Source organism: Sphingomonas aurantiaca, assembly GCF_003050705.1.
GTDB lineage: Bacteria > Pseudomonadota > Alphaproteobacteria > Sphingomonadales > Sphingomonadaceae > Sphingomonas > Sphingomonas aurantiaca.
On sequence record NZ_QAOG01000001.1, the window covers coordinates 1 to 56,291 of the forward strand.

At 67.5% G+C, this 56,291-nt stretch carries 55 protein-coding genes (1 of these 55 running past the window's edge); 29 read left to right on the top strand and 26 right to left on the bottom strand.

What is annotated here, in order from left to right:
• The first annotated feature begins 391 nt into the window (after positions 1–391).
• Complete coding sequence (locus tag C8J26_RS00005) at positions 392–1,945, top strand: lipopolysaccharide biosynthesis protein (protein ID WP_279628923.1); 1,554 nt, start codon at positions 392–394, stop codon at positions 1,943–1,945.
• An 18-nt stretch (positions 1,946–1,963) separates the two neighbouring features.
• Here the strand turns inward: C8J26_RS00005 and C8J26_RS00010 are convergent, their stop codons facing one another.
• Complete coding sequence (locus tag C8J26_RS00010) at positions 1,964–2,392, bottom strand: CBS domain-containing protein (protein ID WP_107956250.1); 429 nt, start codon at positions 2,390–2,392, stop codon at positions 1,964–1,966.
• 71 nt (positions 2,393–2,463) lie between these two features.
• Here C8J26_RS00010 and C8J26_RS00015 point away from each other — a divergent pair, with 71 nt between their 5' ends.
• Positions 2,464–2,766: a hypothetical protein gene (locus tag C8J26_RS00015; RefSeq protein ID WP_107956251.1), complete on the top strand. Its 303-nt coding sequence runs from the start codon at positions 2,464–2,466 to the stop codon at positions 2,764–2,766.
• Positions 2,767–2,946: 180 nt separating this feature from the next.
• Here C8J26_RS00015 and C8J26_RS00020 read toward each other — a convergent pair whose 3' ends face one another.
• The 4 genes from C8J26_RS00020 to hisS all read right to left on the bottom strand — a co-directional run bounded on the left by C8J26_RS00020 (position 2,947) and on the right by hisS (position 7,873).
• The gene (locus tag C8J26_RS00020; RefSeq protein ID WP_107956252.1) at positions 2,947–4,227 is read right to left on the bottom strand and encodes a DUF4167 domain-containing protein; all 1,281 of its coding nucleotides are present in this window, start codon (positions 4,225–4,227) and stop codon (positions 2,947–2,949) included.
• A 258-nt stretch (positions 4,228–4,485) separates the two neighbouring features.
• Positions 4,486–5,361 (bottom strand): peptide chain release factor N(5)-glutamine methyltransferase, encoded by an 876-nt coding sequence (prmC, locus tag C8J26_RS00025; protein WP_279628924.1) that lies wholly within the window; start codon positions 5,359–5,361, stop codon positions 4,486–4,488.
• Positions 5,362–5,442: 81 nt separating this feature from the next.
• On the bottom strand, positions 5,443–6,516 hold the full coding sequence (gene prfA, locus C8J26_RS00030; protein ID WP_056019641.1) for a peptide chain release factor 1: 1,074 nt from the start codon (positions 6,514–6,516) through the stop codon (positions 5,443–5,445).
• Positions 6,517–6,628: 112 nt separating this feature from the next.
• Positions 6,629–7,873 (bottom strand): histidine--tRNA ligase, encoded by a 1,245-nt coding sequence (hisS, locus tag C8J26_RS00035; protein ID WP_107956253.1) that lies wholly within the window; start codon positions 7,871–7,873, stop codon positions 6,629–6,631.
• Positions 7,874–7,922: 49 nt separating this feature from the next.
• Here hisS and C8J26_RS00040 point away from each other — a divergent pair, with 49 nt between their 5' ends.
• Positions 7,923–8,573: a DUF1345 domain-containing protein gene (locus C8J26_RS00040; RefSeq protein WP_107956254.1), complete on the top strand. Its 651-nt coding sequence runs from the start codon at positions 7,923–7,925 to the stop codon at positions 8,571–8,573.
• Between the two features lie 67 nt (positions 8,574–8,640).
• Here the strand turns inward: C8J26_RS00040 and C8J26_RS00045 are convergent, their stop codons facing one another.
• On the bottom strand, positions 8,641–10,674 hold the full coding sequence (locus C8J26_RS00045) for a S9 family peptidase (RefSeq protein ID WP_107956255.1): 2,034 nt from the start codon (positions 10,672–10,674) through the stop codon (positions 8,641–8,643).
• Positions 10,675–10,855: 181 nt separating this feature from the next.
• Between C8J26_RS00045 and C8J26_RS00050 the strand changes: the two genes are divergently transcribed.
• Both C8J26_RS00050 and C8J26_RS00055 read left to right on the top strand, forming a co-directional pair.
• Positions 10,856–11,362: a DNA-deoxyinosine glycosylase gene (locus tag C8J26_RS00050; protein WP_107956256.1), complete on the top strand. Its 507-nt coding sequence runs from the start codon at positions 10,856–10,858 to the stop codon at positions 11,360–11,362.
• Positions 11,363–11,490: 128 nt separating this feature from the next.
• Positions 11,491–12,132 carry a DedA family protein gene (locus C8J26_RS00055; protein WP_107956257.1) on the top strand — a complete coding sequence of 214 codons (642 nt, stop codon included), beginning with the start codon at positions 11,491–11,493 and terminating at the stop codon, positions 12,130–12,132.
• Here the strand turns inward: C8J26_RS00055 and C8J26_RS00060 are convergent.
• The 8 genes from C8J26_RS00060 to C8J26_RS00100 form a co-directional block, all read right to left on the bottom strand.
• Positions 12,069–12,908 carry a shikimate 5-dehydrogenase gene (locus C8J26_RS00060; protein ID WP_107956258.1) on the bottom strand — a complete coding sequence of 280 codons (840 nt, stop codon included), beginning with the start codon at positions 12,906–12,908 and terminating at the stop codon, positions 12,069–12,071. The two genes, C8J26_RS00055 and C8J26_RS00060, sit on opposite strands and share 64 nt — an antisense overlap.
• Positions 12,905–13,177: a DUF1488 family protein gene (locus C8J26_RS00065; RefSeq protein ID WP_056419628.1), complete on the bottom strand. Its 273-nt coding sequence runs from the start codon at positions 13,175–13,177 to the stop codon at positions 12,905–12,907. Before C8J26_RS00065 ends, C8J26_RS00060 begins: the two co-directional genes overlap by 4 nt.
• A gap of 57 nt (positions 13,178–13,234) precedes the next feature.
• On the bottom strand, positions 13,235–15,769 hold the full coding sequence (gene gyrB, locus C8J26_RS00070; RefSeq protein WP_107956976.1) for a DNA topoisomerase (ATP-hydrolyzing) subunit B: 2,535 nt from the start codon (positions 15,767–15,769) through the stop codon (positions 13,235–13,237).
• 510 nt (positions 15,770–16,279) lie between these two features.
• Positions 16,280–17,083, bottom strand: a complete 804-nt coding sequence (locus C8J26_RS00075) for an OmpA family protein (RefSeq protein ID WP_234422520.1) — start codon at positions 17,081–17,083, stop codon at positions 16,280–16,282.
• Positions 17,084–17,170: 87 nt separating this feature from the next.
• Positions 17,171–18,379 (bottom strand): DNA replication/repair protein RecF, encoded by a 1,209-nt coding sequence (locus C8J26_RS00080; protein WP_244185089.1) that lies wholly within the window; start codon positions 18,377–18,379, stop codon positions 17,171–17,173.
• 97 nt (positions 18,380–18,476) lie between these two features.
• A complete protein-coding gene (locus tag C8J26_RS00090) occupies positions 18,477–19,277 on the bottom strand; it encodes a Coq4 family protein (RefSeq protein ID WP_107956259.1) in 801 nt (266 codons plus the stop codon).
• Between the two features lie 110 nt (positions 19,278–19,387).
• Positions 19,388–20,506, bottom strand: a complete 1,119-nt coding sequence (gene dnaN / locus C8J26_RS00095) for a DNA polymerase III subunit beta (RefSeq protein WP_056017955.1) — start codon at positions 20,504–20,506, stop codon at positions 19,388–19,390.
• Between the two features lie 132 nt (positions 20,507–20,638).
• A complete protein-coding gene (locus C8J26_RS00100) occupies positions 20,639–21,292 on the bottom strand; it encodes an outer membrane protein (RefSeq protein ID WP_107956260.1) in 654 nt (217 codons plus the stop codon).
• Between the two features lie 140 nt (positions 21,293–21,432).
• On the opposite strand from C8J26_RS00100, the gene C8J26_RS00105 reads away from it, so the two are divergent.
• From C8J26_RS00105 to C8J26_RS00120, 4 genes are all read left to right on the top strand, one after another.
• Positions 21,433–22,116 carry a histidine phosphatase family protein gene (locus tag C8J26_RS00105; RefSeq protein WP_107956978.1) on the top strand — a complete coding sequence of 228 codons (684 nt, stop codon included), beginning with the start codon at positions 21,433–21,435 and terminating at the stop codon, positions 22,114–22,116.
• Entirely contained in the window at positions 22,113–22,586 is a 474-nt protein-coding gene (locus tag C8J26_RS00110) for an invasion associated locus B family protein (protein WP_107956261.1), read from the top strand. Before C8J26_RS00105 ends, C8J26_RS00110 begins: the two co-directional genes overlap by 4 nt.
• Before the next feature lie 214 nt (positions 22,587–22,800).
• Complete coding sequence (rlmN, locus tag C8J26_RS00115) at positions 22,801–24,006, top strand: dual-specificity RNA methyltransferase RlmN (RefSeq protein ID WP_056017962.1); 1,206 nt, start codon at positions 22,801–22,803, stop codon at positions 24,004–24,006.
• Entirely contained in the window at positions 23,999–24,757 is a 759-nt protein-coding gene (locus C8J26_RS00120; RefSeq protein WP_107956262.1) for a sulfite exporter TauE/SafE family protein, read from the top strand. The genes rlmN and C8J26_RS00120 overlap by 8 nt, the downstream gene beginning before the upstream one ends.
• Before the next feature lie 135 nt (positions 24,758–24,892).
• Here the strand turns inward: C8J26_RS00120 and C8J26_RS00125 are convergent, their stop codons facing one another.
• Complete coding sequence (locus C8J26_RS00125) at positions 24,893–25,510, bottom strand: flavin reductase family protein (RefSeq protein ID WP_107956263.1); 618 nt, start codon at positions 25,508–25,510, stop codon at positions 24,893–24,895.
• A 51-nt stretch (positions 25,511–25,561) separates the two neighbouring features.
• On the opposite strand from C8J26_RS00125, the gene C8J26_RS00130 reads away from it, so the two are divergent.
• Genes C8J26_RS00130 through C8J26_RS00140 form a run of 3 tightly spaced genes read left to right on the top strand, consistent with a single transcriptional unit; the run spans position 25,562 to position 28,355 of the window.
• Positions 25,562–26,320 (top strand): cytochrome b/b6 domain-containing protein, encoded by a 759-nt coding sequence (locus C8J26_RS00130; protein WP_244185091.1) that lies wholly within the window; start codon positions 25,562–25,564, stop codon positions 26,318–26,320.
• Complete coding sequence (locus C8J26_RS00135; protein WP_107956264.1) at positions 26,317–27,078, top strand: molybdopterin-dependent oxidoreductase; 762 nt, start codon at positions 26,317–26,319, stop codon at positions 27,076–27,078. The genes C8J26_RS00130 and C8J26_RS00135 overlap by 4 nt, the downstream gene beginning before the upstream one ends.
• 50 nt (positions 27,079–27,128) lie before the next feature.
• On the top strand, positions 27,129–28,355 hold the full coding sequence (locus C8J26_RS00140) for an SAM-dependent methyltransferase (protein WP_107956265.1): 1,227 nt from the start codon (positions 27,129–27,131) through the stop codon (positions 28,353–28,355).
• Positions 28,356–28,476: 121 nt separating this feature from the next.
• Here C8J26_RS00140 and C8J26_RS00145 read toward each other — a convergent pair whose 3' ends face one another.
• A complete protein-coding gene (locus tag C8J26_RS00145; protein ID WP_156359743.1) occupies positions 28,477–28,869 on the bottom strand; it encodes an EF-hand domain-containing protein in 393 nt (130 codons plus the stop codon).
• Positions 28,870–29,014: 145 nt separating this feature from the next.
• Between C8J26_RS00145 and C8J26_RS00150 the strand changes: the two genes are divergently transcribed.
• From C8J26_RS00150 to C8J26_RS00165, 4 genes are all read left to right on the top strand, one after another.
• Positions 29,015–30,256, top strand: a complete 1,242-nt coding sequence (locus C8J26_RS00150; RefSeq protein ID WP_244185092.1) for an argininosuccinate synthase — start codon at positions 29,015–29,017, stop codon at positions 30,254–30,256.
• A gap of 74 nt (positions 30,257–30,330) precedes the next feature.
• Positions 30,331–32,055 (top strand): hypothetical protein, encoded by a 1,725-nt coding sequence (locus tag C8J26_RS00155; protein WP_107956267.1) that lies wholly within the window; start codon positions 30,331–30,333, stop codon positions 32,053–32,055.
• 8 nt (positions 32,056–32,063) lie between these two features.
• Positions 32,064–33,629 (top strand): hypothetical protein, encoded by a 1,566-nt coding sequence (locus tag C8J26_RS00160; RefSeq protein ID WP_146168752.1) that lies wholly within the window; start codon positions 32,064–32,066, stop codon positions 33,627–33,629.
• A 10-nt stretch (positions 33,630–33,639) separates the two neighbouring features.
• Complete coding sequence (locus C8J26_RS00165) at positions 33,640–35,229, top strand: hypothetical protein (RefSeq protein WP_107956269.1); 1,590 nt, start codon at positions 33,640–33,642, stop codon at positions 35,227–35,229.
• Here the strand turns inward: C8J26_RS00165 and C8J26_RS00170 are convergent.
• From C8J26_RS00170 to C8J26_RS00185, 4 genes are all read right to left on the bottom strand, one after another.
• Positions 35,192–36,337, bottom strand: a complete 1,146-nt coding sequence (locus C8J26_RS00170; protein WP_107956270.1) for a GNAT family N-acetyltransferase — start codon at positions 36,335–36,337, stop codon at positions 35,192–35,194. The genes C8J26_RS00165 and C8J26_RS00170 overlap by 38 nt on opposite strands.
• Before the next feature lie 78 nt (positions 36,338–36,415).
• Positions 36,416–36,880: a RidA family protein gene (locus C8J26_RS00175; RefSeq protein WP_055881847.1), complete on the bottom strand. Its 465-nt coding sequence runs from the start codon at positions 36,878–36,880 to the stop codon at positions 36,416–36,418.
• A gap of 285 nt (positions 36,881–37,165) precedes the next feature.
• The gene (locus tag C8J26_RS00180; protein ID WP_107956271.1) at positions 37,166–37,792 is read right to left on the bottom strand and encodes an HAD family hydrolase; all 627 of its coding nucleotides are present in this window, start codon (positions 37,790–37,792) and stop codon (positions 37,166–37,168) included.
• The gene (locus C8J26_RS00185; RefSeq protein ID WP_056474355.1) at positions 37,789–38,058 is read right to left on the bottom strand and encodes a DUF3572 domain-containing protein; all 270 of its coding nucleotides are present in this window, start codon (positions 38,056–38,058) and stop codon (positions 37,789–37,791) included. The genes C8J26_RS00180 and C8J26_RS00185 overlap by 4 nt, the downstream gene beginning before the upstream one ends.
• Positions 38,059–38,094: 36 nt before the next feature.
• Here C8J26_RS00185 and C8J26_RS00190 point away from each other — a divergent pair, with 36 nt between their 5' ends.
• Positions 38,095–38,457, top strand: a complete 363-nt coding sequence (locus C8J26_RS00190; RefSeq protein ID WP_056419574.1) for a response regulator — start codon at positions 38,095–38,097, stop codon at positions 38,455–38,457.
• A gap of 384 nt (positions 38,458–38,841) precedes the next feature.
• Here C8J26_RS00190 and rpmG read toward each other — a convergent pair whose 3' ends face one another.
• Positions 38,842–39,009: a 50S ribosomal protein L33 gene (gene rpmG / locus C8J26_RS00195; RefSeq protein WP_055881863.1), complete on the bottom strand. Its 168-nt coding sequence runs from the start codon at positions 39,007–39,009 to the stop codon at positions 38,842–38,844.
• Between the two features lie 192 nt (positions 39,010–39,201).
• Between rpmG and C8J26_RS00200 the strand changes: the two genes are divergently transcribed.
• The 5 genes from C8J26_RS00200 (at position 39,202) to C8J26_RS00220 (ending at position 42,937) form a co-directional block, all read left to right on the top strand.
• Positions 39,202–39,534 carry a hypothetical protein gene (locus C8J26_RS00200; protein ID WP_234422516.1) on the top strand — a complete coding sequence of 111 codons (333 nt, stop codon included), beginning with the start codon at positions 39,202–39,204 and terminating at the stop codon, positions 39,532–39,534.
• A gap of 3 nt (positions 39,535–39,537) precedes the next feature.
• Positions 39,538–40,104: a TMEM165/GDT1 family protein gene (locus C8J26_RS00205; protein ID WP_107956272.1), complete on the top strand. Its 567-nt coding sequence runs from the start codon at positions 39,538–39,540 to the stop codon at positions 40,102–40,104.
• A gap of 108 nt (positions 40,105–40,212) precedes the next feature.
• Entirely contained in the window at positions 40,213–40,398 is a 186-nt protein-coding gene (locus C8J26_RS00210) for a DUF1328 family protein (protein WP_055881870.1), read from the top strand.
• Between the two features lie 101 nt (positions 40,399–40,499).
• On the top strand, positions 40,500–42,092 hold the full coding sequence (locus tag C8J26_RS00215; RefSeq protein ID WP_107956273.1) for a cisplatin damage response ATP-dependent DNA ligase: 1,593 nt from the start codon (positions 40,500–40,502) through the stop codon (positions 42,090–42,092).
• Between the two features lie 71 nt (positions 42,093–42,163).
• Complete coding sequence (locus C8J26_RS00220; protein WP_107956274.1) at positions 42,164–42,937, top strand: AcvB/VirJ family lysyl-phosphatidylglycerol hydrolase; 774 nt, start codon at positions 42,164–42,166, stop codon at positions 42,935–42,937.
• A gap of 245 nt (positions 42,938–43,182) precedes the next feature.
• Here the strand turns inward: C8J26_RS00220 and C8J26_RS00225 are convergent, their stop codons facing one another.
• Both C8J26_RS00225 and C8J26_RS21035 read right to left on the bottom strand, forming a co-directional pair.
• Entirely contained in the window at positions 43,183–44,007 is an 825-nt protein-coding gene (locus tag C8J26_RS00225) for a glutaminyl-peptide cyclotransferase (protein ID WP_107956275.1), read from the bottom strand.
• Between the two features lie 34 nt (positions 44,008–44,041).
• Positions 44,042–44,890, bottom strand: a complete 849-nt coding sequence (locus C8J26_RS21035; RefSeq protein ID WP_055881879.1) for a cold-shock protein — start codon at positions 44,888–44,890, stop codon at positions 44,042–44,044.
• A 304-nt stretch (positions 44,891–45,194) separates the two neighbouring features.
• Between C8J26_RS21035 and C8J26_RS00235 the strand changes: the two genes are divergently transcribed.
• The 5 genes from C8J26_RS00235 to rpoN all read left to right on the top strand — a co-directional run bounded on the left by C8J26_RS00235 (position 45,195) and on the right by rpoN (position 49,574).
• Positions 45,195–45,815 (top strand): ribonuclease D, encoded by a 621-nt coding sequence (locus tag C8J26_RS00235; protein WP_055881883.1) that lies wholly within the window; start codon positions 45,195–45,197, stop codon positions 45,813–45,815.
• Positions 45,812–46,468 (top strand): LPS export ABC transporter periplasmic protein LptC, encoded by a 657-nt coding sequence (gene lptC, locus C8J26_RS00240; RefSeq protein WP_234422515.1) that lies wholly within the window; start codon positions 45,812–45,814, stop codon positions 46,466–46,468. The genes C8J26_RS00235 and lptC overlap by 4 nt, the downstream gene beginning before the upstream one ends.
• Before the next feature lie 5 nt (positions 46,469–46,473).
• Positions 46,474–47,031 carry an LptA/OstA family protein gene (locus C8J26_RS00245; protein ID WP_056419561.1) on the top strand — a complete coding sequence of 186 codons (558 nt, stop codon included), beginning with the start codon at positions 46,474–46,476 and terminating at the stop codon, positions 47,029–47,031.
• Between the two features lie 132 nt (positions 47,032–47,163).
• Positions 47,164–47,946: an LPS export ABC transporter ATP-binding protein gene (gene lptB, locus C8J26_RS00250; protein WP_056474335.1), complete on the top strand. Its 783-nt coding sequence runs from the start codon at positions 47,164–47,166 to the stop codon at positions 47,944–47,946.
• Between the two features lie 128 nt (positions 47,947–48,074).
• Positions 48,075–49,574 carry an RNA polymerase factor sigma-54 gene (gene rpoN, locus C8J26_RS00255; RefSeq protein WP_107956276.1) on the top strand — a complete coding sequence of 500 codons (1,500 nt, stop codon included), beginning with the start codon at positions 48,075–48,077 and terminating at the stop codon, positions 49,572–49,574.
• Positions 49,575–49,792: 218 nt separating this feature from the next.
• On the opposite strand, the gene C8J26_RS00260 is transcribed toward rpoN, so the two are convergent.
• The 3 genes from C8J26_RS00260 to C8J26_RS00270 form a co-directional block, all read right to left on the bottom strand.
• Positions 49,793–51,433 (bottom strand): S10 family peptidase, encoded by a 1,641-nt coding sequence (locus C8J26_RS00260; RefSeq protein WP_107956277.1) that lies wholly within the window; start codon positions 51,431–51,433, stop codon positions 49,793–49,795.
• Positions 51,434–51,531: 98 nt separating this feature from the next.
• On the bottom strand, positions 51,532–52,530 hold the full coding sequence (locus tag C8J26_RS00265) for a ligase-associated DNA damage response exonuclease (protein WP_107956278.1): 999 nt from the start codon (positions 52,528–52,530) through the stop codon (positions 51,532–51,534).
• A 226-nt stretch (positions 52,531–52,756) separates the two neighbouring features.
• The gene (locus tag C8J26_RS00270) at positions 52,757–53,362 is read right to left on the bottom strand and encodes a hypothetical protein (protein ID WP_107956279.1); all 606 of its coding nucleotides are present in this window, start codon (positions 53,360–53,362) and stop codon (positions 52,757–52,759) included.
• Between the two features lie 92 nt (positions 53,363–53,454).
• Here C8J26_RS00270 and C8J26_RS00275 point away from each other — a divergent pair, with 92 nt between their 5' ends.
• The gene (locus tag C8J26_RS00275) at positions 53,455–55,878 is read left to right on the top strand and encodes a ligase-associated DNA damage response DEXH box helicase (protein ID WP_107956981.1); all 2,424 of its coding nucleotides are present in this window, start codon (positions 53,455–53,457) and stop codon (positions 55,876–55,878) included.
• Positions 55,879–56,100: 222 nt separating this feature from the next.
• A protein-coding gene (locus tag C8J26_RS00280; protein ID WP_107956280.1) for an aspartyl protease family protein crosses the window boundary here: on the top strand, positions 56,101–56,291 show its beginning. Its footprint extends 778 nt past the window's final position; only the first 191 of its 969 coding nucleotides appear in the window; it begins with the start codon at positions 56,101–56,103; the stop codon falls past the right edge of the window.

The window sequence follows — 56,291 nt, forward strand, 5'->3', positions numbered from 1 at the left end:
GCCCGGAAACCGCAAGCCGCCGCCCACATGTCCCTTCATCTAAACCTACAATGTCAAAGAGCCGACAAAAATACCGACACTCGCATAACCTCCCTTGCAGGAAGCTTGGAGCATCTGGTTTTTTGCGACCGCTGCAGAAGCCGGTGAGGCACTCCGCTGCGGTGACACCCCTCTACGGCCACCCCGCAGACCCGTCAAACACTTTCTTGCATATTTGTGGCAATTTTCGCCCGCCCACGCGTTCTGCGCCCCCAACCCACCCACGCGGGCGCCAGCCAAGCGCTTGTTAACGCACCGCATTCCTTAGCTGGTATAGCGACGGCGTCCTGTGACACGCATCATACGTCTTTAGAGTCCCGCCTTAAGCGCTTGTGAAGGCCCATACCGCTACATGCCCGATACGATGGATACCGCGATCCCCGCCCCCACGCCGGCGAATGGACCCGAAACCGTGCCGCCACCGGCCTCGGCGGATGTCCCGGGCGCGCCGGCCGAACCGGCCTCGCTCGCGGGACAGGTCCGCAGCGCGCTCATATGGCGATCGGGCAGCCAGATCGTCGCGCAGATGGTGCAGTGGTGCGCGACCTTCCTCGTGATCCGGATTCTCGCACCGGCCGATTATGGCCTTTTCGCCATGTGCCAGGTGATCCTCACCTTCATGGCGATGCTCAATGGCTATGGACTGGCGAGCGGGCTGATCCAGCAGAAGGAGATCAGCCAGCGCGAAGTGCGCCAGCTGTTCGGGATGCTGATCGTGCTGAACGGTGCGCTGGCGATCGCGCAGCTATCGCTCGCGCCACTGGCGTCCGCTTATTACCGCCAGCCGATCGTCGGCGACATGCTTCGCGTGCAGGCATTGCTGTATCTCACCACACCGTTCATCGCGCTTCCCTATGCGCTGCTGTCGCGGGCGATGGATTTCCGTCACCAGGCGAAGGCGAACATCACTGCTTCGATCGCCTCCGCCAGCGCGGCGCTGGGCGGTGCGCTTTATGGCCTTGGCGTGTGGACGTTGGTGATCGCGCCGATCGTGCTGTTCAGCGTTCGCGGCGCGATGATGACATGGTCGGCGCGGTCGCTCGTGTGGCCGAGCTTCAACTTTCGCGGCGCGGGGACGATCGCGCGCTATGGCGGGGTGATGGCGGCGGGGCAGCTGTTCTGGTTCCTGCAGAGCCAGGCGGACGTGTTCATCGCGGGGCGCAGTTTTTCGCCGCATACGCTCGGCATCTATACCACCAGCCTGTTCCTCACGCAGATCTTCGTGTCGAAGTTCGTGCCGCCGCTGAACGAGGTTGCCTTCTCCGCCTATGCACGCATGCAGGCCGATCCGGACGCGATCGGGCGCGCGTTCGTCAAGGGCGTGCGGATGGTGATGATCGTCGCGATGCCGTTCTACATGGGGCTCGCCGCGACCGCCGAGCCGCTGGTGCTGACCGTGCTGGGCGACAAATGGCGCGAAACCGCGCCGGTCGTGCAGCTGCTCGCGCTGGCGATGCCGTTCATGACTCTGCAGGTGCTGTTCACGCCGGCCTCGGATGCGCGTGGGCGACCGGGGATCGGCGTGCGGAACGGTGCGACCGGCGCGCTGATCCTGACGATCGCCTTTCTGGTCGGCGTGCGATGGGGCCCGACCGGGATGGGGATCGCGTGGATCGCGGCATATCCGCTATATCTGGCGATCAGCGCGTGGCGGACCTTGCCGGTCATCGGCGTGCGCGCGCGTGAGATCGTGCGCGCGGTCGCATCGCCGGCGGTGGCGGCGATCGCGATGGCGGCGATCGTCACGCTGGTGGACCGCAGCCTGCCGCCGCTCGACGCGCATTGGCGGCTCGCCGTGCTCGTGCCCGTTGGCGCCGCGGTCTATGCGAGCTGGATGGGACTGTTCGCGCGGCCGACGATCCGCGAGTTGATCGCGGTCGTGCGGAAACAGCCTACGCCTGAATGACCCAAGCGGCGCGAAGGCTCACGCGGACTGGATATATTCGCGCATCGCGGCCGCGTCCGCCTCAATCCGGTCGATGCGGTATTTGACGAGATCGCCGATCGAGACGAACCCGACCAGCGTGTCGCCATCGATCACCGGGAGATGGCGGATCCGGCGCTGCGTCATCAGCGACAAGGCACCGATCGCCGACTCGCCCGGGCCGACCGACTTCACCGCGGTGGTCATTACCGTGCCGATCCGCTGATCGAGCGCGGCGGCACCGTCGGCTTGCAGGCAATGGATGACGTCGCGTTCGGAGAAGATGCCGACCACCTGGTCGCCATCGAGCACCGGTGCCGCACCGATCCGCTTGCCCGCCAGCAGCGCCACCGCCTGCGCCACGGTATCGTCGGGCGTGAGCGACAGGATGCCGCCCTCCCGGTTCTTCAGGATCGCCGCGATCGTCATCTTCGCCTCTCCTCAATTGCGTCTGTTGCGCGTGGGTTGAGGAAACCATGTTTGCAGGGCAATGTGAAGCGATGACCGATCGCCTGCCCGATCACCCCGCCGGAACGCCCACCGGACTCGACGATCCGCACTATGCCGCGTTCGCCTGGGCGCGGTTCCGCGCCATCATGGCGTGGATGGTGCTGGCGGCGGCGATCTGCGTCGCCGGGGTGATCGCGGGCATGGCGCATCTGCAAGGGCCGCTGCACCTGGTGACGATGCTCGCGGTGATTGGCGGAGTCGGCGGATCGGTGATGATGGCCGGGCTGTTGATGGGCCTGGTGTTTCTCAGTTCGGGCAGCGGGCACGACGAGGACGTTACGCGGATCGAGTGACACGCGCTCGCGCCGCGAGGGCAGTCCCTGCGAACGCGCCGTCCGACTGAAGCGGACGTATCGGCGTAGTTGCTGGCCCCCGCGCTCTGCTGCGTACCGGCATGAAAAAGGCCGGCACCGCGCTGCGGTACCGGCCAATTTCTCTTCAACGCGGACATGAATCCGGGTGACCCATGGGGATCAGCCCGCCTGGACCTCATCGGGTACCGCGCGAACGCGGCGGCGGCGGGGTTTTTCCTCGGGCGACGCGTCCGCGGCGGGGGCTGCGTCGGCTGCCGGCGCCGGCGTTGGTGCCGGTGCGACGGTGGCCGAAATCCCGAGCGATGGCGGCAGGCGATCCGCGTCGAACGCGGTCGGTGCGCCCTCGTCCTGCGCCACGGGTGCGTCGAGGCTGCGATCGCGACGCGGCCGACCACGACGGCGAGGCTGTTCCTCGGTCGCAGCGACGGCGGGGGCCGCGACGGGCGACGCGCTGTCGACGGCGTCGGTCGACTGCGCGACCGGATCGGCGGACTCGGTCACCGAACGCAGCGCGTCGGCTTCGGAATCCTGGTTGGCGTTCGCCGTCTGCGCGTTGGCGCGCGGCGCGCGACGGATCGTCTCGCGCGGCGGCGCATCACGGTAGTCGGAGCGGGGTTCACGAACCTGCTCGTCGCGACCCTGCGTATCACGCGCCTGCGCTTCGCGAGCCTGAGCCTGCTCTTCATTGCCGCGCTCGTCGCGCGCTTGGGCGTCGCGGGGCTGGGCGTCGCGGTTCGCATTGCGCTGGTTACGCGGGCTGTCGCCACGGACGCGATCTTCGCGCTGGCCTTCGCTGCGCTGGCCTTCGCTGCGCTGGCCCTCGCTGCGCTGGCCGTCGTTACGCTGACCTTCGTTACGCTGACCTTCGTAGCGGGTGTTCTCGTACCGCGGACGGTCTTCGCGCTGTGGCCGATCTTCGCGGTTCTGGCGGGGTGCGTTCTGGTATTGGCCGTTCTGCTGGCCACCGTTCTGCTGCCCGGCATTTTGCTGGCCACCGCTCTGCTGATCGCCACGGCCCTGCTCGGGCGCGCCCTGCTGCTCGCCCGAACGGATCGGTTCGCCCTCGTCGCCATAATCGTCGTCACCGTCGAGATCGAAGGGCTGCTGGCGACGCGGTTGCTGTTGCGCCTGCGGCTGGCTCTCTTCGAAGCGCGCGCGCGTCTCGCTCAGGACGCGGAAATAATGGTCCGCGAACTGGAGGTAATATTCGATGTTGACGCGGTCGCCTTGCATCTGCGCGTCGCGCGCGAGGTTCTTGTACTTCTCGTACAGCTGGCTCGCGTTGCCGCGCGCACGGCTGTCGATGCGGTTGCCGGTGTCGCGACCGCCCTGGCCACCACCACCGCCGCCGCCCTGGCGTTGACCGCCACCACTACCGCCGCCGCCATTATTATTGTTGCCACGACCGCGACGGCGGCCGGCTTGCCGGTTGTTGATCAAGCTTGTGTCCTCAGTCGTCGAACCAAAATCTGGTCGTGCTCCGAAATGCGGTGCAAACCCCCCGCCGCGCACCGATGATCTACACGAGATCGGTGCGTCGAACTTGCCAGGGCCACCGGACTGCAGCGACCTCAAAGCGAAGGATGCGGGTCAACGCCCAAAAACGACCAATGTGTCGAGATTGCGTGCCCCTGCCCACGTGATAGCGTCCGCAAGGGACCTACTACAAGCGAAATATGCGGTTTCGCGCCATATAGTTCAAGGCGCGGTGCAGGGGGTCAGGACTTTGGTCGCGACCAGCGCGCGCGGGTTGGCGCCATAGTCATGGTGGAGCGCGACGTGCAAACCCTGCGCGGCGAGCAGGGCGGTGACGGGTTCAGCCTGCGTCGCGCCGATCTCGATCACCGCTGCGCCACCCGGCGCGATCAGCGCGGGGAGTTGCCGGGCGAGGATGCGGTAATCGTCGAGCCCGTCGCGACCGGCGAACAGCGCCGCGTGCGGTTCGTGGTCATGGACCTCCGCAGGGAGTGTTTCGTCGGTGGCGATGTAGGGTGGATTGGCGAGGATCAGGTCGAACTGGCCGGCGATCGCGCTCGCCCAACTCCCGCGGATGAAGCGGGCGCGGTCGGTCATGCCGAGCGTAGCGGCGTTGTCACGGGCGTAGTCGAGCGCTTTGGAAGAAAAGTCGACGCCGAGACCTTGTGCGGGCCATTCGTCGAGCGCGGCGAGCAACAGCGTGCCGGGGCCGGTGCCGAGATCGAGCACGGTGCCGGGCGCGCGACCCGCAAAATGCGCCTGCGCGGCGATCAGCAGCGTTTCGCTGTCCGCGCGGGGGACGAGCGCGCCGGGGCCCACCGCGAGATCGATCGACCAGAAGCCGCGCGTGCCGGTGATGTAGGCGATTGGCTCGTGGCGGAGACGGCGTTCGACGAGCGCGGCGAAGGCGGCTGGGATGGCGTAGCGCGTCGGGTCGAGGAGGATCGCGTTGCGCTCGACGCCGAGTGCGTGCGCCATCAGGAGTTCGGCGTCGAGCCGCGGCGTGGCGGAAAAGGCGAAGCGCGCGGCGGCGGCGGCGATACCGGCGTTTACGGCTCCCCTTCCGCTCGCGGGAGGGGTCGGGGGAGGGGCTATCACCGGGCGGCGGCGTTTGTGGGACGCCCCTCCCCTAGCCCCTCCCGCAAGCGGGAGGGGAACGCCGTCGTGGCCGGGGCACCCTCACCCATCCAATTGCGCCAGCCGATCCGCCTCGTCCTGCGACACCAGCGCGCCAATCAGCTCGTCCATCTCGCCCGCGACGATCTCGGGCAGGCGGTGCAGCGTCAGGTTGATGCGGTGATCGGTCACACGGCCTTGCGGGAAATTATACGTCCGGATCCGCTCCGAGCGGTCGCCCGAGCCGACCATCGATTTGCGCGCGCCCGCGCGCTCGGCATGCAACCGGTCGCGCTCCGCCTCGTAGAGACGCGTCCGCAGCACGCGCAGGGCCTTGGCCTTGTTCTTGTGCTGCGACTTCTCGTCCTGCTGGATCACCGTCAGCCCGGTCGGGATGTGGACGATCCGCACAGCCGAGTCGGTCGTGTTGACCGACTGCCCGCCCGGTCCGGACGAGCGATAGACGTCGATGCGCAGGTCCTTGTCGTCGATCTTGACGTCGACTTCTTCCGCCTCGGGCAGCACCGCGACCGTCGCCGCGGAGGTGTGGATCCGGCCGCCCGCCTCGGTCGCGGGAACGCGCTGGACGCGGTGGACGCCGCTTTCGTATTTGAGCTTGGCGAATACGCCCTGCCCCGTGACGCTGGCGACGACTTCCTTGAAGCCGCCCGCGTCGGACGACGAGCCGGAGATCATTTCGACGCGCCAGCCCTGCGATTCGGCATAACGCTGGTACATCCGGAACAGGTCGCCCGCGAACAATGCCGCCTCGTCCCCACCCGTGCCGGCGCGGACTTCGAGCATCGCCGAGCGCTCGTCGGCGGAATCGCGCGGCAGCAGCGCGAGCGCGAGCTTGCGGTCCGCGGTCTCGAGCAGCGTGCGGTTCTCGTGCAGCTCCTCGGACGCCATCGCGCGCAGCTCGTCGTCGGCATCCTCGGCCATGAAGGCGAGGCTTTCCGCCTCCTGTCGCAGACGGCGCACTTCGGTAGCGGCCTGGGCGACGGGTTCGAGCTCTGCATATTCCTTCGACACCGCGACGAAGCGGTCGGACGGGAGGTCGCCGGTCGACATCAGCGCCTGCAACTCGTCGCGCCGCGCCTCGATCGCGCGGATGCGGTCGGGGGAGATCTGGGTCATGCGGGCACGCCCTCCCCACCCGTCATCCCAGCGAACGCTGGGATCTCAATGGGGCGAGTGCCGAGCCCGCCAACCGGAATATCCCAGCTTTCGCTGGGATGACGGGGGAGGCTCAACGCAGCGCCTCCGCGAGATCGGCGAAGGCGACTTCGGCCTGCGTGCCCGCGCCGAGCGTCTTTACGGCCGCGACGCCCTTCGCGAGTTCGTCGTCGCCGAGGATGATCGCGAAGCGTGCGCCGAGCGCGTCGGCCTTCGCCATGCGTGCCTTCATCTTGCCCTTATAGGCCATCTCGACCGCAACGCCTGCACGGCGCAGGTCCGCGACGATACCCATCGCGCGCGCTTCGGCGTCCGCGCCCATCGGCACGACCACCGCGTCGATCGTCGCCGCTGCCGGTTCGTCCAGCAACATCGCCAGTCGCTCGACGCCCGCGGCCCAGCCCACGCCCGCCGTCTCCGGACCGCCGAGCGAGCCGATCAGCCCGTCATAACGGCCGCCGGCCAGCACGGTGCCCTGCGCGCCCAACCGGTCGGTCACGAACTCGAACGCGGTGTGGCGGTAGTAATCGAGCCCGCGCACCAGCCGCGCATTGCGCTCCCACGCGACGCCCGCGGCGTCGAGCCCGGCGGTCACCGCGTCGAAGAACGCGCGCGCCTCGGGCGTCAGATACGCGTCGATATCGGGCGCGCTGTCGGCGATCGGACGGTCGCGCGGATCCTTCGAATCGAGGATCCGCATCGGGTTCTTCTCAAGCCGGGTCAGGCTGTCCTCGGACAGCGCGCCGCGATGCGCCTCGAAATGCGCGACCAGCGCCGCGCGCCATGCCTCGCGCGTCTCGGCGTCGCCCAAGGTATTCAGCTGCAACGTCACGCCTTCGGCAATGCCAAGTTCGCGCAGCAGCTGGTCCGCAAGCACCAGAAGTTCGACGTCCGCCGCGGGCTCGGCCGCGCCGATCACCTCGGCGTCGATCTGGTGGAACTGCCGGAACCGCCCCTTTTGCGGACGCTCGTAGCGGAACACCGGGCCGCTGGTCGTGATCTTGAGCGGCGCGAACTGCTGCCAGCCCTCGGTCAGATAGGCGCGCGCGATCCCCGCGGTGAATTCGGGGCGCAGCGTCAGCGAATCGCCGCCGCGATCCTCGAACGTGTACATTTCCTTCGACACGACATCGGTCGTCTCGCCGAGCGAGCGCGCGAACACCGCGGTCGACTCGAACACCGGGATGTCGATGCGCTGGAAGCAATATAGCGCCCGCACGCGCTCGAACGTCGACAGGACGTGCGCGAAGCGGCGCTGCTCGTCACCGAAAATGTCCTGGGTGCCACGAATGCGGCGCGGGGTTTCTATTCTTGCCATGATGCGCGCGTATCTAGGCGACGTGACCGCGAAGCGCTAGCGCCGTGCCATGACTAGCAAAGCCAGATATTGGGGCCTGGGCCAACGCGTTGCCCCGCCACGCTTCGTCCTGTTCGTGCTGGTGTTCGTGATCGGGCTGGTGACGATGATCCCGCGCTTCGGGCTCGGACGCGGCACGATGGGGGCCTTCGACCTTGCCGCCGCGGTGTTCCTGATCGCGGTCGCGACGCTGTTCCGCAACGCCAGTGCCGAGCGGATGCGCCGCGCCGCGCAGGAGAATGACGCCAACCGCGCGGTGCTGCTCGGGTTCAGCGGCACGATCATGCTCGTCATCCTGGTCGCGGTGGCGAAGGAGCTGCAGGGCAAGAACGACGCGGTCGCGATCGTGCTGACGATCACCACGCTGGCGCTCGCGTGGCTGTTCTCGAACATGATCTACACGCTGCACTATGCGCATCTCTATTATGTCGACGATCCTGCGGGGAAGGATGCGAAGGGGCTCGATTTCCCGAGCTGCGATGAGCCCGATTACTGGGACTTCGCCTATTTCGCGTTCACGCTGGGGATGACGTTCCAGACCTCCGACGTCGAGATCACGTCGCGCCGGGTGCGGAAAGCCGCGCTCGGCCAGTGCATGGCAGCGTTCGTGTTCAACATCGGCGTGCTGGCGTTCACGATCAACGTGCTGGGCAGCGGCTGAGCTATCCCCTTTCCGTCAGGGCAGCTTCGTCACGCCGGACCGGGTCCGGCGTGACGAGGCGGAACGATTATTTGGCGGTCCACTTGTTCATCCAGCCGAGCACCTCGCCATACCATTGGCGCGAGTTCTTCGGCTTGAGCACCCAGTGGTTCTCGTTCGGGTTGACCAGCAACCGCGACGGGATTCCGCGACGCTGGAGCGCGGTGAACGTCGCGAGCCCCTGCGTGTAGGGAATGCGGAAGTCCTTCTCGCCGGTGATCACCAGCATCGGCGTCTTCCACTTGGCGACGTAATTGACCGGGTTCCATTTCTCGAACGCCTGCGGGTCCTCGTAATAGGCCTTCCCGCCATGCTCCCACTCGTCGAACCAGAGCTCTTCGGTCTCGTACGCCATCGCGCGCGCGTCGAACACGCCGTCATGCTGGACGATGCACTTGAAACGATCGGGCCACTGCCCCTCAATCCAGTTCATCATATAGCCGCCATATGACGCGCCGAGCGCGCACGCATTGTCGGCATCGAGCCAGGCGAACTTGTCGGTCGCGGCCTTCAGACCCTTTTGCAGATCCTCGAGCGGCCAGCCGCCCCAGTTGTTGCTGATCGCGTCGGTGAAGCCCTGCCCGTAGCCGGTCGACCCGTGGAAATCGACCGCGACCAGCCCGTAGCCCGCGCCGGCGAACACCGCCGGATTCCAGCGATACGACCAGCTGTTGTTGCTCGACCCCTGCGGCCCGCCATGGACCATGTACGCGACCGGGACCTTGCCCGTGCTGCCGTACGGTTTCACCGCATAACCCCAGACGGTGTCGGCGTTGGCGCCCTTGAAGTTGAACCGCGTGACCGTGGGCATTTCGATTCCGGCAAGCTTGGCCGCGTTGACCTGGGTCAGACGCTGGGGCGCACCGCTACCCGCGATCCGATAGAAATCGGCCGGTGCGGTCAGGCTGTCGATCGCCACCACGGGTCCGCGCGGGGTGATCGCGACCGCGCTGACATGCCCCTCCTGCGTGAGCCGCGTCACGGCGCCAGTGGCTGCATCGACGCGGAACAGCGGCGTTTCCTGCGTGTCGTCGGCGGTGACGTAGAGCGACTTGGAGTCGGGTGCCCAGGCGATCGAGCCGACCGACCGGTCCCAGCGCTCGGTCAGCGACACCGTCTTGCCGGTCGCGATGTCGCGCAGCGTGAGCACCTGGCGATCCGCCTCGAACCCGGGCCTGCGCATCGCGAAATAGGCGAGGCTGCGGCCGTCGGGCGATACCGTCGGGAGGTTATCGGTCGCCTTGTTCGCCGCGGTCAGATTGACCGGGGCCGCGGAGCCATCGGCAGGGACCGAGAAGATGTCGAGATTGGTCGACAGCGACTCGATCCGCCCCGCCTCGCGCATCGCGAAATAGACGGTGCGGCCGTCGGGGCTCCACGAGACTTCCTCGGCGCCGCCATAGGGCTTTGACGGCGCATCGCCGACGAGCGTGCCGACCAGCGGAACCCCGTTGCCGGTCGCACCCGCGGCGGTCAGCGGCAGCACGAAAAGTTGCGAGCGCGTCCCGTCCGCCCACGTATCCCAGTGGCGCACGAACAGTTGGTCGTACGTGCGGCCGGCGCCGGCGTTCGGATCCTTCTTCACCATCGCCGGCTCGAGGCTCGGCGCGCCGGGCTTGCGATCCGCCCAGACGAGCAGCTTGTCGCCGGTCGGCGCGACCTTGAAGCCGCCAAAACCACCCTTGAAGCTCGTGAGGCGGCGCGGCGTGCCGCCGGTGATCGGCACCGACCAGATAGCGTCATCGCCGCCCTTGTCGGAGGTGAAATAGACGGTGGTGCCGACGATCTGCGGGTCGTTCTCGTTGACCTGCGGATCGGCGAGCAGCTTCACCGGGCTCGCGCCGGGCGTGGTCAGGTCGAGCCGCCAGAGGTCGAAGCGCCCCTTGTCGGCGGCGAGATCGGTCTCGCGCTGCGCCCAGACGAGCCAATGCCCGTCCGGCGAGGCGGTCGGCGCTCCGACGCGGCTGAGCATCGTCACGTCGTCGATGGTGAGCTGCCGGGCGGCGGCGGGGGCACTCGCGAGGGCGAGCACGGCGAGGCTGGCGGAGAGCATGATCTTCATGGCGTGCGTGATAGGACGCTTGCGGGATCGCGCGCAATCGCGGGAATTGGCGGCGTGGTCGATGCGCCCGTCCGTTTATGGTTCCCCCGCGGAAGCGGGGGTCCAGGAGCCACGAACGCTGCCGTCCGCAACGCTGGACTCCCGCCTTCGCGGGAGAACGGGATGGCGTTAAGACGCGCTCATGCCGCTGAAGCACTCCTTCCCGCCCGTCGCCGACCCTGATGCCCGAATCCTCGTCCTCGGCAGCCTGCCGGGCGACCGTTCGCTCGCCGCGCAGCGTTATTATGCGCATCCGCAGAACCAGTTCTGGCAGCTGATGTCGCCGGTCGTCGGGTGCGACCTTGCTGCGCTCGACTATGACGACCGGCTGGCGGCGTTGCGTGCGCAGCGGGTCGCATTGTGGGACGTGATCGGATCGGCGCGACGCGCGGGGAGCACCGACGCCGCGATCCTGGATATCGCGGGCAACGACATTGCCGGGCTGGTCGCGACGCTGCCCGATCTGCGCGCGATCGCGTTCAACGGTGGCACCGCGCTGAAACAGGGCCTGAAGCTGCTCGGCCGGGATTTCCGCGGACCCGAGATCGTCGCGCTGCCGTCGAGCAGCCCGCTGCACACGATCGGTCTCGCCGCCAAGCAGCCTGCATGGTCGGCGCTCGCCGCGTTCCTGCGCGACGCGCAGCTGTAGCACCCCGTGGGCGCAGGCGGATTAGCTGAGCCTCGACAAGGGATTAGCGTGATATCCGGGTGACGTTGCCCACGCGCAGGCGTGATCGACGGCTGGCTAAACGGTGCGCGGTCCGGCAAGGGCAAGGGATGTCGATCGAAAGCTTCATCGCCGAATACGGCCTCGCCGCGATCTTCCTTGGCGCGGCGTTCGAGGGCGAGACCAGCGTCGTCACCGGCGGGCTGCTCGCGCACCAGCATCTGTTGCCGTTATGGGGCAGCGCGGCGGCGGCGGTGACGGGGTCGTTCTTCGCGGATCAGCTCTTTTTCTTCGCCGGACGGAAGTACCGCGACACCAAGCGCGTGCGCCGGATCGCCGAGAAACCCGCCTTTGCCAAGGCGCTCGACACGCTCGACCGGCATCCGACGATCTTCATCCTCGGCTTTCGCTTCCTGTATGGGTTGCGGACGATCAGCCCGATCGCGGTCGGCACGTCGCACGTGCCCGCGCGCACCTTCGTCGTGCTCAACGCGATCTCCGCGCTTGTGTGGGGCGTGGTCTTCACGGGGATCGGCTATGTGTTCGGCGACGGGCTGATCGAGCTGGTCGGGCGGGTGATGCCGAGACAGAAGCTGGTTGGCGTCGCGATACTGGTCGGCGTCGCCGCCCTGATCATCGCCGGCTTCCGCCTGTGGCGCGGGCGTCGTGCGCGCGCCGCGGGCGAGGGTCAGGCGCGCGCGACCGCCGCTGCGTCGTCCACCTCCGACGGATCCGGCCGGACGCCGGTATAGAGCACGAACTGCTCGAGCGCCTGCAAAATCCCCACCTCGCCGCCCGAGACGATACGCTTGCCCGCGCCGCGGGCGGCGACGAGGAACGGGGTTTCGGTGGGGAGCGCGACGACGTCGAACGCGACCTCGCACCCCGCGATCAGCGGCGAGTCGAACGCGAGCGCATCGGCGTCCGCGCCCGCCATCCCGAGCGGAGTGACGTTGACGAGCATCGGCGCCCCCGCCGGATCGGGCTCCGCGGTCCAGGCATAGCCATGCGCGTCGGCGAGCGCGCGGCCCGCGGTTTCGTTGCGCGCGACGATCGTGCCGTTCGCAAAGCCGGCATCGCGCAACGCCGTCGCGACCGCCTTCGCCATCCCGCCCGATCCGCGCAGCATGAAGCGCATCGCGGGATCGACGTCGTGCGAGTCGAGCAGCATGCGGACCGCGGTGTAATCGGTGTTGAACCCGGTCAGGACGCCGCCGTCGTTGACGATGGTGTTGACGCTGTCGATCGCGCGGGCCGAGGGGTCGAGCGCGTCGAGCATCGGGATCACCGCCTCCTTGAACGGCATCGACACCGCGCAGCCGCGGATCCCGAGCGCGCGGATGCCGCCGACGACACCCGCCAGATCCTTCGTCGTGAAGGCCTTGTAGACGTAATCGAGCCCGAGCAGTTCGTAGAGGCGGTTGTGGAACCGGGTGCCGAAATTGCTCGGGCGTGCGGACAGCGACATGCACATCTGCGTGTCGCGGCCGAGCAGAGGCTTGACGCGGTTCGGGCGGGCGGACGTCATTCGAGGTCGTTCTCGCTGATCACGACGATCTCCTGATCGGGATCACGCGCCAAGGCCACGACGCCGAGATCGGCGATCTCTTCGGCATGCTGCTTGAAGATCGCGACGGCATCGCCCTCGGGGGCGACCGTGCTCAGCGCTTCGAGCACGTCATACTGTACCGCGAACTGATAGCGCTCGTCGCTCACTTCGCCCTCGAACTCGACCTGGCGCAGGTCGCTATTGTCCTCGAGCGTCTTCAGATCGATGTCCAACCGGTCTTCGGCCATGCGTATCACTCCTAGATAGATGGCCGTTAAGCGCGGTTGGACACTCGATGTTCCGCCTCAGACGTCGAGATTGGCGACGTTCAGCGCGTTGTCCTGGATGAACTCGCGGCGCGGTTCGACGACTTCGCCCATCAGCTGCGTGAAGATCTCGTTCGCGCTCTCGGCATTGACCGCGGTGACGCGAAGCATCGAGCGGACCGACGGATCGAGCGTGGTTTCCCAGAGCTGTTCCGCGTTCATCTCGCCCAGACCCTTGTAGCGCTGGATCGCGAGACCCTTGCGCCCGGCGGTCAGGATCGCGTCGAGCAGATGGCTCGGGCGCGACACCTGTGTCGAGCCGCGCGCGGCGACGGCGGTGACCGAACCGATGACACCGGCGCCAGCCTCCGCGGCGCCGTCCTCGGCCTCGGGCTCGTCCGCCTGCGATGCCTTGCTGGCGGGAACGAGGTTCGAGGTCTGCGCATAGCTGTCGGCGTGTTCGCCCGACAGCGCATGGAGTTTGCGTGCCTCGGCCGAGACGAGGAAGCTCGCCTCGATGATGTGATGATCGGTGACGCCGCGCCACGCACGCTGGAAATGGATGCCGCCGTCTTCGGTCAGCACTGCGGTCCAGCGCGCATCGCCGTCGTCGAGTTCGAGGCGACGCGTGACGATCTCGAGCCGCGAGGTGCGATCCGCGACCGAGGCCTCCGGATCGAACACGCCGCCGAGTGCCAGCGCCTCGATCATGCCGGCATCGTAGCGCTTGGGGACGTAGCGCATCAGCGTGCGCATGCGGCGCGCGTGATCGACCAGATCCTTCAGGTCGCGACCCGAGCGGCCGCCGCCGGGGCCGTCAAGCACCATCGTGCCGACGCCGGCATCGACCAGATATTCGTCGAGCGCCGCATCGTCCTTGAGATACACCTCCGACCGGCCCTTGGTCGCCTTATACAGCGGCGGCTGGGCGATGTAGAGATACCCGCCCTCGATGATCTTGGGCATGTGGCGGTAGAACAGCGTCAGCAACAGCGTGCGGATGTGCGCGCCGTCGACGTCTGCGTCGGTCATGATGACGATCTTGTGGTAGCGCAGCTTGTCCGCGTTGAAGTCGTCGCGGATGCCGGTGCCCATCGCGGTGATGAGCGTGCCGATCTCGCGGCTCGACAGCATGCGGTCTTCGCGCGCGCGCTCGGTGTTGAGGATCTTGCCGCGCAGGGGGAGGATCGCCTGGAAATGGCGATCGCGGCCCTGCTTCGCCGAACCGCCGGCCGAGTCACCCTCGACCAGGAACAGCTCGGACTTGGCGGGATCGCGCTCCTGGCAATCGGCGAGCTTGCCGGGCAGCGAGGCGATGTCCATCACGCCCTTGCGGCGCGTCAGTTCGCGCGCGCGCTTGGCGGCTTCACGCGCGGCGGCGGCGTCGATGATCTTGGCGACGATCGCCTTGCCGTGCGCGGGGTTCTCTTCGAGCCATTCGGCCATCTTGTCGGCCATCAGGCTTTCCAAGGGCTGGCGGACTTCGGACGAGACGAGCTTGTCCTTGGTCTGGCTGCTGAACTTCGGGTCGGGCAGCTTGACCGAGACGATCGCGGTGAGCCCCTCGCGCATGTCCTCGCCGGTGAGCTGGACCTTCTCCTTCTTCAACAGGCCCGATTTCTCGGCATAGTTGTTGAGCGTGCGGGTCAGCGCGGCGCGGAACGCGGCCATGTGCGTGCCGCCGTCGCGCTGGGGTATGTTGTTCGTGAAGGCGAGGACGTTTTCGTAGTAAGAGTCGTTCCACTGGAGCGCGACGTCCATCGTGACGTCGTCGCGCGTGCCCGAAATCGCGACCGGCTCGGGCATCAACGGCACCTTGGCGCGATCGAGATACTTCACGAACGCGGCGATACCGCCCTCGTAATAGAGCTCGACGGTCTTCATCTCCTCGTGCCGCGCGTCGGAGAGGAACAGGCGGACGCCCGAATTGAGGAAGGCGAGCTCGCGGTAGCGATGCTCGAGCTTGTCGAAGTCGAAATCGGTGATCTTGAAGGTCGCGGGCGACGGGAAGAAGGTGACGCGCGTGCCCTTCTGGCCCTCGGCCGCGTCGCCGACGATCTTGAGCGGCATCACCGCGTCGCCGAACGCAAAGCGCATGTAATGCTCCTTGCCGTCGCGCCAGATCGTCAGGTCGAGCCATTCGCTGAGCGCGTTGACGACCGAGACGCCGACGCCGTGCAGGCCGCCCGAGACCTTGTACGCGTTCTCGTCGTTGGTGTTCTCGAACTTACCGCCGGCGTGGAGCTGGGTCATGATGACCTCGGCCGCCGAGACGCCTTCCTCGGTGTGGATGCCGGTCGGGATACCACGGCCATTGTCGGTGACGCTGACCGAACCGTCGGCGTTGAGGACGATGTCGATCCGGTCGCAATGCCCGGCAAGCGCCTCGTCGATCGCGTTGTCGCTGACCTCGAACACCATGTGGTGGAGGCCCGACCCGTCGTCGGTATCGCCGATATACATGCCGGGGCGCTTGCGCACTGCGTCGAGGCCCTTGAGGACCTTGATCGAGTCGGCGCCATAGTCGCCCTGGTTGGGCAGGTTGGGATTATTGGTTTCGGGGTTGGATGCCATGCCCAGCATATAGGCATCGGACGGCCGAAACGGAAGCGAAATGGCCTGCGGGGACTGGGGCGTGGGGGAGTGAAGTATAGGAAGTATAGACGCTGGGAGCGTTTTGCGGGGCGGGTGGACTTTGGGTTTCGAGCGTGGGGGGTGCGAGGGGGGGGTGGATCGCCATGCGGGGAGGGTGGCAGGGTGGTGGCGTGTAGGACAGGGGGTTGGCCTTGCTCCAAACATGGCGCCTCCCCGGCGGAGGCCGGGGCCCAGGTGGAAAGGTCGTCGTAACGTAGCGCCACCTTCCGTCAGCACCGTCCCCCATTTGGGCCCCGGCCTTCGCCGGGGTGGTGTCGCTTGGGTTGGCATGTCCCTCTCCCCCACGGGGAGAGGGAGGGAGGAGCCGTAGGCGACGGAAGGGTGAGGGGCTTTGGCGGATGCGTCGCGAGCCTCACGCCCCTCACCCTTCCCACGGCCAAGCGGCCGCGGGCCCCTTCCCTCTCCCCCGGGGGGAGAGGGCGTTGGTGGTCAGAAGCGGTCGGCGCGCTGGCCTAACAGCGTCACTTCGACGCGGCGGTTGAGGCGCATACCGGCCGCGGTCGTGTTCGTCGCGACCGGCTGGCTTTCGCCGTGGCCGACGACGCTGAAGCGCGCGCGGACGACGTCCATGTCATCGAACGCCTGGCGGACGCTCGCCGCGCGGCGCTCGGACAGGTCCTGGTTGTGCGCGTCGGTGCCGCGCGAGTCGGTGAAGCCGTCGATGGCGACGCGGACGCCCGGATTGCCGCGCAGATAGCGCGCCAGCGGGCGCAGCTTCTCGATCGCGCCGGGGCGGAGCACGTCGCTGTCGGTGCGGAACAGCACGTCCTCCTGCAGCGTCAGCGTCGCACCGCGCGGGGTCTGGCGGAAGCCGTAATTGCGCATCGCGCTGCGGTCCCACGTCGTGGTGGTCTCGACGACGGTCGTGCCGCCGCGATAGCCGCGTGGGTCGCGACCATAGGCGTCCCAGTCGAACCGGTCGCGGCGCGGGCCGGCGATCCGCGCGAACTCGCGGTTGGCGTCGTCGGCTTCGCGGCGGTTGATCCGGCCGTCGCCGTTGGCGTCGAAATTGGGCATCACGAACGCGCGGCCGCGCGGCGTATTGCGCAGTTCGGGGAACAGGATCGGCACGCCTGCGCCCTCGAGGCGATAGCCGGGGCGCGACCAGGGCGCGCGGCTCATGTCGTAGCGGCCGCCGTCGCGCGCGCCCTCGCCTGCTTGGGCAAGGGCGGGAGCCGTGGTCGCTGCGATCATCAGGACGCCGAAGGCGGCGCGCGTGAATGTCCGGGTCATTATTGTCTCTCCAGGTCTTCGATGGACGGAGCTTTGGGCGCGTCCGCTTGAACGCGCGGTGACGTCGATCGACAGCGCGCGTTCAGCCTAACGCCCGACCGCGATCCGCGTTGCGCGGCCGTCGATCGCGTCGAACAGCGCGTCCTCGGTACCCGTCATCCACACCTGACCGCGGCCCGCGAGCCGGGCGAACAGCGCCGCTCGGCGGGCCGGATCGAGATGCGCGGCGACCTCGTCGAGGAGCAGCACGGGCGGGGTGCCGGTGCGTTCGGCGACGAGATCGGCATGCGCCAGGACGATGCCGAGGAGCAGCGCCTTCTGCTCGCCGGTGGACGCGAGCGAGGCGGCGCGCGCCTTGTCGAGATGCGTCACGATCAGGTCGACGCGGTGCGGGCCGGCGAGCGTGCGCCCGGCGGCGGCGTCGCGCGCGCGCGCCTGGGCGAGATCGGCGTGCAGCCGGGTCGTGTCGCCGTTCCAGCCGTCGAGCGCCAGCCCTGCGCGCGGGAACGGGCCGTCGTCCTGATCCGCGAGCCGCGCGCCGAGCAACGCCACCGTCTCGCGCCGCGCCGCGTCGACGGCGGCGCCGTGTTCGGCCATCTGCCCCTCGAGCGCGGAGAGCCAGTCGCCATCGGGGCGGCCCTCGTCGGCGAGCAGCCGGTTGCGCGCGCGCATCGCCGCGTCGTAGCGGGCGGCGTGGTGCGCATGGGTAGGCGCGAGCGCGAGCGTGAGGCGATCGAGAAAGCCGCGGCGCTCGCCGGCGGGGGCGACGAACAGCCGGTCCATCGCGGGGGTGAGCCACAGGATCGTGAGCCACTCGGCCAGCGCGTTCGCGGTGGTGGTGGCGCCCTGGATGCGGACGATGCGGCGCTCGGGCGCGGAGGCGAGCGTGCCGGTCGCGACGTCGACCTCGGCTGCGGAGGGCGTTTTCCCCTCCCCTTCCGCTTGCGGGAGGGGTCGGGGGAGGGGCGCGTTTTCCTCGATGCCGGACGCCGGTACGTACGTCGCGCCCTCCCCTAACCCCTCCCGCAAGCGGGAGGGGAGACGCGAGGCGGCCTGCGCCGACGCCTCAGGGGACAGGGTCGCCGCGACGCCGAATCCGCCGGCCCCGCCCTGGCGCGCCATCTCGCCGAGCGCTGCACGCCGCAGGCCACGGCCGGGGGCGAGCAGCGATACTGCCTCGAGGATGTTGGTCTTGCCTGCGCCGTTCTCGCCGGTCAGCACGACGAACCCGGCGCCCGGTACGAGCGTCAGGTCGGCGTGATTGCGGAAATCGGTGAGGACGAGGCGCGAGAGCATTGCCCCCGCCTTAAAGGACTTTCGGAGCCGATTGCATCGCCCTTTTCCGTTCGCTCAGCACGAATGGGGTAAGGGGTTGGCCTGGTCGACCTTCGCGTCAGGCGGCGATCTGCTGCGGCGCGACGGCCGCCGCGTTCGCGGCGCGCTGCGTGCTGAGATACGAGGCGAGTTCGGGTCCGAGTTCGCGCTGCGCGTGCAGATATGCGACCGGTGTCGCGATACCGAGCCGTGCGCGCGCGGCGTCGAGCGGCTCGTGCAGCAGCGTCAGATAGTCCTCGCCCGAAATCCACTTCGCCTTGCGGCCGTGGCGATAGCCCTCCCAGACCGCCTTGGCGAAGAGCCGGCTGCCCGTCACGCGGATGCTTTTCAGCGCCGCCGCCGAGCCGATCAGCGCCCAGCCGAGCCCGCCGACCTGCGCATAGCTGAACGCGACCAGCGCGGCTTCGCCCATGCTCTCGTCCGCCTTGTAGCCGGTCAGCACGTGCCAGATGTCGTGCGTGTCGCGCACCCGCCGGCCGAACCAGGCGTATGGGTGCGCGAGATCGTCCTCGCTCGGCACGAGGCGCGAGACCTCGACCAGGCCATCGGCGGAATAGCCCGTCGTCTCGAGGAAGTCGCGATACGCCGCACCGACCGTGCCGGGCGCGAAGCTCGCGACGAACGCGGGATCGGAAAACCGCCGCGCGAGCTCGACCTGGTCATAGGCGATCCGCCCGCCCTGTTCGGTGGCGATCAGCCGGGCGTAGTTCATCGGCGCATTGCCGACGTTCAGCGCGCGCATGATCCGGAACACCTGAGTCGTGTCGTCACCGTTCGCGAGCAATTTTTTGATCGCGTCGAACGCCGTCGGCCAATCGCGACGACCCGTCGTACCGGGAAAGGGAGGAAGCTTCGCCATCGAATCGACTCCTTACTGACATTGCTGTTAGTATCAGATCCGGCGCTGCGTTCAAACGAAAAAGGCCACCCCGCAGGATGGCCTTTCGATCGATCGTCAGGGCGTGACGGTCAGACGCGCATTGGCATCAGCACGTAGAGCGCGGGCGACTTGTCGTTTTCGCGGATCAGCGTCGGGGCGGCGGCGTCGGCGAGGTGGACTTCGACCATGTCGCCGTCGATCTGCGCGAGGATGTCCATCAGGTAGCGGCTGTTGAAGCCGATCTCGAACGGGAGCGCGACGTAATCGCCGGGGACCTCCTCGGCGGCGGTGCCGTTTTCGGGCGAGGTCACCGACAGCGTGATCTTGTCGCGATCGAGCGCCATCTTCACCGCGCGCGTCTTCTCGGTGGCGATCGTCGACACGCGGTCGACGCCTTCCATGAAGCTCTTGGGGTCGATCTTGAGGATCTTGTCGTTGCCGGTCGGGATGACGCGGCTGTAATCGGGGAAGGTGCCGTCGATCAGCTTCGAGGTCAGGATCGCCTGGCCGAGGTCGAAGCGGATCTTGGTGGGCGACAGCGAGACGCCGACCGAGCCGTCGACCTCGTCGAGCAGTTTCCGCAACTCGCCGATGCATTTGCGCGGGACGATCACGTCGGGCATCGATTCGGCGCCCTCGGGCCGCGGCAGCGTGACGCGCGCGAGGCGGTGGCCGTCGGTCGCGGCGGCCTTGAGCACGGGGTTCGAGCTGTCGCCGTCGGCTACATGCAGGAAGATGCCGTTGAGATAATAGCGCGTCTCTTCGGTCGAGATCGCGAAGCGCGTCTTGTCGATGATCTGCTTCAAGGTCTCGGCGGGCAGTTCGAACTGAGTCGGCAGTTCGCCTTCGGCGATCACCGGGAAATCGTCGCGCGGCAGCGTGCCGAGCGAGAAGCGCGCGCGGCCCGCGACGATGCTCATCCGGCCTTCCGACGCGGCGAGCTGGACCTGGCTGCCCTCGGGCAGTTTGCGCGCGATGTCGAACAGCGTGTGCGCGGACACGGTGGTCGCGCCGGGCTGATCGACCGCGGCGGCGATCGATTCGTTGATCTGGAGATCCAGATCGGTCGCCATCAGCTTGAGCGTACCCTCGGCGGTCGCCTCGATCAGCACGTTCGACAGGATGGGGATGGTGTTGCGCCGCTCCACCACGGACTGGACATGGCTCAGCCCCTTGAGGAGCGTTGCGCGTTCGATCGTCGCCTTCATCAAAATTCCCCCGGCCTCCACAGCCGGACTCGGGGCTGGGGGCAATCCGCAGATGGCTTACCCAACAACAAAGGGTCGGAGCAAGCGCCCCGACCCTTCTTTGATCACGGTAAACGTCGCGTTAAAACGCGATCAGAAGCGGAAGCCGTAGCTTGCGACGACCTGGTGACGGTCCGTGTCGACGTCGAACCGCTGGCTCGTGCCGCCGGTCGCATAGTCGATGTTGCCGCGCTCATAGTTCGAATAGCGATATTCGAGCTTGGCATAGCTGTTCGGGCCGACCGCATGCTCGGCACCCGCGCCGACGCGCCAGCCGTCGAGCTTGAAGTTGGTGTCGGTCGTCTGGCTGGTGCTGCCTGCGAGCACTTCGAGCTTCGAGTTGGTGTAGCCGCCCTTGACGTAGAGCATCGTCGCCGGTGCGACGACATAGCCGGCGCGCGCGCCGACATAGATGTCGCGGCCCTGCTTGACGCGGCCATAGCCGAAGTCGCTGGTATAGTCGTTGCGGTCGCTCTTGGCGGTCGAGCCGGTCAGTTCGGCCTCGGCGCCGAGCACGATGTTGCTCGAGGTCGCGATGTCGTAGCCGATGCCGCCGCCGTACAGCAGGCCGTCGATCTTCTGGTCGTCGCGCCCGTTGTTGTTCGACACGCTGCTGCCGGCGCCGGTGTGGTCATAGCCGAGCGTGCCCTCGATGCGGGGGCCGGTGAAGGTCGGGTTGGTCTGGGCGAGCGCGGGGGCTGCGACCGCGGTGGTGGCGAGCAGCGAGGCGGCGATAAGCTTACGCATTGGGATACTCCATTGTCTCTTCGTCATCCCCGAACGCGGGATGGACAGCCCCAATGGACCAGTCCGCCATGCGTTGCATGAACGCCAGATAAACACGGAAATCCGTTGCTTTTGCGCCACAGGGGGTTGAAATGCCGGCCATGATTCCAAGCCCTCGGCAAAGTGCAACGGACCCCGTTCCAACCGGCGAACCACCCGTCAGGCTGGGCCGGGATTTCGTCGCGCGGCACGGCGAAACCGTGTTCAACGCCGCGCACCGGTTGCAGGGCGATGCTGCGCACACGCCGCTGACGCGCGCGGGATTCGCGCAGGCGGACGAGCTTGGCCGTGCTCTGCGGGATCTGCTCGGGCCGAAGCCTGCGCTGACCCTGTGGGCGTCGCCGACCGGGCGTGCGTTGCAGACCTTGGCGGTGATCTGCGAGCATCTGGAACTCGATTGGCATGGCGCGCGGACCGATGCGCGGCTGGTCGAGATCGACATGGGCTCCTGGGGCGGGCGCTATTATGCGGACGTGGTCGATGAGGTCGGGCCGGTGATGCTGCCGGGCGGGCTGTTGAAGACCGCGCCCGACGGCGAGACCTATCCGCAGATCGCGGCGCGCGTCGGCGGCTGGCTGGCGGATACCGCGGACGATGCGGGCGACCGGCTGGTGATCATGCACGGGATTTCGAGCCGGGTGATGCTGGGTGTGATGACCGGCGCTGCGGTCGATCCTACACTTGGGGCACCGATCGCGCCGGGGTTGCCGCAGGGGTCGGTGACGCTGGTCGAGGCCGGGCGCGCGTCGGTTCCGCACCGCGGCACCGGCTTCGCCCCGGCGTGAGACTGGCGGCGCTGCTGATCCTCGCGATCGCCGTTCCGGCATCGGCGCGCGACACGATCGGCATCTACAAGGGTTGGGGCGCCTTTCGGGACTCGACGCCCGACCGCTGTTACGCGATCGCGCGGCCGGTGATGGCGGGGGGGCGGTCGAGCGGGTTCGCCAGCATCGCGACCTGGCCCAAGCGCGGGCTGCGCGCGTCGCTTCATATTCGCCTCAGCCGCGAGCGCGATCGATCGGCGGGCGTGACGCTGACGGTGGGCGAACGCCGATTCGCGCTGGTCGCGAGCGGGCTGGATGCGTGGGCGAGCGATGGCCCCAGCGACCGCGCGATCGTCGCGGCGTTGCGATCGGGGCGCAGCATGAGCGTCGAGGCGGTCGCCGTCGGCGGGCGGCCGTTTGCGGATGTGTATGCGCTGTCCGGGGCGGCGACAGCGATCGATGCGGCGGTGCTGGCGTGTAGCGGGGGGTAGGCTCCCCGTTCTACCACCCCGGCGAAGGCCGGGGCCCAATTGGGGGACGTGCGTGATGACGCTCCCCGTATCGTTACCACCACCTTTCCAATTGGGCCCCGGCCTTCGCCGGGGTGGTGCTGATGTCGGGGGGCGTTCTGCATTACATCGTCGCCCAACCCCCTTCTTCCGCACCCTGTAGAAAAATCGGGAAATTTCCGCTAAGCGCCGCCGCATGCAGACCGCCGCGAACCTCATGCCCATCCCCGGGCACATCGATCCCGTGCCCGTTCCCCGCAGCTTCGTGCCGCGCAGCGATGGGCGTATCGACCTGCTCGGGCTGTCGCTCGCCGATCTGCGGATGGCGCTGGAGACGTCGCAGCTCGAGGAAAAGCAGGCCAAGCTACGCGCGAAGCAGCTGTGGCACTGGATCTACAATCGCGGTGCGACCGAGTTCTCGGCGATGACCGACATCTCGAAGACGATGCACCCGTGGCTCGAGCAGCGCTTCGTGATCAGCCGGCCCAACGTGGTCGAGGCGCAGGTGTCGACCGACGGCACGCGCAAGTGGCTGCTGCGCAGCGACGACGCGCAGGATTACGAGATGGTGTTCATCCCCGACGCGGATCGCGGCACGTTGTGCGTGTCGAGCCAGGTCGGCTGCACGCTGAACTGCACCTTCTGCCACACCGGCACGATGCGGCTGGTGCGCAACCTGACGCCCGCCGAGATCGTCGGCCAGGTGATGCTCGCGCGCGATTCGCTGGGCGAATGGCCGAGCCAGCCCGAGGGGCGGATGCTCACCAACATCGTGATGATGGGGATGGGCGAGCCGCTCTATAATTTCGAGAATGTCCGCGATGCGCTGAAGCTGGTGATGGACGGTGCGGGGCTCGCGCTCAGCCGCCGCCGGATCACGCTGTCGACGAGCGGCGTCGTGCCGATGATGGCGCGCGCGGGCGCGGAGATCGGCGTGAATCTCGCGGTGTCGCTGCATGCGGTGACCAAGGAGGTGCGCGACGAGATCGTGCCGCTCAACCGGAAATACGGCATCGAGGAACTGCTGCAGGCGTGCGCCGATTATCCGGGCACCAACAATGCGCGGCGCATCACGTTCGAATACGTGATGCTGAAGGACAAGAACGATTCGGACGCCGATGCGCACGAACTCGTCCGCCTGCTGCGCAAATACGAGCTGCCCGCCAAGGTGAACCTGATCCCGTTCAACCCGTGGCCGGGTGCCGTCTATGAATGCTCGACGCCCGAGCGGATCAAGTCGTTTTCGAGCATCGTGTTCGGCGCGGGCATTTCGGCGCCGGTGCGCACCCCGCGCGGTCGCGATATCGATGCGGCGTGCGGGCAGCTGAAGACCGCGTCGGAGAAGAAGAGCCGCGCGCAGCTCGATCGCGAGGCCGCTGCCGAGTCCGACGCTTTTGCTTGAGTGGAGTGGGGTTGCGCTGGCGGCAGGGGCTGGGGTTCTCGGCGGGGCGATGAACGCGCTCGCCGGGGGCGGAAGCTTCGCGACGATGCCCGCGCTGATCGGGCTCGGCGTGCCGTCGACCTTCGCCAACGCGACCAGCAACGTCTCGCTCCAGCCGGGCGCGATGGCGAGCGCGTGGACGTATCGGCATGGGCTGGAGCCGGTGTCGGGCGTCGGGATGCGGACGATGGCGGGGATCACCTTCGTCGGCGGGCTCATCGGCAGCCTGTTGCTCGTCGCGACGTCGGCGCGCGCGTTCGACCTGATCGTGCCGTGGCTGCTGCTGTTTGCGACGCTGGCGATCGCGTTCGGCACGCAGGCATCGTTGTGGCTGCGGTCGCGGGTCGAGATCGGGCCCAAGTCGCTCGTCGCGGTGCAGGCGATGCTGGGGGTGTATGGCGGCTATTTCGGGGGTGGGGTCGGGCTGATGCTGACCGCGGCCTGGGGATTGCTGTCGGGGGCGACGCCCGCCCGACTCGCGGCACCGCGGACGCTGATGCTCGCGGTCGCCAACCTGGCGGCGACGATCATCTTCATCGCGACGGGCATGGTGTATTGGGCGCTGTGCGTGCCAATGCTGCTCGGCGGGATCGTCGGGGGGCATTTCGGTGCGAAGCTCGGGCTGGTGATGTCGGCCAGGGTCATTCGCGTGTGGACGCTGCTGGTGACGATCGCGACGACGATCGTGTTCTTCTGGCGCGCGTACGGCTGAGACGCTTGGCCCCTCTCGCTCGTCACCCCAGCGGAAGCTGGGGTCTCATGCGGTGAGGGGTGCGCTTCGTTACCGGGAGATCCCAGCTTTCGCTGGGATGACGGCGTTGGGGTTAGGCGCGGGCGCCAATGCGGCTCAGCCCGGTCGGCGCATCTTGAAGAGGGCGTCCTCGGTGATCGTGAAGTAATCCGCGGGCCCGCCGCCGCGCAGGATCGGGTTTGCCCGGGCGGTCTGGTAGACGCCGTCCTCGAGCATCGCGGGGTCGATGTGGATCGCGACCGCCTCGCCGAGCACGAGCCACTGGTCGAGTTCGCGGCCTTCCTTGGTTTCCAGGCGGATCAGCTGGGTGAGCTTGCACTCGAACTGCGCGCGCGACGCGGCGACGCGGGGCGGCTTCACCTTGTTGGAGGCGGCCATTTCGAGCTTGGCGAGCGCGAACTCGTCGACGTCGGCGGCGACGTTGGCGGCGGTCGTGTTCATCGCCTCGCCGAGATCGCGCGAGACGAGGTTCCAGACGAATTCGCCGGTCGCCTCGATATTGGCGACGCTGTCCTTCCAGCCCATCGACGAGAAGCCGATCAGCGGCGGGGCATAGTTGAACAGGTTGAAGAAACTATACGGCGCGAGGTTCGCGACGCCGTCTGCCGACATCGTGCTGACCCAGCCGATCGGCCGCGGCGCGACGATCGCGTTGAGGGGATCATGCGGCAGGCGATGGCCATTTGCGGGTTCGTAAGAATGCCATTCGGTCATGTACTTAATCCTGCTATATCGCCGTTCGACTGCCTATAGCGAAGGTCGAGCATGAACGATCCCACTGCCCCTATGATCATCAAGCGCCACCGGATGGCGACACGCGTCTGGCACTGGGTGACGGTGGTGACGATGTTCATCATGATCGGCAGCGGCATCGGCATCCTGAAGGCGCATCCGCGACTCTATTGGGGCGCGTATGGCGCGAACTTCGATAGCGCGTGGACGACGCTCGACCAGTGGCCGAGCTGGCTGGTGACGCTGCTCAACCTGCTGACGATCCCGGCGAGCTATAATCTGGCGATCTCGCGGCGCTGGCATTTGCTGTTCGCGCTGGTGCTCGCCTTCGCGCTGCTCGGGTTCATGATCGTGAGCCTGATCAACAGGCATTTCCAGCGCGACCTGCGCGTGCGTGCGGCCGAGCTGTCGCCGCGCGAAGTGGCGCATGACGTGAAGGAGCATCTCGCGTTCCGCTTTCACGATCCGAAGCGGCCAGGGGCGTACAATATCCTGCAGAAGCTGTCCTATGTCGTGACGATCTTCGTGCTGATCCCGGTGATGATCCTGACCGGGCTGACGATGTCGCCGGGCATGGACGCGGCGTGGCCGTGGCTGCTGGACGTGTTCGGCGGGCGGCAGTCGGCGCGCTCGATCCACTTCATCGCCGCGACGGGCCTCGTGCTGTTCATCATCGTCCATCTGGCGCTGGTGATCCTGGCAGGCGCCTGGAACGAGCTGCGGTCGATGATCACGGGGCGCTGGCAAGTTCCGGGGCACGTGCCCCCCCACGCACCGGAGGACGCCGCATGAGCTCGATCATAACCCGCCGTGCGCTCGTGACGGGGGCCGCGGTCGGCGCAGGCGTGTTACTGACCGGGTGCGACAAGATCGCCGCGAACCCCGAGGCGCGGAAAATCCTGTTCATGGGCGAGGACATGAACCGCGGGCTGCAACGCGCGCTGACCAACCGCAATGCGCTGGTGCCCGAGTTCAGCCCCGCGCAGATGTCGCCGATCTTCCGGTCGAACGGCACGCGCGATCCGGGGACGCCGGACTATACCGCGATGGTCGCGAACAATTTCGCGGACTATCGGCTGCAGGTCGGCGGGCTGGTCGATCGACCGCTGTCAGTCACGCTGCCGCAGCTGCGCCAGATGCCGTCGCGCGCGCAAATCACGCGGCACGACTGCGTCGAGGGCTGGTCGGCGATCGGCAAATGGCAGGGTCCCAAGCTCGGCGCGCTGTTGAAGGCCGCGCAGATCCGCGACTCGGCGCGCTACGTCGTGTTCACCTGCGCCGACCTGTACGGCGGCACGCCCTATTACGAGTCGGTCGATCTGGTCGACGCGTTCCATCCGCAAACGATCCTGGCCTGGGCGCTCAACGACCAGGTGCTCGACGTCGCGCACGGTGCGCCCGTCCGGCTGCGGGTCGAGCGGCAGCTCGGCTACAAGCACGCCAAATATGTGATGCGGATCGACGCGGTCGACAGCCTAGCGGGGATCGGCAAGGGCAAGGGTGGCTATTGGGAAGATAACGTCGATTATGATTGGTATGCGGGGATCTGACCCCCTGCGGGGGGTGGCGCACTTCCGTACCAGTCGTTAGCTAACGCGGCATGGCTCTTTTCGATCGTTTCCTGGCCCGGCAGGTTAAAACCGGCGAACTCACCCTGATCCATGCCGACGGCACCACCAAGCAGTTCGGCAAGCCCGACCCGGCCTATAATCCGGTCACGATCCGCCTGACCAAGCCGGGTGTCGCCGGCGCGATCATCCGTCACCCCGCGCTCGGCGCGGCGGAGGCGTTCATGGACGGGCGGCTCGTGATCGAGCGCGGCGACATTCGCGACCTGGTCAACCTGCTCAAGGGCAACAGCCCGTGGGAGCGCGGCGGCGGGCTCAATCCGTCGCTGCCGATCAAACTGCTCGACAAGGTCGTCCACCGCGTCGACCGGGTGAACATGGCGCGCCGGTCGAAGAAGAACGTCGCGCATCACTACGACCTGTCGGACCGGCTGTACGACCTGTTCCTCGACGCGGACCGGCAATATTCGTGCGCGTACTTCACCGACGCGGGCAACAGCCTGGAGCAGGCGCAGAACGACAAGAAGGCGCATATCGCCGCCAAGCTGGCGATTCAGCCGGGCATGCGCGTACTCGACATCGGCTGCGGCTGGGGCGGGATGGCGCTGTACCTGCACGCGAAGACCGGTGCCGAGGTGCTGGGCGTCACCCTGAGCGAGGAGCAGCTGAAGGTCGCACGGCGGCGGGCCGAGGAATCGGGCGTCGCCGACAAGGTGACGTTCGAGCTGATCGACTATCGCGCGCTGACGGGGACGTTCGACCGGATCGTCTCGGTGGGCATGTTCGAGCATGTCGGCCCGCCGCAGTACAAGACGTTCTTCCGCAAGTGCCGCGACCTGCTGACCGAGGACGGCGTGATGCTGCTCCACACGATCGGCCGGATGGGTGGCCCTGGCGTCACCGACACGTTCACGACGAAGTATATCTTCCCGGGCGGCTACAACCCTGCGCTGTCGGAGATCGTGCGCGGCTATGAGGGGCTGCGGATGTTCCCGACCGATATCGAGGTGCTGCGCGTGCATTACGCGCTGACGATCGACCTCTGGTACGACCGGACGGTGGCGGCGAAGGATGCGATCGTCGCACTGTACGACGAGCGATTCTACCGGATGTGGACCTTCTATCTGGCGGGCGCGGCGGCGGCGTTCCGCACCGGGGGGATGGTCAATTACCAGATCCAGCTGTCGAAGAGCCGGATGACGCTGCCGCTGACGCGCGATTACATGATCGAGGGCGAGCGGGCGTTGCGCGAGGGGTGATGCCCCCCGCGTCATGCCCGCGGAGGCGGGCACCCAGACTGGCAGACCTTGGCGATGGAGCCGCGATGATCAGCCAGTCTGGATCCCCGCCTGCGCGGGGATGACGGTAGAGGGGCGGGACTCAGCGCGGGCCCTGCACTTCGGCCTTCGCCGCGGCGCGCTCGTCGCCGCCGATCTTGCCGTCCTTGTTGGCGTCGTATTTGGCGAAGGTCGCGGCCAGCAGCGCCTGGGCTTCGGCCTGCGTGACCTTGCCGTCCTTGTTCTTGTCGGCGCTGGTGAACCACAGGTCCGCCAGGCGCTTGGCGTGGACCGGATCGGGACGGCCCTGCCCGCCGACCTTCATGTTGCCGATCCGCGCCTGGACCTCGGCGCGGGTCAGGACGCCGTCCTTGTTGGTATCCGACGCGGCGAATTCGGCCTTGAACTTGGCCGAGGCGGACGCGCGGGTTTCCTGCGCGAGCACCGGGCCTGCAAGCCCTGCGAGAACGAGAACGGTAAGCGTTTGGCGTAGCACGGTGCGGTAACCTCCAGAGATTTGCGGCGCGGATAGACCGGTTTGGTTGTACGCGCCATGAATGCAGGAGGCGCGGGGCGGTTGCATGGCGGCGCCCCAGCGCATAGGGGCGCGGGCATTGGATATTGCCTGAAGGACCCTGCCCGTGACCGATCCGATCAACCCCGCCGGCAGCGCCGGAATCAATCGCGTCGTGCTCGCCTATTCCGGTGGCCTGGACACGAGCGTGATCCTGAAATGGCTCCAGCAGACCTATAACTGCGAAGTCGTCACCTTCACCGCGGATTTGGGCCAGGGCGAAGAGCTCGAGCCCGCGCGCGCCAAGGCCGAGATGATGGGCGTGAAGCCCGAGCACATCTTCGTCGACGACCTGCGCGAAGAATTCGCGCGCGACTATGTCTTCCCGATGATGCGTTCGAACGCGCTGTACGAGGGGCTGTATTTGCTCGGCACGTCGATCGCGCGGCCGCTGATCGCCAAGCGCCAGATCGAGATCGCCAAGATGGTCGGCGCCGACGCGGTGAGCCATGGCGCGACCGGCAAGGGCAACGACCAGGTCCGCTTCGAGCTCGGCTATTACGCGCTGTCGCCCGACATCAAGGTGATCGCACCGTGGCGCGAATGGGACCTGACCAGCCGCACCAAGCTGATCGAGTTCGCCGAGCAGCACCAGATCCCGGTTTCGAAGGACAAGCGCGGCGAGTCGCCCTTCTCGACCGACGCGAACATGCTGCACACCTCGTCGGAGGGTAAGGTTCTCGAGGATCCGTGGGACGAGGTTCCCGACTATGTCTATTCGCGCACGGTGAACCCCGAGGACGCGCCCGACGTGCCCGAATATATCACGATCGATTTCGAGCGCGGTGACGGCGTGGCGATCAACGGCGAGGGGATGAGCCCGGCGACGTTGCTCGAGACGCTCAACGGCTATGGCCGCCGTCACGGGATCGGCCGTCTCGACCTGGTCGAGAACCGCTTCGTCGGCATGAAGAGCCGCGGCATGTACGAGACGCCGGGCGGCACGATCTATCAGCTCGCGCATCGCGGCATCGAGCAGCTGACGCTCGACCGGGGCGCCGCGCATCTGAAGGACGAGCTGGCGCCGCGCTATGCCGAGCTGCTGTACAACGGCTTCTGGTTCTCGCCCGAGCGCGAGATGCTCCAGGCGGCAATCGATCACAGCCAGGAGAAGGTGTCCGGCACGGTTCGTCTGAAGCTGTACAAGGGCGGGGTGTACGTGGTCGGGCGGAAATCGCCCAACTCGCTGTATTCGGAGAAGGTCGTGACGTTCGAGGACGACCAGGGCGCGTACGACCAGCGCGACGCGGCGGGCTTCATCAAGCTGAACGCGCTGCGGCTGCGGTTGCTGGGGCGCCGCGACCGGTAATCGGATCCGTACAAGCGACCGGTCTTCGAGGCCGGTCGCATAATGGATTAACCATAGCGCGCTAGGACGGGACGGTGGAACGCACCAGCCCTGATCCGCCCCGAATCATCCAGGGGGACCTCGTCGTCGCGATCGCGTTGGCGGTCGTGCTGGGACTGATCTGGGCGGCGCGGAACTGGGCCGGGCTGGCGGCGCTGCGGCTGCCCGATACCGACGATGTCATGCGCCTCCAGCAGGTTCGCGACTGGCTGGGCGGACAGGCGTGGAGCGACCTGGTCCAGCATCGGCTCGGCATGGGGACGCCGATGCACTGGACCCGGGTCGCCGATCTCGGCCCCGCCGCCATGCTGACGCTGGCGTCGCCGCTGCTGGGAATCCACGATGCCGAGCGGCTGATGGTCGTCACCTGGCCGATCATGCTGTTCGCCGCCGCGCTGGCGCTGGTCGGGCGGATCGCGCGGGCGCTGGAGCCCGAGGCGTCGCGGACGGCGATGGTGATCGCCGCAATCGCCTATCCCGCCACGACCATATTCGCGCCCGGTCGGATCGATCATCACGGGCTGCAGCTCGTCCTGTTGCTCGCCGCGACTCGCGTCGGGATCGCCATGCCGACGCTCCGCAACGGCGCGATCCTCGGCGGGTTGGCGGCCGTCAGCCTGATGGTCGGGCTGGAAACCACCCCGTTCTTTATCGTCCTGGGTGGTGCCACGATCCTGGCCTGGGTGCTGCAGCCGAGCATCGCCGGGGCCCGCATGGTCGGGGTTGGCGTGGGGGCGCTGACCGGGCTGGCGGTCGGCATACCGCTATTTGCCAGCGCGCAGTGGCGCTATCCTGCCTGCGACGGCTTTACCGCGCAGGCGGCCACCGGGCTGGCGATCCTTGCGCTGGTGCCGCTGGCACTTGGCGTGGCGGCCCCCCGGCTGACGACGATCCGGGCGCGATCGATCGCGACCGCGATGCTGTCGCTCGCGGCGTTCGTGATCGTGCGCGCGCAGTCGCCCGCCTGCCTGTCGCCGTACGGACAGGTGCCGATGCCGTTGCGCCGACTATGGCTCGATCATGTCGGCGAGGCGCAATCGGCGTTCAGCGCCGCGCCTGTCGTCGTTGTCGGCTATCTCGGCGTGATGCTGGCGGGGCTGGCCGCATCGATATGGGTGGCAAGACGGTATCCCGGCCGCATCGCGGGGCTGTTGCTGGCGCTTCAGGTCACCGCGCTGTTGATCACGCTGGTGCAGCCGCGCGGCGCCTATAGCGGGGCGATGCTGGGTGCTCCTGCGCTGGCGGTGATGATCGGCGCGGCACGGCGGCGCGGCACGGGATGGGTCGTGGCGGCGTGGACCGTCTCGGCGGGGATGCTCTATCCGCTTGTCGGGGCGGCCTGTGCCTCGGCGTTCGGGCACGCAGAGGCGCCGTCGTCGGTCGCGGACGACGCGGCGTGCGCAACGCCGGCGATGATGGCGTCGCTCGCGCGGCTGTCGCCCGGCGTCGTGATGGCCCCGATCGACACCGGCGCCTGGGGCATCGCCGCGACACCACACCGCTTCGTCGCGGGCCCCTATCACCGCAATATCGAGGGCAATCTCGCAATGTATCGATTCTTTCTCGGCGACAGGGGCCAGGCGCAGCGGATCGCGCGCCGCTGGGGCGTGCGGTACGTGCTGTATTGCGACGGGACCATGGGCGGCGTCCGGCCAAGGCCCGCCAGCCTCGCGCAGGCCCTGACGGAGGGGCGCGCTCCCGGATGGCTCCGACCACTCGACGCGCGCCGCCAGCCGATCCTGTTCGAGGTTGCGCGATGATCCCGCCGATGGCTGAGACGCCGATGACCGAAGCCGCGCGCGCCTGGTGGACGACGCGCTGGTTCGCCGCGATCGCGGTACTGGCCGCGTTCATCCCGCTCCTGTGGCCCGACGTCGCGCCGCTGACGGATCTTCCCGGCCATATCGGCCGCTACCGGATCCTCGCCGAGGCGGGCATCGGGCCGCTTGCGCAGCATTATGCGGTCCGCTGGGCGGTGATCGGCAATCTGGGCGTCGATCTCATCGTGCTCGCGCTGCACCCGATCCTCGACGTCGAACCCGCGACACGGCTGGTGGTGATGGCGATCCCGCCGCTCACGGTCGCGGCGATGCTGTGGGTGGGCTATGAGGCGCATGGGCGCATCCCGGTGGCGGCGGGGTTCGCGCTGCCGCTCGCCTTCGCCTATCCGTTCCAGCTGGGCTTCGTGAACTTCTGCCTCTCCGCGGCGATGGCGCTCGCCGGGCTGGCGCTGTGGATCCGGCTCGCGCGGACGCGGCCGACCTGGGTCCGTCTCGCGGTGCTGGTGCCGTATGCCGGGCTGACGTGGCTTTGCCATACCTTCGGCTGGGCGATGCTCGGCCTGTTCGTGATCGGTGCGGAATGGTCGCAGCGGATGGAGCGCGGCGAACCGTGGCACGTTGCAGCGATCCGCGCCGGGGCGATGGCGCTGCCGATGGCGTGGCCGGTCGCGATCGTGATCGCGGGCGGCGGCGATCGGCTGGCGGGCGCCACCGGCGACTGGTTCAACTGGTCCACCAAGGCGGTATGGATCGCATCGATGCTGCACGAGCGCTGGAAGGCGTATGACATTGCCGGCGTGACGCTGATCGCCTGCCTGTCCTGGGCGGCGATCCGGTCGCCGCGGCTCGCCGTCGTCGGCGTGCTGCGCCTGCCAGCGCTGTTCGGGCTGATCGCGTTTCTGGTGCTGCCGCTGACGCTGCAGGGCGGCGCGGGCGTCGACATGCGCGTGCTGCCCTTTGCCACCGCGTTGTGGCTGCTGGCGATCCACACCCGGCCCGGCCATGACGGGCTGGCGCGGAGGATCGCTGCGCTCGGCACGGCCTTCTTCGTGATGCGACTCGCGACGACGACGATCGCGTTTGCGGTGCTGAGCCAGGGCCAGGCGGACGCGGCCAAGGCGACGGTCGCGCTGCCGCGCGGCGCCGCGGTGCTCGTCCTGGTCAACGAGCCAAGCTTCCAGACATGGGCGGGCCCGCGGCTCTCGCATATCGCCGGCCTCGCGATCGCGCGGAAGCGGGTGTTCGACAACGAACAATGGGTCCTGCCGGGGCAGCAGTTGATCCACCCGCTTCACCCGAGCGCGATGCCGTTCGACCGCGATCCCACGCAGATCGTCCTTCCCCCCGAAGATCACCGTGTGACGATCGATTTCGACACGGCGATCGCGCGGTTCGATCGCTGCACCTTCTCGCGCGTGTGGACGATCGACTTCCCGGTCGGCCGCGCCCGCGCCGCGGACCTGATCCCGATCTGGTCCGACGGACGATCGGCGGTCTATTCCGTCGCATCGCGGCGCCCTGGGTGCTTGTCGAGTGCCCCCTTACGGCGCTAGGCGTCGATCAATGACGCGGGGGCAAGACACAGCATTACACTGGTGGCAGACGCGCGGCTTCGTCGTCGCGGTTGCGATCGCGTCGATGATACCGTTGTTGTGGCCGGAGATCCCGCCGCTGGTCGATCTGCCGGGGCATATGGGGCGCTACCGCGTCCAGCTGGCGATCGGCGAGAATCCCTGGCTTTCCCAGTGGTATAACTTCCAGTGGCAGATGATCGGCAATCTCGGCATCGACCTGCTGATCGTGCCGCTCGCGCCGCTCGTCGGGTTGCAGCTGGCGGTCAAGCTGATCGTGATCGCGATTCCGGCGCTGACCGTGACCGGGCTGCTCTGGATCGCGCGCGAGGTGCATGGGCGAATCCCGGCGACCGCGCTGTTCGCCCTCCCCCTCGCCTATAGCTATCCGTTCCAGTTCGGATTCGTGAATTTCGCGCTATCGATGGCGATCGCGCTCAATCTTTTCGCGCTGTGGCTGCGGATGGGGCGGCTCAGGCGGACGCGGCTGCGCGCGTTCCTCTTCGTGCCGATCTCGTGCCTGTTGTGGATCTGCCATACGTTCGGCTGGGGCGTGCTGGGCGTGCTCGCCTTCTCCGCCGAGCTGATCCGCCAGCACGACATCCGTCGAGACAGCGACCCCAAGAGCTGGGCGCATGGCTGGTTCCGCGCGTTCGTCCAGGCGGGGGTCAACTGCCTGCCGCTCGCGCTGCCGATGGTGATGATGGTGGTGTGGCGATCGGGCGACCATGTCGGCGGCAAGACGCAGGACTGGTTCAACTGGCGCTGGAAGATGAACTGGATCACGATGGTCCTGCGCGATCGCTGGATGGCGTTCGACATCGCGTCGGTCACCGTGCTGTTCGTGATCCTGTTCCGCGGCGTGCGCGACCAGACGATCGAATATTCGCGCAACCTGGGGCTGTCGGCGCTGTTCCTGGCGGCGGTGTACGTGCTGCTGCCGCGGATCGTGTTCGGATCGGCCTATGCCGATATGCGGCTCGCACCGTTCGTGCTGGCGATCGCGGTGATCGCGCTGCGGCCGCGGCACGGCGTGTCGCTGCGCGGGGCGGCGGTGCTGGCGGTGCTCGGCTTCGCGTTCTTCGGGGTGCGGCTGGCGGGGACGACGGTCAGCTACCTGATCTACGACCGGAGCTACGACCAGGCGATCGCGGCGATCGATACCGTCCCCGAGCGCTCCCGCGTCGTGTCGTTCGTCGGGCGCCGGTGTCGCGACGATTGGGCCTATTCACGGCTCGAGCATGTCCCGGCGCTGCTGCTCGAGCGGCGGCTGGCGTTTACCAACGATCAATGGTCGATGGCGGGCGCGCAGCTGATGACGACGCAATATCCCGCGGCGCGCGGCTTTGCGCATGATCCGTCAGAAATCGTCAGCGACATCCGGTGTCGCGGCCAATTCTGGCGGCCGGTCGCGATGGCGCTGGAGAAATTCCCGCGCGATGCGTTCGATTATGTCTGGCTGATCCACCCGCCGAAGTTCGATCCGGCACTGGTCCGCGACCTCACCCTGATCCGCCGCGATGGGACGAGCCTGTTGTACCGCGTCAACCGACCTGCTGTTCGCCCCGCCGGAACGGAGTAAGCTCGCCGAGATACTCCTGCTGCTCGGCGACCGCCTCGCGCTCGCGGACGAGATAGTCGGCGATCGCGCGGCGGAAGCTCGGGTCGGGGATATAGTGCGCGGAATAGGTCGCGACGGGTGCGTAACCGCGCGCGAGCTTGTGTTCGCCCTGCGCGCCCGCCTCGACGGTCTGCAAGCCCCGCGCGATGGCGGCATCGATCGCCTGGTAATAGCAGAGTTCGAAATGGAGGAACGGCACCTCCTCGGTCGCGCCCCAATAGCGGCCGTAGAGCGTGTCCGCGCCGATCAGGTTGAGTGCGCCCGCAATGGGGACGCCGTCGCGCTCGGCGAGGATGAGGAGTACCTGGTCGCCCATCGTCTGGCCGATCCGGTCGAAGAAGCTGCGCGTGAGGTAGGGCTGGCCCCATTTGCGGCTGCCGGTGTCCTGATAGAAGACCCAGAATGCGTCCCAGTGCGCGGGCGTGATCTCCGCGCCGACGAGGTGGCGGATCGTCAGGCCTTCGACGGCGGCGGTGCGCTCCTTGCGGATCGCCTTGCGCTTGCGGCTGGCGAGGACGGCGAGGAAATCGTCGAAGCCGGCATAGCCGTCGTTCTTCCAGTGGAACTGGGTACCCTGGCGGATCAGCCAGCCTGCCGACTCGAACAGTTCCACCTCGTCGGGGGCGATGAAGGTGGCGTGCGCCGAGGACAGCCCACTCTGGTCGGTGACGGCTTCGAGCGCGGCGATCAGCGCGGGGGCCTGTTCGGGATCGCGGAGAAGGAGGCGTGGGCCGGGGACCGGGCTGAACGGCGCGGCGATCTGAAGCTTGGGGTAATATTGGCCCCCTGCCCGCTCCCACGCGTCGGCCCAGCCCTGGTCGAAGACATATTCGCCCTGGCTGTGGCTCTTGGCGTAGGCGGGTGCGATGCCTGCGGGCTTGCCGTCGGGGCCGTCGACCACCACCGGCAGCGCCTGCCAGCCCGAGCGGCCACCGACGCTCTTCGATGCTTCGAGTGCGGCGAGGAACGCGTGGCCGATAAACGGGTTGGCGGTGCCGGAGCAGGCCTCCCAGTCCTCGGCCGCGATCGATGTGACGCCTTGGGCGATGCGGGCTGTGACGGCGTTCATTGCCGCCTAGGTAGAGACGCGGGGGCGCGCCTCCAAGAGGGCCGTGGGCGGAGACGCGCGGACGCGCCTCCGGGAAGGTCAGGCGGAAACCTGGACGATCGCGTCGATCTCGACCGCGGCGCCGAGCGGGAGGACGGGAACGCCGACCGCCGAGCGTGCGTGCTTGCCGGCGTCGCCGAACAGCGCGACCATCAGGTCCGAGGCGCCGTTGGCGACTTTGGGCTGGTCGGTGAAGTCGCCGGTCGAGTTGACGAACACGCCGAGCTTCACGATCCGCTCGACGCGCGCCAGCGTACCGAGCGCCGCCTTCATCTGCGCGACGAGCATCAGCGCGCAGAGCTTTGCCGCGTCCTGCGCGTCGTCAAGCGAGACGCCGTCTCCGACTCGGCCGGTGACGAGCTGGCCGTCCTTGAACGGCAACTGGCCCGAGATGTGGAGCATGCCGTTCGCCAGCACGGTCGGGACGTAGGACGCCACGGGTGCGGCAGCCTGCGGGAGGGTGAGGCCCAGCTCTTCGAGCTTGCGGTCGATACGATCGGTCATGGGGGTGGTATCACCACAGCGGTGGGGGATGGGTCAAGTGGGCGGCGCCCCCCGTACATCTACACGAGCCCCCACCCTGCTTGCGTCATCCCCGCGCAGGCGGGGATCCAGACTGGCTGTCGCGCATGATCGAAGCGGTAACGCGTCTGGGTCCCCGCCTCCGCGGGGATGACGGGTGCACTGTTACGCCCCATCCTGTTCTCCCGCGAAGGCGGGAGTCCAGGGTTACGGGCGATAGCGGTCTTGGCTCCTGGGCCCCCGCGTTCGCGGGGGAACTAGAAAGGCTCAGGCGTCTGCGGGCAGACCCGCTTCGAACCGGGTCGCAATCCAGTCGGCCGCCTCGCGCCAGTCGTCGATCCGCGCGTGCGCTTCGGGCGCTTTGGGGACGTTCACCGCCAGCGTCGGCTCGGACACCATGTGCAGCCGGTGTACCCCCGGCGCGTGCCTGGCGACCGATTCGTGATGCACCGCCAGATCGTCGACGAACACCGTGACCGGGTTGCCATATTCCGCGACCAGCCGCGAGACCGGCGCGCCCTTGCCGCCCTGGTTGCACTCGACCCGGTGCGCGATGCCGAACTTGGCGAGCTGCTCGATCCGCGGCTGGCGGCATTCGTCCTGGAGGTTGGTGAGGATGACGATGTCCGCCACCTGCGCCAGCCGCTCGAGCGCCTCGACCGCATGCGGGACCAGCGTCTGGCGGTGCATCTCGGCGGGGAAGAACTCGCCGAGCATCGCCCACATATCCTCGCGCGAGGGCGGCGGGCCGCCATCGCGGCGGGTCATCGCGGTCGAGAAATCGCCGTGCTGGATCGCGAAATCGATATCGTGGCGCTCGTCGAGCCAGACGCCGAAATGCTTGACCATGTGCAGCAGCACTTCGTCGCAATCGCTGATCAGCAACGGCCTCATGCTTCGAGCTCCATCCGCGCGCGCACCAGCGCCTCGGGCTTTACGCCGAGCGATTCGGCGCAGGCGATCAGGTCGGGCTCGTGGTTTTCGAGGAAGCCGAGCGCGGCGGACAGCACGCTCGGGTCGCTCGCCCGCGCGCGCAGGTCGTGCGGTTCGAGGCCGGTGACCGACAGCAGCCGCATCGCGCGGTCGGGCTCGACCAGAGTCCATACCAGCGCGCGCAGCGCGAGCGCCTCGGCGTCTTCGTTTGAATCGCGGTCGCGCATTGCCTATCGTGCCCTCTTTCCGGATAAGGTGCGGCGGTGACAAAGAAGGTGCTCGTTGTCGAGGACAACGAACTCAACCTCAAACTATTCTGCGATCTGCTGCGTGCGCACCAGTTCTCGGTCGAACCCGTGCGCGACGGCCGCGACGCGGTGGCGCGCGCGCGCGACTTCACGCCCGACCTGATCATCATGGACATCCAGATGCCGCACGTCACCGGCTATGAGATCATCCTCGAACTGAAGGCGGACGAGGGTTTGCGCGCGATTCCCGTGATGGCGGTGACCGCCTATGCCGGCCGCGACGACGAGGAGCGAATCCGCGCGGCAGGGGCGGATGCGTATGTGTCGAAGCCGATCAGCCTGGCGCGGTTCATGGATGCGGTCGGGGCGCTGGTCTGAGCAGCCGAACCGTCCTATTTTCCGTTCGTGCCGAGTAGAGACCGAGTAGCTCCGCAGGGAGCGGATCGAGGGCTCGTATCGAAACATGGGTTCCGCGCCCCAACCTGTCCTTCGATACGCCGTCTCGATACGCCGCCTGCGGCGACTACTCGACGGCTACTCAGGACGAACGGCAGAGGGGACGAACGGGTGGGGGACCGCGCGCCCACGCCGTCACCCCAGCGAACGCTGGGGTCTCCCGTTACGGGCGCGCGCTTGCGGCAGGAGATGCCAGCTTTCGCTGGGATGACGGAATCTTGGAGGCACAAACGCCAAAAGCCGCGGGGGATGCCCGCGGCTTTTCGGATCGTCACAATCAGTCGGCGGCTCGCACCGCCGGCCGGATTACTTGATCTTGGCTTCCTTGAACTCGACATGCTTGCGCACGACGGGATCGTACTTCGAGAAGGAGAGCTTCTCCGTCTTGGTACGGGGATTCTTCTTGGTGACGTAGAAGAAGCCGGTGTCAGCGGTGCTGAGCAGCTTGATCTTTACGGTGGTCGGCTTGGCCATGAGCCCAATTCCTATGGCTTGAAAATGCGAAAGCGGCGAACTCGCGCCGCCGCTCCATCAGGGGCGGCGCATGGCGGACGGCTGCGGCGAAGTCAAGCTTTACCCCGTCATTGCGGGGGAATCATACGTATTTAACCTGCTATTCACGACCATCCGCACATTGTAGCCTCCAATAAAGACAGGAGCGGGATCGTGGGGCAGGCGCTGGTTCGAATCGACGACATGACCGCGGTGAAGGCCGATCTGGCGGCACGAATCGCGGCGATCGACGTCCGAGCCCCCTATTCGCGCCCCTGCGACATCGCCACCGAGATCGACGCGATCCGCGTGATCGCGCACAGCAACGGGCTGAACCCGGCGGTCACCGTCGCGCATTTCGTCGATTCGGCGCTGTCGCGCGGCGAGCATGGCGCGCTGGTGCATGGCTGGCTGGCGATCCTGCGCGATGCGGTCGGCTGCGAGCGGCAGGACGTCCAGGCGTGCCACGCGTTCGCCGCCGCCTGCTCGGTACGACTTGCTGGATAATCCATGGACGCATTGATGGCGGCCTTCGTCGCGGCGGCGCTCGCGCAGGTCGGCGATCGCACCGCATGGCTCGCCGCGATCCTGTCGGACCGGTATGGCAAACCCGCGCTGGTCATCGCGATGGCGGCGCTCGCCCTGCTCGCCGCCAGCGGGCTCGCCGCCGCGCTTGGCACCGTGATCGGCCCGAAGCTCGCGCCCAATGCACAGCAGCTGATGCTGGCGCTCGCGTTGCTGCTGCAGGGCGGCGGCGCGTTTTTCCCGGCCAAGACGCCCGACCGGCTCGATCGCTGGCGAATCGGCGCGGTCGCGACCGCGGTGCTCGGGCTGTTCATCCTCGCGTTCGGCGACGGGGTGCAGTTCATCGTCCTGACGCTGGCCGCGCGCACGCCCGTCCCCGCGCTGGCCGCGGTCGGCGCGACGATCGGATCGCTGGTCGTGATCGTCCCAGCCGCGCTGATGGGCGAGGCCGCGTGGCTGAAGCTGCCGCTCAAGCCGCTGCGGATCGCGATCGGCGTGGTGTTCGTGCTCTTCGGCCTCGTCCTCGCGCTCGGCGCATTGCGGCTCGTCTGACCCGAGCCGGGCGCTCGACCGCTGCGCTGTGCCGGTCCGATCGTTACGGATCAGGAACCAAGTGGTTGCAACGCCGGTTGAGTGACCCTTACCAAATAGGAGGCCGTCATGCTGAAGCTCGCAATCACCTTTCTCGTCATCGGCGCCGTGCTCGCTTTGCTCGGCTTCGGCGGCATCGGCGGGGCGTTCATCGGCATCGCCAAGATCCTGTTCTTCATCGCGATCGCGCTGTTCGTGATCTTCCTCGTGCTCGGCCTGCTCGCGGGCAAGGGGATCAAGAACGCGATCGACTGACGCGCCTCGCTTCGATCGCCCCATAACGACCGTCGCCGGATCCTCCGGCGGCGGTCGTTTCGTGTCTGCATCCCTTCGGGTGGCATGCGCGTTCAACGACGATGCATGCCTTTGCCGCCCTGCTCGACTCGCTCACCTACACCCGGTCGCGCAACGCGAAGTTGAAGCTGATCGCGGATTACCTGCGCGCGACGCCCGATCCAGACCGTGGCTGGGCGATGGCGGCGCTGACCGGTGATCTCGATCTCAAGGGCGTGAAGTCGGCGGTGATCCGCGGGTTGATCGAGGAACGCGTCGATCCGGTGCTGTTCCGGATGAGCCGCGATTATGTCGGCGATACCGCGGAGACGGTAGCGCTGCTCTGGCCCGAACCGACGGTTCCGGTCGATCCCGCTCCCCTGTCGATCACCGACGTGGTCGAGCGACTGGCGGCGTTGTCGCGCGCGGATGCCCCCGCCGCGCTGGCCGACATGCTCGACCGGTCGGATGCCGAGGAGCGGTTCGCGCTGCTCAAGATGGCGACGGGCGCGCTGCGGATCGGCGTGTCGGCGCGGCTGGCGAAGACCGCGCTCGCGGATGCGTTCGGGCTCGATGTCGATGCGGTCGAGGAGGTGTGGCACGGGCTCGATGCGCCGTATCCGAGCCTGTTTGCCTGGGCCGAGGGGACGGGCGAGCAGCCGACGCCCGCCGATGTGCCGGTGTTCCGGCCGTTCATGCTCGCGCATGGCCTGGAGGATCTGCGCGTCGATCTGGCCGACTATGCCGCCGAGTGGAAATGGGACGGGATCCGCGTGCAGATCGTTCATGTCGCTGGGGAGACGCGGCTCTACAGCCGCACCGGGGACGACGTGACCGCCAGCTTCCCCGAGATCGCGGCCGCGTTCCGGACGCCGGGGACGGTCGATGGCGAGCTGCTGGTGAAGGGCGAGCATCAGGGCGGCACGCTGGAGGATGGCGGCGGTGCGGCCAGCTTCAACGCGCTCCAGCAGCGGCTGGGGCGCAAGACCGTGTCGGCGAAAATGCTGGCGGAGTATCCCGCGTTCGTGCGGCTCTACGACCTGCTGATCGATGGTGAGGAGGATCTGCGGCCGCTGCCGTGGACCGAGCGCCGTGCGCGGCTGGAGGCGTTCGTGCCGCAGCTCGATGGCGAGCGGTTCGATCTGAGCCTGGTGATCGAGGCGGACGACTTCACCGCGCTCGAGGCGATTCGCGCCACCGCACGCGACGCGGCGATCGAGGGCGTGATGCTCAAGCGGCGCGACTCGCCGTATGTCGGCGGGCGTCGTGCGGGGCTCTGGTACAAATGGAAGCGCGATCCACTGACCGCCGATTGCGTGATGATGTATGCGCAGCGTGGCTCGGGGCGGCGATCGTCCTATTATTCGGACTATACGTTCGGCTGCTGGACCGAGGAAGGCGAGCTGCTCCCCGTCGGGAAAGCCTATTCGGGGATCACCGACGAGGAGCTGAAGATGCTCGACAGCTTCGTGCGCAACCATACGCAGAACCGGTTCGGGCCGGTGCGCGAGGTGGAGAAGACGCTGGTACTCGAGATCGCGTTCGATTCGCTGCATGATTCGAAGCGGCACAAATCGGGCGTGGCGATGCGCTTTCCGCGGATCGCGCGGATTCGGACCGACAAGCCCGCGGCAGAAGCCGACCGGATCGAAACGCTGAAGCGGATGATTACGTAATCCGTGTGTCATCGAAGCGGGCGGCATAGCAGGGTATCGCCGCCGATCTTGGCGAGCGTGAGGATGGTCCGGTGAATACAACGAAGCATCCCCGCACGGCGGCGGCACGACGGTGGCGGCGTGGCGCATGGGTAAGCGGCATCCTGTCCGCGATCGTCGTGCTGTTCGTCTATCTCGCGGGCTATTTCGACCGCGATCCGGTGCATGTGTATCCGGCGATCGGCGTCCGCGCGTCGGGCGCGCCGCCGATCGCGGTGGTCAATTTCTCGGGCGACATGGGGTTGCGATTTCTGCTCGGCGCATCGACCTCGCGTGGGCTGACCGAGCATGGGATTCCGGTCGTCGGGATCACCACGCCGGCCCTGTTCGCGCGCCATCGGACGCGGGGGGAACTCGATGCGATCGTTGCGGACGGGGTTCGCGCGGCGCTGGCGCGGACCGGGGCGAAGCGGGTGGTGGTGATGGGCCAGTCCTACGGCGCGGACATCGTCCAGACCGGGCTGGCGGACCTGCCTTCGTCGCTGCGGCCGCGTGTCGCGGGGATTGTGTTGATCCTGCCGGGGGACACGGTGTTCTACCGCGCGGATCCGTCGGGTCTTCTCTACGATCATGGGACGCCCGACAGCATGGGGGTGACGACGGGCAACCGGCTCGATTGGGCGCCGCTCACGTGCATCTACGGGGTCGAGGAAACCGACAGCCTGTGTCCGTTGCTGAGCGTGGCTGGCGTGCGGAAGGTCGGGATGCCTGGGGGGCATAACATCCATCATGATGCGGATGGGCTGCTGGGGCATGTGCTGGCGGCGATCGCGGCGGTGGCGCCGGGGGCGAAGCGCGGGTTTTGAGGGGGCGCTGGCCTGTGTTTGGGTCCCCGACGCTGGCAGCGGAATCACCCCACACGTGGATACCCCAGCTTTCGCTGGGGTGACGGGAAAGGCGGAGTGACGGACGAGGTGCGGGGACGGGATTAGGATGTGGCAGGGTGGCACGTCCCGGGTCCCGACCTTGTTCTCCCGCGAAGGCGGGAGTCCAGACTGGACTCCCGCCTTCGCGGGAGAACAAGGGGGTAGCGGAGCGCGCCAGCGGCGGCTTAGCGCGGGGTGTTGATCTTTATCTCGAACAGCGTGGGCCAGTATTTGCCCGTCACGAACAGACGGTCGGCCTTGGCGTCCCAGGCGATGCCGTTGAGCACCGCCTCGCGGTCGGTCGCGGCGATCTCGGCGACCAGGGGGCGGAGGTCGATGATTGCGGTCACCTTGCCCGTGGCGGGATCGATGCGGACCAGGAAGCCGGTGTGCCAGACATTGGCGAGCACCGCGCCGTGGACATATTCGAGCTCGTTGATGTCGCGTAAGGGCCGCCCGTCGATCGTCACCGCGACCCGGCTGCGTTCCGCCAGCGTCAGCGGGTCGCGCAGGATCAGGCTGTCGCTGCCGTCGGACTGGATGAAGCCGCGGGAGTCGCTGGTCAGCCCCCAGCCCTCGCCGGTGTAGCGGTTCCGGCCCTTCGGCTTCAGCGTGCGGACGTCCCAGCGATGCGCGATGCCGTCATGCCAGGTGAGGCTGACGAGCTGGTCCTTCCACAAAGCGAGCCCCTCGCCGAACTGCGCGGGATCGATTCGCGCCCTGGCGAGGATCTTGCCATCGGCGAGCGAGACGCGGCGAACGTCGGATTGCCGCTCCTGCCCCGTGCTCTCGTACAGCGCGCCGTCGTGCCAGAGCAGGCCTTCGGTAAACGCGGTACGATCATGCGGATAGCGCGCAACGATCGTCGCGGACAGCATCGGCACGCGCGCGTCCGGCGCCGCGGCCGCCTGCACGCGGGCGGGCGCTGCCGACGACAGCACCGACGATGAAACGAGAACGGCCGGCCCCGCAAAAGCGAGGCCGGCCGCGATCGTTATCCTACCAAACATGGTATGGATCAGCGTTCTGCTTCAGTCAGCTGGATCAGCCGCCTGCGCTCAGGTTCACCGCTGCGTACTTGCCGCGACGATCGACCTCGAGCTCGAACTCGAGCTTGTCGCCCTCGTTCAGCGTCGCCATGCCGGCGCGCTCAACGGCCGAGATGTGGACGAATGCGTCAGGCTGTCCGTCGTCGCGCTGGATGAAGCCGAAGCCCTTCATCGCGTTGAAGAACTTGACCGTACCGGTTGCCTTCTCGCCGGTGAGCTGACGCTGTGCGCCACCACCGTCACGGTCACCACCACGGGGTGCACCCGGGCCGGCATCACGGTCACGCGGCGGGCCGCGATCGGTGACGGCCATCGGCTCGCCGTCGATCTTGAGGTCGGTTGCCGAGATACGGCCACCGCGATCGACGAGCGTGAAGCCGAGCGGCTGACCCTCTGCGAGCGCGACCATGCCGGCCTGCTCGACAGCGCTGATGTGGACGAACACGTCCTCGCCGCCGTCATCGCGAACGACGAAGCCAAAGCCCTTCTGCGCGTTGAAGAACTTTACGACACCGGTGCCTTCGCCGACGACCTGGGGAGGCATGCCGCGACCACCGCCGCCGCCGCCACCGCCCGAGAAGCCGCCGCCACCGCCGCCGCCGCGGTAACCACCGCCGCCACCGCCGCCGCCGCCGAAGCTGCTGCCGCCGCCGTAGCTGCTGCCACCGCCGCCACCGTAGCTCGAACCGCCGCCGCCGCCATAGCTGTTGCCGCCGCCGAACCGGTCGCCGCCGCCACCAAAGCTGCTGCCGCCGCCGAACTCGTTGTCGCCGCCGCCGAAGCTGTCGCGCTTATCGCGGCCACGCCCGCCACGGTTCCCGCGGCCACCTTTATCGAAACCCATAAGCTCTGTTCGTCTTCCCGGTTCGCCCGCAAATTTCTCAAAACCCTTGTGCCGGACGACGAACGCGGGTTTTCCAGCGCGAAACCTTTTGCGCCTTGAGGGGACCCTTAGCGCAAAATACAAGCGGTCGCGAATAGAATCTGATGCGGCGGCCAGCGAATTGGACCGATACTGACGCAAGTGTCGCTTGTGCGCCACGGCTCGTCGCACCCGCGCCGGGCGAGCCATCTTATTGCCCGATTCCGTACGGCAGCGCATGACAGAGCCATTGAGCGTTCAGCCGCGGGCCGCTACGGCCACGGTCATGACAGTTTATCTCCACGAAGGCGACATCCCCGCCGATCTGTTCGCGGCGGGCGCCGCGATCGCCGTCGATACCGAGACGATGGGTCTCATCACCCCGCGCGACCGGCTGTGCCTGGTCCAGCTGTCCGATGGCGGCCCCGACGAGCATCTCGTCCGCTTCGCCGCGGGCGCCGGCTATGACGCCCCCAATTTGAAGGCGCTGCTGGCCGACCCGGCCCGCGTTAAACTGTACCATTTCGGACGATTCGATATCGCCGCGGTCCAGCATTATCTCGGCGTCGTCGCGGCGCCGGTCTATTGCACCAAGATCGCCTCGCGGCTGGTGCGGACCTATACCGATCGCCACGGCCTGAAGGAGTTGGTCCGCGAACTGCTCGGCCAGGACATCTCGAAGCAGCAGCAATCGTCCGACTGGGGCAGCCCCGAGCTGTCGGACGCGCAGAAGGATTATGCCGCGTCCGACGTTCGCTTCCTCCACCGGTTGCGGACCGAGCTCGACAAGCGGCTGATCCGCGAAGGCCGGATGGAGCTCGCGCAGGCGTGCTTCGACTTCCTGCCGACCCGCGCCGCGCTCGATCTCGCCGGCTGGCCCGAAATCGACATCTTCGCGCACGCATGACGCAGATGCCGCCGCCCTCTCCGGTAGCCCGCCGCGCACGCACTGCGCGGCAGGACTGGGCCGCGCCCGGCGGCAGCCATGATCGCTTCGTGGCGATCGCGCGCGTCGCGCTGCCGACCGCGATCGGCGTGCTGGCGGCGTTCCTGGTGATGGCGCCGCTGACCGCGGGCGGCGACGTGTCGTTCCTGCTCGACAAGAACAAGGTCGACGTCGCGCAGGAGCGGATGAAGATCCAGGCGGCACGCTATCGCGGCGAGGATGCCAAGGGACAGGCGTTCACGCTCGACGCCGCCTCCGCGATCCAGAAGAGCTCGGCCGAGCCGATCGTCCAGCTCAACCAGCTCGCCGCGCAGATCCAGCTGACCGACGGCCCCGCCAATATCAAGGCGAACACCGGTCGGTACGACATGGACACCGAGAAGGTGCAGCTGTTCGGTCCGCTCAACGCGACCGCGGCGGGCGGCTACGACCTGAAGACCACCAACGCGACGATCGACATGAAGGCGCGCACGCTCGAAAGCGGCGGGGCGGCGACCGGCACCGTGCAGCAGGGCACGTTCAGCGCGAACAAGCTGCGCGCGAACCTGGAAGAGCGCACCGTGACGCTCGATGGCAATGCCCGCTTGCGGATCATCCCCAGAGGGCCGAAATAACAGCCATGCGCGTCCCCCATATTCTTGCCACCCGCGTCGTTGTCGGCGTGTCCGCGGTTCTGCTGTCGTCGACCGCGGTCGCGCAGCAATCGCACAATTCGAACGCCCCGATCGATTTCGGCGCGGATCATATCGAGTTGCAGGACAAGGCGAATCGCGCCGTGCTGTCGGGCAACGTCGCGGTCAAGCAGGCCGAGATGACGCTCAACTCGGCGCGGATGACGGTGGCCTATACGGGCCAGGTGATTGGCGGAAACCCGCAGGTCTCGCGGCTCGACGCATCGGGCGGCGTGACGGTGCGGCGCCCCGACCAGACCGCCAAGAGCCAGTACGCGATCTACGACCTCAACAAGCGCGTGATCACGATGCTCGGTGCGGTGACGCTGAACCAGGGCGGCAACGTCGTGAATGGCGGCCGGCTGACGATGAATCTCGACACGGGTCGCGCGGTCATCGACGGCTCGTCGGTCGGCGGCAGCACCGGGGCGACCACCGGTGGCGGCACCGTGACTCAGTCGGGCGGTCGCGTGACCGGCACCTTCTCCGTCCCCAAGCGCAACTGACGCATCGGCATGCCGCGGGGGCTTCCCTCCGGCGGCATGGTCATGCATGTTTCCTGCCAATCCCCCGCCGGACTTTCGCGGCGACACCCATGCCGGACGTCCGGCAGCTGAATTTTGCGAGGGCCTGATCCCATGGACGCCACCACGCTGCCCCCGATCGAAGCGGTAGAGCCGATCTCGGAGCCGCCCGTCAGCAACGGGCTGCAGGTCGTCTCGATCGCCAAATCCTACGACAAGCGGGTCGTGCTGACCGACGTGTCGGTGTCGGTCGGGCGCGGCGAGGTCGTCGGGCTGCTCGGGCCGAACGGTGCGGGCAAGACGACGTGCTTCTATTCGGTGATGGGGCTGGTGAAGCCCGATTCGGGCCGCATCATGCTCGACGGCGAGGACATCACGAAGCTGCCGATGTACCGGCGCGCAATCCTCGGGCTCGGCTATCTGCCGCAGGAGACGTCGATCTTCCGCGGGCTGACTATCGAGAAGAACATCCTGACGGTGCTCGAGCTGTCCGAGCCCGACAAGGCGGCACGCCAGCGCAAGCTCGACACGCTGCTCGAGGAATTCGGGCTCACCCGGCTGCGCGCAGCACCGGCGATGGCGCTGTCGGGTGGCGAGCGGCGGCGTGCAGAAATCGCTCGTGCGCTCGCGGCGGATCCGTCGATCATGCTGCTCGACGAGCCGTTCGCTGGCATTGACCCGATCTCGATCGCCGACATTCGCGATCTGGTAAAGGACCTCAAGCGCCGCGACATCGGCGTGCTGATCACCGACCATAATGTCCGCGAGACGCTGGAAATCGTCGACCGCGCCTACATCATCTATGACGGACGCGTGCTGTTCTCGGGATCGCCGGAAGAACTGGTGGCCGATGCGAACGTGCGCCGCCTGTATCTGGGCGAAGGCTTCTCGCTTTAGCCTATGCACGCCGCCCTGCCCTCCATCCGTCATCCCAGCGAACGCTGGGATCTCCCGGTGAGGGCGCGCGTGCTAGCCGCGGGAGACCCCCGCGTTCGCTGGGGTGACGGGATTGGGGGCGCGCGCCAGTGAGCCTCGCCCCTCGCCTGGACATCCGCCAGTCGCAGTCGCTGGTGATGACCCCGCAGCTCCAGCAGGCGATCAAGCTGCTGGCCTTGTCGAACCTGGAGATCGAGGGGTTCATCGCCGAGGAAGTCGAACGCAACCCGCTGCTCGAATCGAGCGCGGCGGAGGATAGCGACGCGCCGGACCGCGAGCCCGTGCCCGAGGTTCGCGATGAACGCGTGGCCGCCGACGAACTGGTCGCCGGTACGGGCGACGGCGGCGAACCGGCGCTCGACGTCGATTATGCGACCGAAAGCCACCAGCAGGACAGCGTCGCCGATGGCGGCAGCGGGATGGACGGCGCTCTGTCGATGACCGGTGCGAGCACCGGCGGGCTCGGCGGCGAAGACGGCCCCGATCTCGAGGCGTTCGCGGATACCAGCCTGAGCCTGGCGGACCATCTGCTCGCACAGGCGGGCCCCGCAATCCCTCACGAGGACGCGTTCATCGCCGCGCACCTGATCGACCAGATCGACGAGGCGGGCTATCTCACCGCGTCGCTGCTCGACGTCGCGAACCGTCTTGGCGTGCCGCTGGTGCGCGTCGAGCGCGTGCTCGCGACGATCCAGACGTTCGATCCGACCGGCGTCGGCGCGCGCGATCTCGGCGAGTGCCTCGCATTGCAGGCGAAGGAGGCGGATCGCTACGATCCGTGCATCGCGCGGCTGATCGACAATCTCGACCTGCTCGCGCGCGGCGAGCTGACCCGGCTCAAGCGCATGTGCGACGTCGACGACGAGGACATGGCCGACATGATCCGCGAGCTGCGCGGGTATGATCCGAAGCCCGGCTGCCGCTACGGTGGCGAGCCTGCGCAGTCGGTGACGCCGGACCTGTTCGTCGCGCGCACCAAGGCGGGCTGGGCGATCGAGATCAACGCCGCGACGCTGCCGCGCGTGCTGGTCAACCGGAGCTATTATACCGAGCTGTCGGGCGGGCAGCAGGACAAGGCGTCGAAGGCGTGGCTGAGCGATTGCCTCGCCAGCGCGAACTGGCTGGTGAAGGCGCTCGACCAGCGCCAGCGGACGATCATCAAGGTCGCGACCGAGATCGTGAAGCAGCAGGAGGCGTTCTTCCTGAAGGGCGTCGCGCATCTCCGCCCGCTGACGCTGCGCCAGGTGGCGGACGCGATCGAGATGCACGAATCGACCGTCAGCCGCGTGACGAGCAACAAATACGTGTCGTGCGCGCGCGGGCTGTACGAGCTGAAATACTTCTTCACGAGCGCGATCCAGTCGGCGGACGGCGGCGAGGCGGTGTCGGCGCAGGCGGTGAAATCGGCGATCCGCGCGCTGATCGATACCGAGGGCGCGAAGATCCTGTCGGACGATACGCTGGTCGAGCTGCTCAACGCGAAGGGCTTCGACATCGCGCGGCGGACGGTGGCGAAATACCGCGAGGCGCTGGGGATCGGGAGTTCGGTGCAGCGGCGCCGGGCGAAGGCGCTGGAAGGGGTAAGGTAGGGGCGCGTTAGTGGCGCGCGGCTCGAACGCCAGTCCGTCCTCAGAAGCACACCTCCCCGGCGAAGGCCGGGGTCCAGTTGGAGCGTCCGGAGTAACGACGCGCACCATTCCTCAGCGACGTTTCCCAACTGGACCCCGGCCTTCGCCGGGGTGGTATAGTGTCTGGGGAGGTATAGTTTCGGGGGAGGTCTGGTTTCGGGTGGCGTGGGTTGAAGCGCTCAGTTCGGTACCTGCCCTGCCCCATCCGCGCCGGAAACGCTCGCGCCGCCCGGTGGCGTTGCACTCCGCGCCTCCCCTACTGCAACGTCGTACCAGCGCGACAGGTCGGCCTTCATCTGGTGCAGCGCTTCGGGGTTGAGATATGTCATGTGCCCCGCGGGATAATAGCGGAACGCCAGGTTCCGCTGGCGCGAGGGATCGAGCATCATGTGGCCGAGATCGTTCTCCGTCCCGAAGAACGGCGTCGCCATGTCGTAATAGCCGTTCATCGACAGCACGTTGAGATACGGATTCTCGCGCATCGCGGCGGCGAGGTCGACCGCGGTGTTGGGGTTGTTCTGCGACTGGCCGCCGCGTCCGGGGGCGTCGTGTTTCCAGTTCCATGTCCAGCCGGGCGCGTCGCGCGCGCTGAGGCGGTAGGGCATCTCGGTCTTGTAGCCGAGCGTGTGCGTCACGTAATCGTTGAAGGTGGCGATGAACGCGCCCGCGATCGCGGTGTCCGACGCGTCGGTCTCGGGCCGCTCGCCCGCCGCGTCGCTGTCGACGCCGGTATAGCGCGAATCGAACCGGCCGAGCGTCAGCCGCTGGTCGCGCAGCAGCTCCTTCTGGAAGCGCGCGAGGTCGATCCGGAGATTGGCGCGCTTGATGAAGTCGGGTGAGATGCCGATCAGCTGGCTCATCCGCGTCGCGACCGAATCGCGCTCCGCGTCCGAGATCGTCTGCCCCTTCGACAGCGCCGCGGCATAGGGCCCGGTCGCAAACGCGCGCGCCTCGGCCACCGTCGTGGCGACGTCGGCGGGGCGGTTCTGCAGGCGGTTGTGATACCAGGCGCTGGCCGCATAGCTCGGCAGGTAGTTGAGGTAGATCTCGTCGAGCCCGGGCTGGCGGTACCCGTAGTTCATGATCGACGACAGCAGCACGACGCCGTTGAGCGCCATCCCGCGATCCTGCAACTGATAGGCGAGCGCCCCCGATCGCGTCGTGCCATAGCTTTCGCCGAACAGGAATTTGGGGCTGTTCCAGCGGCCATATTTGGTCGCGTAGCGCAGGATGCCCTTGGCGAATGCGTCGGCATCCTCGTCGACGCCGTAGAAGGCGGACGGCTTGGTATCGCCGAGTGGCCGCGAATAGCCGGTGCCGACCGCGTCGATGAACACCATGTCGGTCTTGTCGAGCAGCGTGTCGGGGTTGGGCCCGAAGTCATAGGGCGCGGGCTTGATATATTCGGGGTTGGCGGTCTTGAGGCGGACGGGGGCGAACGACCCCATGTGCAGCCAGAAACTGGGCGAGCCCGGACCGCCATTGTAGAAGAACGTCACGGGGCGCCGCGTGCCGGGCCTGGTGCCGTCGAGCGTGTAGCCGGTGTAGAACAGGCTCGCGGTCGGTTTCCCCTCGGTATCGCGCAGCGTCAGCGTGCCGACGGTCGCGGTATAGGCGAGCGACTTGCCGCCGACGGTGACGCGGCCCTTCGTCTTGACCTCCTGCTCGGCGACGGGCGCGTTGGCGTAGTCGGCCTCCGCCTCGGCCTTCATCCGATCGGCATTGCTCTCGGCCTTGTCCTTCTTGGGCGAGTCCTGCGCGGGGGCAGTCGTGGAGAGTGCGAGCAGCAACAGAGCGGCGAACTTGGTCGAACGGGCCACGGATCATCCTTGCGACAGGGGTAATGCCCTATCCTGCCGAAGCTGGTCGGAAGCGCAAGCCTCGCCTGATGCTCCCCAGCCAGAGGGAGGATTTCAGGTCAGTCGTCCTCGTCTTCGAAGCCGACCAGCGCGAGCGCGCGCGCCTTGATCTGGCGGGTCATGCACCAGTGGACCAGCGCGTCCTCGCGGCCGTGCGTCACCCAGACTTCGCGCGGTGCGATCTCGGTCAGCGTGGCGATGAGTTCGTCCCAATCGGCGTGGTCGCTGAGGATCAGCGGCAGCTCGACATTCTTCTGTCGCGCGCGGCCGCGGACGCGCATCCAGCCGCTCGCCATCGCGGTGATCGGATCGGGCAGCCGCCGCGACCAGCGATCGTTGAGCGCGCCGGGCGGGCACATCACGACATGCCCGGCCATGTCCGCCTTCTTCGTGTCCGCGACGGGCAGCAGTTCGCCGAGCCGGACGCCGTGATCCGCGTAAAGATCGCACAGACGTTGCAGTGCGCCGTGGATGTAGATCGGCGCGTGATGGCCGCGCTCGCGCAGTTCGGCGATCACGCGCTGCGCCTTGCCGAGCGCATAGGCGCCGACGACGACGCAGCGATCGGGGTTGGCGTGGAGCGCGGCGATCAGCTTGTCGATCTCGTCGCCGGTGTCGGGATGGCGGAACACCGGCAGGCCGAACGTCGCCTCGGTGATGAAGACGTCGCATTTGACGGGTTCGAACGGCGTGCAGGTCGGGTCTGCGCGGCGCTTGTAATCGCCCGAGACGACGATCCGCTCGCCGCGGTAATCGAGCACGATCTGCGCCGAGCCGAGCACGTGGCCGGCGGGGACGAAGCCGATATCGACCTCGCCCATCCGGATCGTCTCGCCGTACGCGACCGGATTGCCGGCTTGCGGGCCGTAGCGCGCGTCCATGATTGCGAGCGTCTCGGGGGTCGCCCACACCGCCTCGTGACCGCCGCGCGCGTGATCGGCATGGCCGTGCGTGACGAGCGCCTTCGCGCTCGGGATCGAGGGGTCGATCCACGCGTCGATCGGCTTGACGAGGATGCCGTGCGGATGCGGTTCGAGCCAGTCGCCGAGTTTTGCCATGCGGGGGTAACGCGTGGACCGGGGTGCGGTGCCGTGATCGCGTTGCGCTGGGGTGAGACGGGTTTGGACTCCAGGAAGGCGTACCACCCAAGCTCCGTCATCCTGACGAAAGTCAGGATCCAGAGCCGTACACGGCAGCGCCTGTTACCCTGGATCCTGACTTTCGTCAGGATGACGGAAGATAGGGGAGTTGGCGGCGCGCGCCGTGGCGGATGTCGCGCTCAGATCAGCGGCGCGCGCCGACCTTGATCGTCGCCAGGATCGCGTCCATCCGCGCTGCCGCGACCACCTGGATCGGCGCGTTGCGGCCTGCGGGTGGGGCGGCCTTGACCGCGTAGGTGACGCGGTCGATCGCGTAGCAGGCGCCGTTGATGACGCTGCGCAGGTTGGTTGCGCTCACCTGCTGGCTCATGCCGGCGTCGCCGCTGGCGTAGACGGTCCAGCGGTGGCCGCCGAGCATCCGGTTGGGCAGGCGTCGGACATTGCCGGAGACCATCCCCGCGGTGCCGCAGGTCGCGACCACCGCCGCGCTGCGGCTGAAACCGACCTGGAGCAGCTCGGTCACCTGGCCCTGGCCGTCGGTCGGCTTGGCGAGTTCCCAGAAGCGGACGATGCCGACGCCGCGCCCGATCGGGGCGCCGTCCCACATCTGCCGCCAGCCGCGGTTCATCAGCGGGCGGCCGGCGAAATTGCGCGTCGGCGTGAGGCTGGAGGCATAGGACAGGCGGACATTGCCGCCTGCGCCGACGAACGACTTGTTGGCGGCGGTGGCATTGGCGAAGGGCAGGAGTGCAAGCAACGGTAGCGGCAGAAGATAGCGAAAAAGCGACACCGATTGTCTTTCACAACAGAGCTTTGGCTGAAATGCCGGTCGTTACGCGTGCGGTCCATGGCGGTGCGGCGCGATGCCCCCATATGACGACGATGCGTGAACAGGCCGTGAGCGACCTTCCCCTCCCCTTGGAAAACTGGTTCGCGACGCGGGGGTGGCGTCCGCGGCGGCATCAGCGCGAGATGCTGGCGGAAGGCCGGGCGGGGCATCACGCGCTGCTGGTGGCGGCGACGGGCGCAGGCAAGACGCTCGCGGGGTTCCTGCCGACGCTCGCCGAGCTGATCGAGGCGCCGACCGCGGGGCTGCACACGCTCTACGTCTCGCCGTTGAAGGCGCTCGCGGTCGACGTGCAGCGCAATTTGCTGACGCCGATCGACGAGATGGGCGTGGATATCCGCGTCGAGACTCGCACCGGCGACACCCCCTCGGACCGCAAAGCGCGGCAACGGATCAAGCCACCGCAGATCCTGCTGACGACGCCGGAGTCGCTGTCGCTGCTGCTGAGCTATCCGGACAGCATCACGATGTTCGAGAACCTCCGGACGATCGTCGTCGACGAGGTGCATGCGTTCGCGACCGGCAAGCGCGGCGACCTGCTGTCGCTGTGCATGGCGCGGTTGCAGACAATCTCGCCGGGGATGCGCCGGGTCGCGCTGTCGGCGACGGTCGCGGATGCCGATGGCTATCGCGCATGGCTGGCCCCCGACGGCGATATCGACCAGGTCGCGATGGTGCGCGGCGAGGCGGGCGCCGATCCCAACATCGCGATCCTGCTGCCCGAGGGCCGCGTGCCGTGGTCGGGGCATTCGGGCCGCTATGCCGCCGCGCAGGTGATGGCGGAGATCGAGGCGCACGAGACCTCGATCGTGTTCTGCAACACGCGCAGCCTCGCCGAGCTGATCTTTCAGGATCTGTGGAAGGTGAATGCGGGCAATCTGCCGATCGGCGTCCATCACGGGAGTCTGGCCAAGGAGGCACGGCGCAAGGTCGAGAATGCGATGGCCGAGGGCAAGCTGCGCGCGCTGGTCGCCACCTCGAGCCTCGATCTGGGGGTCGACTGGGGCAATGTCGATTGCGTGATCCAGATGGGCGCGCCCAAGGGATCGTCTCGGCTGTTGCAGCGGATTGGGCGCGCCAATCACCGGCTCGACGAATCGTCGCAGGCGATCGTCGTGCCGGGCAACCGGTTCGAATATCTGGAGGCGCGAGCAGCCCTCGACGCGGTCGAGGCGGGCGAGCTCGATTCGGACATCTTCCGCGTCGGTGCGCTCGACGTGCTGGCGCAGCATGTGATGGCGTGCGCGTGTGCGGCGCCGTTTCGTGAAGCGGATTTGCTGAACGAGATCCGCTCCGCTCTCCCCTATTCCGCGCTGCCGACCGAGACGTTCGAGCGCGTGCTGCACTTCATCAGCGACGGCGGCTATTCGCTGAAGGCGTATGACCGGTTCAAGCGGCTGACCAAGGACGCGGATGGCACGTGGCGCGTCAGCCACCCCAAATTCATCGGCCAGCACCGGCTGAACGCGGGGATCATCGTCGAGGCGACGATGCTGAACGTCCGGTTTGGCAATGGCCGTGTGCTGGGGCGCGTCGAGGAGGCGTTCGCGGCGCAGTTGAGCCACGGCGACACGTTCTTCTTTGCCGGGCTCAGCCTCGAGGTGATGAAGATCGACCTCGAGGATCTGGTGGTGCGCGCGACGTCGAAGCCGGCGCGAATCCCGACCTATGGCGGCAGCCGGATGCCGCTGTCGACCAACCTCGCCGACCGGGTCCGCGGGTTCCTCGCGCATCCCGGCGAGTGGGCGCGGTTTCCCGACGACGTGCGCGAATGGCTCGAGATGCAGGCGTATCGATCGGTGATGCCCGAGCCCGGCCAGCTGCTGGTCGAGACGTTCCCACGCGAGGGGCGGCATTACATGGTCGCGTACAGCTTCGAGGGGTGGAACGCACACCAGTCTCTGGGGATGCTGATCACGCGGCGGATGGAGACGCAGGGGCTCAAGCCGCTCGGCTTCGTCGCGAACGACTATGCGCTGGCGGTGTTTGGGCTGGAGAAGATCACCGATCCGGCGGCTTTGTTCTCGGCGGATATCCTCGAGCATGAATTCGTCGAATGGGTGCAGCAATCGCATTTGCTCAAGCGCGCGTTCCGCGAGGTGGCGGTGATCGGCGGGCTGGTCGAGCGGCAACATCCGGGCAAGCGCAAGACCGGCAAGCAGGTGACGTTCTCGACCGACCTGATCTACGACGTGCTGCGCAAATACGAGCCGACGCATCTGTTGCTTGAGGCGGCGTGGGCGGATGCGCGCGCGCGGATGACCGATGTCGGGCGGCTGGCGTCGCTGCTCGACCGTGCGGCGGCGACGATGGTGCATGTCGATCTCGAGCGCGTGACGCCGCTGGCGGTGCCGGTGCTGACGCTGATCGGGCGCGAGAAGGTGGCGACGAGCAGTTCGGACGACGCGCTGCTTATCGAGGCGGAGGCGATGATCGCCGATGCGATGCGGCCGGATTGAGGGGGGACGCCTCCTCATAACCCACCACCCCGGGCTCACAACCCACCACCCCGGCGAAGGCCGGGGCCCAGTTGGAAAGGGGGTCGTAACAGAGATCCGCGCTGCATTAGCGACGTCCCCCAACTGGGCCCCGGCCTCCGCCGGGGTGGTGACATTTACAGGTTCGTTCTCCCCGAATAACCACAGTTGCGCGCGCATGAAATCCGGCGCAGCATTTGCGGCATGCGCAGGTGGCTGGGCCCGTTGCTGTTCGTGATCACCGCCCAGGCGAGCGCCCAGGACGCCGTGCTCCCGCGCCAAAATGCTGCACCACCAACGGCTGCAGCATCCGCAGCAGACCCCGATGCCGCGACGCTGTTGTTCGGCGACGACCAGACGCGGATGACAGTGCCGGTGACAATCGCCGGCGCGGG

Bases quoted from the DNA above. Each gene is read 5' to 3' on its own strand.
- C8J26_RS21035 (WP_055881879.1), bottom strand. From the start codon at position 44,890: ATGGGTTTCGATAAAGGTGGCCGCGGGAACCGTGGCGGGCGTGGCCGC.
- C8J26_RS00065 (WP_056419628.1), bottom strand. From the start codon at position 13,177: ATGGCCGAAGACCGGTTGGACATCGATCTGAAGACGCTCGAGGACAAT.
- C8J26_RS00045 (WP_107956255.1), bottom strand. From the start codon at position 10,674: ATGAAGATCATGCTCTCCGCCAGCCTCGCCGTGCTCGCCCTCGCGAGT.
- dnaN (WP_056017955.1), bottom strand. From the start codon at position 20,506: ATGAAGGCGACGATCGAACGCGCAACGCTCCTCAAGGGGCTGAGCCAT.
- C8J26_RS00015 (WP_107956251.1), top strand. From the start codon at position 2,464: ATGACCGATCGCCTGCCCGATCACCCCGCCGGAACGCCCACCGGACTC.
- C8J26_RS00080 (WP_244185089.1), bottom strand. From the start codon at position 18,379: ATGCTCTCGCGCCTCGTCCTCACCGATTTCCGCAATCACGCCGACCTG.
- C8J26_RS00215 (WP_107956273.1), top strand. From the start codon at position 40,500: ATGCATGCCTTTGCCGCCCTGCTCGACTCGCTCACCTACACCCGGTCG.
- rpmG (WP_055881863.1), bottom strand. From the start codon at position 39,009: ATGGCCAAGCCGACCACCGTAAAGATCAAGCTGCTCAGCACCGCTGAC.
- C8J26_RS00265 (WP_107956278.1), bottom strand. From the start codon at position 52,530: ATGGCAAAACTCGGCGACTGGCTCGAACCGCATCCGCACGGCATCCTC.
- prfA (WP_056019641.1), bottom strand. From the start codon at position 6,516: ATGACCCAGATCTCCCCCGACCGCATCCGCGCGATCGAGGCGCGGCGC.
- C8J26_RS00100 (WP_107956260.1), bottom strand. From the start codon at position 21,292: ATGCGTAAGCTTATCGCCGCCTCGCTGCTCGCCACCACCGCGGTCGCA.
- lptB (WP_056474335.1), top strand. From the start codon at position 47,164: ATGGACGCCACCACGCTGCCCCCGATCGAAGCGGTAGAGCCGATCTCG.
- C8J26_RS00125 (WP_107956263.1), bottom strand. From the start codon at position 25,510: ATGACCGAATGGCATTCTTACGAACCCGCAAATGGCCATCGCCTGCCG.
- C8J26_RS00180 (WP_107956271.1), bottom strand. From the start codon at position 37,792: ATGAGGCCGTTGCTGATCAGCGATTGCGACGAAGTGCTGCTGCACATG.
- C8J26_RS00235 (WP_055881883.1), top strand. From the start codon at position 45,195: ATGACAGTTTATCTCCACGAAGGCGACATCCCCGCCGATCTGTTCGCG.
- C8J26_RS00135 (WP_107956264.1), top strand. From the start codon at position 26,317: ATGAGCTCGATCATAACCCGCCGTGCGCTCGTGACGGGGGCCGCGGTC.
- C8J26_RS00225 (WP_107956275.1), bottom strand. From the start codon at position 44,007: ATGTTTGGTAGGATAACGATCGCGGCCGGCCTCGCTTTTGCGGGGCCG.
- gyrB (WP_107956976.1), bottom strand. From the start codon at position 15,769: ATGGCATCCAACCCCGAAACCAATAATCCCAACCTGCCCAACCAGGGC.
- C8J26_RS00130 (WP_244185091.1), top strand. From the start codon at position 25,562: ATGAACGATCCCACTGCCCCTATGATCATCAAGCGCCACCGGATGGCG.
- C8J26_RS00210 (WP_055881870.1), top strand. From the start codon at position 40,213: ATGCTGAAGCTCGCAATCACCTTTCTCGTCATCGGCGCCGTGCTCGCT.
- C8J26_RS00060 (WP_107956258.1), bottom strand. From the start codon at position 12,908: ATGACGTCCGCCCGCCCGAACCGCGTCAAGCCTCTGCTCGGCCGCGAC.
- C8J26_RS00005 (WP_279628923.1), top strand. From the start codon at position 392: ATGCCCGATACGATGGATACCGCGATCCCCGCCCCCACGCCGGCGAAT.
- C8J26_RS00105 (WP_107956978.1), top strand. From the start codon at position 21,433: ATGATTCCAAGCCCTCGGCAAAGTGCAACGGACCCCGTTCCAACCGGC.
- C8J26_RS00140 (WP_107956265.1), top strand. From the start codon at position 27,129: ATGGCTCTTTTCGATCGTTTCCTGGCCCGGCAGGTTAAAACCGGCGAA.
- C8J26_RS00160 (WP_146168752.1), top strand. From the start codon at position 32,064: ATGGCTGAGACGCCGATGACCGAAGCCGCGCGCGCCTGGTGGACGACG.
- C8J26_RS00245 (WP_056419561.1), top strand. From the start codon at position 46,474: ATGCGCGTCCCCCATATTCTTGCCACCCGCGTCGTTGTCGGCGTGTCC.
- C8J26_RS00010 (WP_107956250.1), bottom strand. From the start codon at position 2,392: ATGACGATCGCGGCGATCCTGAAGAACCGGGAGGGCGGCATCCTGTCG.
- C8J26_RS00185 (WP_056474355.1), bottom strand. From the start codon at position 38,058: ATGCGCGACCGCGATTCAAACGAAGACGCCGAGGCGCTCGCGCTGCGC.
- C8J26_RS00050 (WP_107956256.1), top strand. From the start codon at position 10,856: ATGCCGCTGAAGCACTCCTTCCCGCCCGTCGCCGACCCTGATGCCCGA.
- C8J26_RS00205 (WP_107956272.1), top strand. From the start codon at position 39,538: ATGGACGCATTGATGGCGGCCTTCGTCGCGGCGGCGCTCGCGCAGGTC.
- C8J26_RS00170 (WP_107956270.1), bottom strand. From the start codon at position 36,337: ATGAACGCCGTCACAGCCCGCATCGCCCAAGGCGTCACATCGATCGCG.
- lptC (WP_234422515.1), top strand. From the start codon at position 45,812: ATGACGCAGATGCCGCCGCCCTCTCCGGTAGCCCGCCGCGCACGCACT.
- C8J26_RS00055 (WP_107956257.1), top strand. From the start codon at position 11,491: ATGTCGATCGAAAGCTTCATCGCCGAATACGGCCTCGCCGCGATCTTC.
- C8J26_RS00075 (WP_234422520.1), bottom strand. From the start codon at position 17,083: ATGACCCGGACATTCACGCGCGCCGCCTTCGGCGTCCTGATGATCGCA.
- hisS (WP_107956253.1), bottom strand. From the start codon at position 7,873: ATGGCAAGAATAGAAACCCCGCGCCGCATTCGTGGCACCCAGGACATT.
- C8J26_RS00090 (WP_107956259.1), bottom strand. From the start codon at position 19,277: ATGGCGAAGCTTCCTCCCTTTCCCGGTACGACGGGTCGTCGCGATTGG.
- C8J26_RS00040 (WP_107956254.1), top strand. From the start codon at position 7,923: ATGACTAGCAAAGCCAGATATTGGGGCCTGGGCCAACGCGTTGCCCCG.
- rlmN (WP_056017962.1), top strand. From the start codon at position 22,801: ATGCAGACCGCCGCGAACCTCATGCCCATCCCCGGGCACATCGATCCC.
- C8J26_RS00175 (WP_055881847.1), bottom strand. From the start codon at position 36,880: ATGACCGATCGTATCGACCGCAAGCTCGAAGAGCTGGGCCTCACCCTC.
- C8J26_RS00165 (WP_107956269.1), top strand. From the start codon at position 33,640: ATGACGCGGGGGCAAGACACAGCATTACACTGGTGGCAGACGCGCGGC.
- C8J26_RS00275 (WP_107956981.1), top strand. From the start codon at position 53,455: ATGCGTGAACAGGCCGTGAGCGACCTTCCCCTCCCCTTGGAAAACTGG.